This is a genomic window from Bacteroidales bacterium, assembly GCA_023229505.1.
GTDB lineage: Bacteria > Bacteroidota > Bacteroidia > Bacteroidales > JAGOPY01 > JAGOPY01.
The window spans coordinates 1-57,671 of the sequence record JALNZD010000013.1; the positions used below are offsets into that span (position 1 = coordinate 1).

Sequence of the window (57,671 nt, forward strand, 5' to 3'; positions counted from 1 at the left end):
GCATCTTGTTTTGGAGTTTTGGTTTACAACAAAGCAGATGCTTTTCTCTTTTGTCTTCAGCCTATTAAGCAGGTTTTTACAAACATGTTATTGTTAATTTCATCGTAAAATTTTACCGGAGTATTGATATTATAAGTATTTGAATAAATAATCAAACTAAAAAGATCATATCATAAAGGACTATATGCCTTTACAAAGCATACAATTTATCCAATAGATAATGATCTTGGGTTGGGTTCAGTTATTTTAAACAATCCAAAGAATCCTTGTAAGATACTTTGGGGATTAATTGCTGAACAAAGATAATGTTTGAAAGATGACTTGCAACATCTACAGGTTAATATAGAATTGGTCTAAATATGATTGGTGTGTACTCCAATACTATTTTTGCTCATCGTTTTTTAAATATTACCTATCCGCTTTTCTTGTGGTTATTAAAGCCATGTAATCACTTGAAAGGCATTCAATATATTCAATTTCCTTCTGAGCATAGAGATACGAAATCTCATAAAAGATAATTGCTCTCTCTTAAATACTATAAAACCTTACGTATAATATTTCGCTTTCTTTATAGAAGCATAAGAAGCTCTGGTGGTTATCCCTCAGGGTTTATACCTGAAAGATATTAAAAAAAGACATAAAGTAGTTTATACCACGAAGTTTCTTATTAAGGTGAGTTTTAGAAACAAATCTAAATGGACAGTTAAATTAATAAATATAAAGACCTCTTTAATAAATTAAAATATGCCACGCGGATTTTGTTATTCAAATAAAATAAGTACCTTTGCAGCCCGAAATTTATAAGGATTAAAGTCATGAAAAAAAATATTCATCCTAAAGATTACCGTTTCGTCGTTTTTAAAGATATGTCTAATGGTTATACATTTATGACCAAATCCACAGCTAAATCTAAAGAAACGATTCCATGGGAAGATGGTAAAGAATACCCACTGATTAAATTGGAAATATCCAATACATCCCATCCTTATTTCACAGGTAAGATGAAACTGGTTGACACAGCCGGAAGGGTTGATAAATTTAAGAGCAGGTATAAACAGCATTTCGACAAGAAAGAAAACCCAACCGAATAAAAAGGTTATTAGTCATAAATCAGTCCTTTGCCATCGCAAAGGGCTTTTTTTTTTAATTTTACTTTAAAATATCCCATATGAATTTCATACTGTTTGATAATTTTCGAAGAAGTAATTTATTCCCGCTAACCTACATTCGCCCGGTTGCTGATATCAGGATCGGTATAATGACGATCAGGGAAAAATGGGAAAAATACCTTGGGCAGGCGACATCTACCTTAACAGAAAACTATCTCCGGAAAAAATATCCTATTTTAAGAGAGGAAGACAACATCATGATTAACGGATCAGTTTGTCCGAACGAGGATCTGGTCGGTGAAATTTTATTACTGAAAACCGGAGAAGTCCTCTTTCAGGGTGATGCGATCATTGCCATGCGTCTACATGCCATTGAACTTGATAGCCTTGATGAGGAAAATGTTGATAAAGTCAACATGGTTGAATCAAAGTGTCACTTTTTAAAAATCCATCATACATGGGATATTTTCACTCTGAACGGTCAGGCTTTAGGCAATGATTTCAGTTTGCTCACCAGTCAAAGAAAATCAGAACCTGTAAGTAAAACGAACCAGGTCATTGGAGACAGAATTTTCCTGGAAAAGGGCGCAAAAGTGGAATGTTGTGTCCTGAACTCTGGCACTGGACCGATTTATATCGGGAAAAATGCTGAAATCATGGAGGGAAGCCTGATCAGGGGTCCCTTTTCTCTCGGAGATCACTCAACTGTGAAGATGGGGGCAAAAATATATGGACCCACTACCATCGGGCCTTTTTGCAAAGTCGGGGGGGAAATCAACAATTCAGTCTTCTTTGGATATTCCAATAAGGCCCATGACGGATTTATGGGGCAGTCAGTTATCGGAGAATGGTGCAATATCGGGGCTGATACCAATACTTCAAACCTGAAGAATACCTACGATAATATCAAGCTGTGGAATTATGCCGACGAAACATTTGTGGAAACAGGCCTTCAATTCTGCGGGCTGATTATGGGCGACCACTCCAAGTGTGGCATAAATACGATGTTTAATACCGGGACTGTGGTCGGTATAAACACTAACATTTTCGGTGCAGGTTATCAAAGGAATTTTGTCCCAAGTTTTATCTGGGGCGGAGCTGGTGGATATAAAGCTTACCATATCGACAGGGCAGTGTCTGTTGCAAAAAAAGTATATGAACGCCGTAACCTTGAGTTTAATCAAATAGAAGAAGATATTCTGCGTGATATTTATAATTTGACAAAAGACCCATTATCCTGACCAATACCCGGAAAACCATGAGGACCGAATTGATTCAGGTTATTTGGCACACTAGTTGACATCTATAGTCTCTTATTTAAAAATATTCAATGTCATTATATGGCTGCAGTCTTAGCTTGATAAAAAATGAAGGACAATATGGTTTGGATTAGAATCATAACTGACAATTTGACACAAATTTTTATGGATAAACTCTTCAATATAAAAAGCTTTTCGGAAGGTTTGGATAATGATACCGAATTTATTCCTCTTCTTTCTTCGGAAGAAGAGGAAATTATGCAAGCTGAAAGACTCCCCGAATCATTACCTATTCTCCCTTTAAGAAACACTGTCCTGTTTCCCGGAGTCGTCATTCCTATCACAGTCGGACGTGATAAATCCATCCGGCTTATTCGTGAATCATATCGCAATGACCGGACGATAGGTGTGGTCGGTCAGAAAGATTCAAATATTGAAGATCCCGAACAAAAGGATCTTTACCAGGTTGGCACCGTTGCGCATCTGATCAAGATCTTACAAATGCCTGATGGCAATACTACCGTCATCATCCAGGGGAAAAAACGCTTTGAAATTGAACACTTTATTCAGGATGAACCTTACTTCAGGGCTAAAATAAAAGATCTTACCGATTTTGATAAAAACCTCGAAAAGGATGAGCACTTTATTGCCCTGATCGCTTCACTTAAAGACCTGGCCATACAAATCATCAAACTTTCACCTAATATTCCGTCAGAAGCTGCTTTCGCCCTAAATAACATCGATAGCCCTTTTTTCCTCGTCAATTTTGTTTCTTCGAACCTGAACATCGAGCTGGTCGACAAGCAAAAGCTGCTGGAAACGCCTGATCTCATGAAGCGGGCCAATGATGTGCTTACCGCCCTGGCAAAAGAATTGCACATGCTTGAACTAAAAAACCAGATCCGGGATAAAGTTAAACTTGACCTGGACAAGCAACAACGTGATTATCTTCTCAGCCAACAATTAAAAACAATCCAGGAGGAATTAGGTGGAAGCCCGCATGAACAGGAAATCAGCGATATAAAGGCACAAGCCTCCAAGAAGAAATGGTCGGTTAAGGTTTCAGATACATTTGAAAAGGAACTCAAAAAACTTCAACGCATGAACCCCCAGGCAGCTGAGTATTCTATCCAGATGAACTATCTCGAAACCATGATAGAACTGCCGTGGAATGAATTCACCAAGGACCGTTTTAATCTAAAAAAGGCCCAGCAGGTGCTTGATGAAGATCATTATGGTCTGGAAAAAATAAAAGAAAGGATCATTGAACACCTGGCCGTTCTGAAACTTAAAAATGACATGAAGTCGCCCATTTTATGTTTCGTCGGGCCTCCCGGTGTTGGTAAAACTTCGCTGGGTAAATCGATTGCCAGGGCTTTAGGCAGGAATTATATCCGGGTTTCATTGGGTGGTTTGCGTGATGAAGCGGAATTAAGGGGACACAGGAAGACTTATATCGGTGCCATGCCGGGCAGGATTATCCAGAGCCTCCGCAAAGTCGGATCAGCGAACCCGGTTTTCGTCCTGGATGAAGTGGACAAAGTCAGTGGAAATAACTTCCAGGGAGATCCACAGGCAGCGCTTCTTGAAATCCTCGACCCGGAGCAGAATTTCGAGTTTTACGATAATTATCTTGAAATCACTTTTGACCTTTCCAGGGTTATGTTCCTGGCTACGGCAAATACGCTTTCCACTATTCATCCTGCCTTGCGCGACAGGATGGAAGTCATCGACCTGAGCGGGTACCTCCTGGAAGAAAAGGTTGAAATTGCAAAGAAACACCTGGTGCCCAAACAGATCAGAGAGCATGGGTTAAATGAAAACCATGTAATATTCAGTAAAAAAATACTGGAAAAAATCATTGATGATTACACGAGGGAATCAGGAGTTAGGTCCCTTGAAAAAGTTATAGCGAAAATTATCCGTAACAGGGCTAAATTCGTGGCCATGGAGGAGGATTATAATCCAAAAATTAGCCTGGAGGACCTTGAGAAGATCATGGGTGCGCCACGCTATCAGAAAGACCGTGATACCCGTATCGATGTGCCCGGTGTTGTGACCGGCCTGGCCTGGACAGCAGTGGGAGGGGAGATACTTTTCGTGGAAGTCAGCCTGAGCCGGGGGAGAGGAAACCTGACCCTTACCGGCAACCTGGGAGATGTGATGAAAGAATCGGCCACAATTGCATTGGAATATTTAAAATCACATGCTCCAAGCCTTGGCCTCGACCCGGCCATTTTCCAGTACTGGAATGTACATGTTCATATCCCCGAAGGCGCTACACCCAAAGATGGCCCTTCGGCCGGCATTACTATGTTAACAGCGCTGGCATCTGCCTTCACCCAAAGGAAAGTGCGCTCAGACCTTGCTATGACAGGGGAAATTACCCTGAGAGGGAAAGTCCTGCCAGTTGGAGGTATTAAAGAAAAAATTCTTGCCGCTAAAAGGGCAAAGATCAAAAATATTATTCTTTCAGTTGAAAATAAAAAAGATATCGAAGAGGTAAAGCCAGATTATATTGAAGGATTGAATTTTATTTATGTTGAAAAGATGATGGATGTGGTTAACCACTCATTGCTTAAGGAAAAGGTGACACACCCCCTCGACCTTGACGTGATAAATGAACCTGTTAACCCTGCCATGAATAACTGATCACTGTTTTAAGTTTTTTCATATACTTGTGCTAAATTCCAACAGGATGCATAAGTATTATATTTTACTTTTTATTTTCACCGGCTTATGCTCTTGTAAATCTCCTTTCAAGAATGATCCGTCACTGACCGTATTCCGGTATAATGAATTTTCCAATATTACATCCCTGGATCCGGCTTTTGCAAAAGACCAGGCAAATATCTGGGCATGTAACCAGCTTTATAATGGATTGCTGCAACTTGATGACCATCTTCAAATCCGCCCCTGTATTGCCAAAGAATGGCAGGTTGACAGCAATGGGACAACATATCTCTTTCATCTCCGGACCGATGTGTTTTTTCATGACCACCCTGCTTTCCCAGGAGGAAAAGGAAGGAAGGTCTCAGCTCATGACTTCGTTTTCAGTTTTAACCGGATACTTGACCCGGCTTTGGCCTCTCCTGGAACCTGGGTTTTCAGCAAGGTTGTTCACCTTGATAATGAATTCGCGTTTCTTGCAGTTGACGATTCGACATTCCAGATTCATTTGTCCGAGCCATTTCCGCCCTTTTCCGGCATCCTGACCATGATCTATTGCAGTGTTGTTCCGGAAGAAGTAATCAGATTACAGGGGGCAGACTTCCGGCGAAATCCGGTTGGAACGGGACCATTCCGCTTTCGGACATGGAAGGAAAATGTAAAATTGGTCCTGGTTAAAAATGACCGCTATTTCGAATTCGAACAGGAAAGCCGGCTTCCTTTTCTTGATGCAGTGGCGGTCACATTTCTGATCGACAAACAATCTGCCTTTCTCGAGTTTGTCAAAGGCAACCTTGACTTTATCTCTGGCCTTGACCAATCATATAAAGATGAATTATTGACCAAAGAAGGGCAATTGCGGCCAAAATATCACGACAGATTTAATATGTTGTCTCAACCTTACTTAAATACTGAATATCTTGGAATTTTGGTCGACACAACTCTTGAAATCGTTAAAAATAGTCCACTTAGACATAAAGAGATCCGACAAGCTATCAATCATGGTTTTGACCGGGGAAAAATGATCCGATACCTGAGGAACAATATAGGGTATCCAGGGCTTTATGGGATCATTCCTCCCGGCTTACCCGCTTTCGACTCTTCCCTGGCAGCTTATGACTATGATCCTGCCAAAGCAAGGCAACTTATAAAGAAAGCCGGGTACTTAAAACCTGAAGACATTCCTGAGATAACCCTTCATACTACTTCGGAATACGTTGATCTCTTTAAATATCTGCAGCAACAATTGGAAGAAATCGGCCTTAGAATAAGGATAGAGGTTAACCCTGCAGCTACGTTGATGCAAATGAAAGCCTTTTCGAAGATAAATTTTTTCAGGGCTTCATGGATTGCGGATTATCCGGATGAAGAAAACTATCTTTCACTTTTTATAAGTAAAAACCTGGCGCCGGCTGGTCCAAATTACTCCCGCTTTCAAAGCAAATACTGCGATTCCCTGTATGAAAAATCCCAAAGAACCAGCCGGGACGAAGATAGAATAGGAATTTACAGGGAAATGAATCAGGCAGTGATCAATGATGCCCCGGTTGTTATCCTTTATTATGACCAGGTATTAAGGTTTACTCAAAAAAACATACAAGGCCTTGGTACTAATCCTTTAAATTTACTTTCTTTGAAGCGGGTAAAAAAAACCAAGTGGTAATGATGAAAAGAATTGATCCTTATATTATTGATGAAAGCGTATTCCGTTTGCTGGATAAGGACTGGATGCTGATAACAGCAGGGGTTAGCGGTCATTTTAACACCATGACCGCCTCATGGGGAGGTTTTGGTATACTCTGGCATCAGCCCGTAGCATTCATTTTTGTGAGGCCCCAACGTTACACTTTTCAATTTCTTGAGCAATATGAATGGTTCACTCTTTGTTTTTTCGGACACGGTTATAAAGATATTTTAAACTTTTGCGGATCCAGATCAGGCAAGGATACGGATAAAATAGCCAAAACAGGCTTAATACCAGCGGAAACAGAAAAAGGAAATATTTATTTTCAAGGTGCCCGCCTGGTTTTCGAATGTCGGAAACTCTATTACCAGGACTTGCAGCCCAGTCATTTCCTCGATCCTGAAATCGAATCCAATTATCCGGGAAAAGATTATCACAGGATGTATTTCGGAAAAGTAGAAAATAGCTGGATAAAGGAAGATAATAGTTTAAAATGAAATAATCTTGTTAATTTTACATATCCCTTCTGCAAAGCACGATGAATCTTTTTCAACAAATCAGGATAAATACAGGCAACTACTTTCTGAATAAAGGAATTGCCTCACTTAAGAGGAGCAAAAAGCTTGTCAATATTAATTCGGCTGGCTCAGTAGGCATTCTTTTTGAATTGACCGAAGAGTCAGTTTACTATTCTATTCAAAAGTATTTTCAAAAATTTCAGGAAAAGAAAATTAAAGTGAGAGCGCTTGGTTATGCTAGTAACAAACTGGTAACCAATCATTTTCTCCCGGTTCTTTCATTCGACTTTTTTAATAACAAACAGATGAATTGGCTATATATTCCAAAGGCACAATGTGTTCAGGACTTTGTGGATACAGAATTTGATATTTGCATCAATATTGCATCTGAAAAAGTATTTCCATTGAAATATATTGCAGGTATGTCTAGAGCCCGGCTAAAAGTGGGGGCATACAGCCATGAAATGCCTGGCAAACAATATAAAAAGCTGGCTTTGATCTATGACATTATGCTGCTCGCAGAGGATAATCATGACCAGATAATATTTCTTGATAATATTCATGAATATTTAACTATGTTAAACCCGAAAGAAAATGTCTGAGCTTTTTAAGGGAACAGGAGTTGCAATTATCACCCCATTTCATGATTCCGGAAATATCGATTTCGGCTCTTTCGAAAAAATCATTGAACATATAATCGGAGGAGGGGTCAATTATATCGTGGCTCTTGGAACCACAGGCGAATCGGTCACATTATCACGTGATGAAAAGGTTGCAGTCTTTGAATTTGTCGTGGAAATAGTCAATAAACGTGTTCCTGTGATTGCCGGGTTGGGGGGGAATAATACCCAGGAGGTCATTAATACTATTAAAGCAACTTCTTTCGATGGTATTGATGCAATCCTTTCCGTTTGCCCTTACTATAACAAACCACAGCAAAAAGGCCTTTACAGTCATTACAAGGCCATCGCAGGTGCCTGCCCGGTTCCGGTTATCCTCTATAATGTCCCCGGAAGAACAAGTATGAATATTTCAGCTGAAACAACATTAAAGCTTGCCGGGGATTTCAACAATATCATCGGAATTAAAGAAGCTTCGGGAAACTTGCTGCAATGCATGGAAATCATTAAAGATAAACCTCAGGATTTCCTTTTGATTTCAGGAGATGATGCACTGACACTTCCTTTGATCGCATTGGGAGCCGATGGAGTAATTTCCGTTGTTGCCAATGCTTTTCCACTTCAATTCTCCGATATGGTAAATCTTTGCCTGAAAGGTAAATTCGCGAAAGCAAGAACCCTTCACTTCGACCTTCTGAGATTTACGAATGCCATATTCATGGATGGGAACCCGTCGGGTATTAAAGCTGCTATGGAGATGATTGGCCTCTGCAAAAGTAATGTCAGGCTGCCTTTGGTTAAAGTCAATAAAAATGTCCATTCTATTATTGCAGAACAGGTCGAAATTTTACTTAAAAACCAAGTGGAAATAAACTGATCTTTTAATCGAAGTTACTGAAATGAACCTATGAAAAACCTGATCATTAAATTCGCTTTCATAATCTTCCCGCTTATTTTAATCAACTTGGTTTCTTTTAGTCAGACAAATGCAAAAGAAGAGGTATTAAACCAGCTATACGAAAAAGAAGGGGAGCAGTATTTTTCCTTTCAATCTGCCAATCGCGCAACTATCCAAGAATTAAGCCGAATCATTTCCATAGATAATGTTGAAGAAACAGGTATAGTTTATGCTTATGCAAATAAAAAAGGATTCTCCCGTTTTCTTGATTTCAGACTCCCTTATGAAATATTACTACATCCGGGTGATTTCAATGGATTTCTTAATATGAAATCCCACATTGATATCAGGAATGTTGAGGAATGGGATTTCTATCCAACCTATGAGGCTTATGTCGATATGATGTATCAATTTGCGGCAGATTATCCTTCACTGTGCCAGATTGTTTCAATTGGGACATCTGTGCAGGGAAGAGAATTGCTCATGGCAAAGATTTCCGACAATATCGGGATTAGAGAGAATGAGCCACAATTCCTGTATACTTCTACCATGCATGGGGATGAAACCACAGGCTATATCTTAATGTTAAGGTTAATAGATTACTTGTTGTCTAATTATGGCTCTACTCCAAAAGTGACCAATTTGGTCGATAATATTGAAATTTGGATTAACCCTTTAGCTAACCCTGATGGAACTTATGCCGGGGGGAACGACACCGTCAGCGGGGCCAGGAGGTATAATGCCCTGTGGGTTGATTTGAACCGGAATTACCCGGATCCTGAAGACGGACCACATCCCGATGGCGAAGAATGGCAGGCCGAGACCCTGCATTTCATGGAATCAGCAGAAAACAACCACTTCGTTTCCTCCGCCAATTTTCATGGGGGGGCTGAAGTCTGCAACTATCCATGGGATACCTGGAGCAGACTGGCAGCGGATGATAATTGGTGGCGGTATGTTTGCCATGAATATGCAGATACCGCCCAATTTTTCAGTACGCCAGGATACATGTCGGGTTTTAATGACGGCATAACAAATGGCTACGCCTGGTATAGCATTTCAGGTGGGCGACAGGATTACATGACTTACTTCCATCAAGGAAGGGAGTTTACCCTTGAAATTTCAAATAATAAACTGTTGGAGCATGAATTATTACCTGCTCTTTGGGATTATAATTACCGGTCGCTGCTTAATTATATGGAACAATCCACTTTTGGCCTCCGCGGCACCGTGAGAGACTCAGTTACCGGCATGCCGATAAAAGCTGAAATATATGTCTTGCTGCATGAAAAAGACAGTTCATGGGTTTATACTTCTTTCCCTAACGGGAATTACCACAGGCTTTTGTTTGCAGGTAACTATACCGTGAGATTTTCAGCACAAGGTTATCTTACTGAAGTAAGAAACAATGTTTCCGTTGCTAACCGACAGGCAACCATTTTGAACGTTGAGCTTGTTCCCGAAGGTGTCGGTGGCATTGATAATAACCAGATCAGTAAGATGATCCGGATTTATCCAAATCCTCTTCACGGTGATGTCATGTATTTTGAATCTGATGTCTTGGTGAATCAAATTGCTGTCTATGACCTCGCGGGTAAAGAAATATGTCAATTGAAAATCGACAATTCATCCCGGGCAATAAACTTGCCGGATCTTAATAACGGTTTGTATTTCTTTAGGTTTTCGACTGAAAAGGGTACCGGAATAAAAAAGATTGTTATAAACCGCTGAGCAGGATAAAGAAGCCGTGCTAAACCTTCATGGCCTTGATTTTGCCATCCGAGTAATCGCCGGCATCAAGCTTTTGCTTTACCTGGGCAAAAGCGTTTATTGTATATTCTACATCTTCAAGCGTATGGGCTGCAGTTGGAATTAGCCGGAGCATGATTACACCCTTCGGTACCACTGGATAAACCACTATGGAACAAAATATGTTATATTTTTCGCGCAATTCATAAGTGATTTGGGTTGCTTCACTTACTCCTCCGGAGAAATAAACCGGCGTAACCGGTGATTCAGTTTTACCGATATCAAATCCTTTTTCCCTGAGCCCTTTCTGCAATGCATTAACAACTGTCCATAGTTTCTGCCTTAGCTGTGGCTCATTTCTTAGAATTTCCAGCCTTTTAATCGCCCCTATAGTCATTGCAACGGGTAATGATTTTGCATAAACCTGAGATCTCAGGTTATACATAAGGAATTTTATCACCTCTTTCTCTGATGCGATAAAACCACCTATACCTGCGAAAGCCTTGGCAAAAGTGGCAAAATAGATATCAATCTCATCCTGGACACCAAGATGCTCACCTGTACCCTTGCCGGTTTTGCCCATAGTGCCAAAACCATGCGCATCATCAACCAATAACCTGAATAGATATTTTTTCTTCAATGCTACGATTTCTTTAAGATTTCCAAGGTCACCTGCCATGCCATAAACGCCTTCTGTAATAACGAGTATCCCGCCACCGGTTTCTTGTGTGATCTTGGTTGCCCTCTCCAATTCTTTCTCGAGGTTCTTCATGTTATTGTGCGGGTAGACAAACCTTTTCCCGAAGTGCAACAACATTCCATCAATAATACAGGCATGAGCATCCGAATCATAAACAATCACATCTTTCCGGTCGACAAGAGACTGGATCAGGGAAACCATTCCCTGATAACCGAAATTCAACAGGTAAGCCGACTCTTTTCCAACGAATTCGGCTATCTCTTTTTCAAATTGTTCATGATATACCGTTTGGCCTGACATCATCCGGGCCCCCATTTGGTAGGCCAGGCCATACTTTGCCGCCGCTTCTGCATCAGTTTTCCTGATCTCAGGGTGATTAGCCAATCCCAGGTAATTGTTAAGGCTCCAGACAAGCCTCTCCTTTCCCATGAATGTCATTCGGTTAGAGATTTCACCTTCCAGCTTTGGGAAAAAATAATATCCATGGCCAATTTCATAATACTTACCCAATGGCCCCATCTTTTCTGTAATCTTTTTAAAAATATCCACAGCAATTGATTTTAATAGTTACTTTTAAGTTTATTTCAATATTAAGCGGCAAAATTATCAATTATTCGCTTTCGTTCAAACGATTTGACAATGATAATAATTGCCTTCCCTTCACGTTATCAGTAATCTAAAAATTTGTAATTTTGCCCGATGTTTTTTAGCCGCTTTAAAATATACATTCTTTTAGCAATACTGGTGCTGGCAAGTTGCGGAAAGCATCAGAAATTGATTAAAAGTACCGATAACGAGGCAAAGTATGCCGCTGCTGTTGATTACTATGAAAAAAACGACTATTACCGTGCACTGCAGTTATTTCAGCAATTGATCAATTTTTACCAAGGAACGGAAAAGGCCGAAAAAATGCAGTTTTATTATGCTTATTGTTATTATCACCAAAGGGATTATGTCCTGGCCAGTTATTATTTCAAACGATTTGTGAATAATTATCCGAGAAGTGCACTCGCTGAAGAAGCGATGTTTATGAATGCATATTGCTACTTTCTCGATTCCCCGAATTCAAGCCTTGATCAGACTAATACTTTAACGGCCATTAAGGAATTACAGTTATTTATCAACCTTTACCCCAATAGTGCCAGAGTTGAGGAAGCAAACAAACTCATTGACCAGTTGAGGGCAAAATTGCAGCGAAAAGACCTGGACATAGCTAACCTTTACTTGAAAATGAGGCTTTATGAGGCAGCGATCTCTTCTTTTAAAAATATTCTGAAAGATTTCCCGGATTCAGAATATAAGGAGGAAATCCTTTTCTCTATTCTCAAATCTTATTATAATTACGCCTCATTCAGCATAAGCGTGAAGCAACCAGAGCGCTATCAGTCAGCGTTGGATTCCTACAACGAACTTGTATTCCAGTTCCCGGATACTAAGTATCTCAAAGAGGCTAAAAATATGAACCGGGATGTACTGGATCATGTCCAGGGCAGGTCTTCTACCAAGAAAAATTCTGATATTAATTAATTTCAACAAGATGGATTATAAAAAAGTCAAAACAGATCCTGAAGCTGTGACCCGCGACACGCGTAAATTCAGCGAACAAACAGCCAATCTTTATGAAACAGTTGTTATTATTTCCAAAAGGTCGAACCAGATTGCCCTTGAGCTGAAAGACGAACTAAATAAAAAAATTGAGGAGTTTGCTACAACAAATGACAATCTGGAAGAAGTCTTTGAAAATAAAGAACAGATCGAAATTGCCAGGTTTTATGAACGTCTCCCAAAACCTACATTGATCGCTGTTAATGAATACCTGAACGATCAGGTATATTTCCGGAATCCACACAGGGATATAAAAAAGAAGAAATCGCATTAATCTGGTAAATGCTGAAAGATAAAAAAATAGTCATCGGGATTACAGGAAGCATAGCTGCCTTTAAGATTCCAATCCTTGTCCGTCTCTTTAAAAAGGAAGGGGCAGAGGTTAAAATTATGATGACCCCGGCAGCCAGGGATTTTGTCACCCCTTTGACCCTTTCAACCTTGTCCGGTAATCCGGTCATTATTGAGCCATTTAATCCTGAAGATGGCACATGGAATAGCCATGTCGAGCTTGGACAATGGGCTGATATATATTTACTCTCGCCGGTTTCAGCCAATACTCTGGCTAAAATGGCCCATGGTATAGCGGATAATTTTTTTCTTACGGCTTTTCTATCAGCTAAATGCCCTGTATTCTTTGCCCCGGCTATGGACCTTGATATGTTCAGGCATCCTGCCACTCAAAAGAACATTGAAATCCTTCAGTCGTATGGACATTATCTGATCGATCCGGCAGTTGGTGAGCTCGCAAGTGGATTGAGCGGTGCCGGTAGAATGGAAGAACCCGAAAATATCTTTCAATTAATTAATGACTTCTTTTCCGAAAAGAAAAGCAAATTAAGTGGCAAAAAAGTTTTGGTAACTGCAGGTCCGACAAATGAAGCCATTGATCCGGTTCGCTTTATTGGTAACCATTCTTCCGGCCTAATGGGTTTTTCTATTGCAGAAGAATTTGCAGCAAAAGGGGCAGATGTAACCCTCGTTACAGGGCCTGTTGCTTTAAATCTTGAGCACCCTGGCATCAGAAGGATCGATGTAACTTCTGCCGATGAAATGTTTGAAGCGTGCATGGCTGTTAAAGATGTTTCGGAAATCATTGTAATGGCAGCTGCTGTGGCTGATTATAAACCCGCAGTGCAGGCCACTGTTAAAATTAAAAAGTCTGAATTTAACCTTGATCTAAAACTTCGACCTACCCGCGACATCCTGGCAGGGCTTGGAAAAGAGAAAAAATCAGGTCAAATCCTTGTTGGATTTGCTCTTGAAACCGATCATGAAGAAGAAAATGCCAGGAAAAAACTGGAAAGCAAAAATCTGGATATCATCGTTCTGAATTCACTGTGCGATGAAGGCGCAGGCTTTAAGACCCCAACCAATAAAGTGACTGTCCTGTTCAATTCAGGCCGGATCCAGCACCTCCCGCTTAAATCCAAAAAAGAGATCGCACAAGATATTATTAATAGTATCGAATCAATAATTTGATAATCAAATTATTGACATTTATAAGTTAATCTTCAATCTTATGTATAAAATATTTATATTGTTGATATTGAGCTTATTTATGTTAACAGTACAGTCACAGGAGTTTATTTGCAATGTGGAAGTCAGCAGTCAAGAAATTCAAGGGTCTGACCGCAGGGTATATGAAACCATGAAAAATGCTATTTATGAATTCATGAATAACCGCAATTGGACAAATTACAATTTCAAGTACAATGAAAGAATTGAATGTTCCATTCTGATTAATATAACAGAACGCCCTTCGCCGGATTATTTCAGGTTTGATATGACCTTGGCCTTGCGCAGGCCAGTTTTTAATTCATCTTATAATTCTGTCCTGTTCAATTATATTGATAAGGATATCGATATAGAATATATTGAAAACCAGCCACTTGATTTTAGTGTTGGAATGTTTTCAAGCAACCTTACTTCTGTACTGGCTTATTATGCTTATATCATGCTGGGACTTGATTTTGATTCTTTTATGCTTAACGGGGGAAATCCCTATTATGAAGCAGCCTTGAATATTGTTAATACTGCACAGAATACCAATTATACGGGATGGAAATCCTCCGAAAATACCAGGAACAGATTCTGGTTGCTCGAAAACCTGACTAACCCTTCCTATGCTGGTTTCCGTAGTTTTTATTATGAATACCATTTAAAAGGACTGGATGTGATGTACGAATTTCCTGAAAAAGGCCGGCAAACCATTTTAGCGACTTTGGAATATCTCCAAAAGATCAAGCAATCCAGGCCAGGTTTACTATTCCTTCAAATTATCGCTGATTCCAAAAGAGATGAGTTAGTTAATATCTTTTCTGATGGGTTAGCTACTGAGAAAACAGCAGCAGTGAAAATCCTGAATGAAATAGATCCGGCAAATGCAATGACGTACCAAAAAATCCTTCAGAAATAAGTTGCCAGGAATATATGCTTATACATCTTTCCATAGAAAATTATGCACTGATTGATCACCTTGATATCAGTTTTTACCAAGGCTTTACAGCTATTACCGGTGAAACAGGAGCAGGGAAATCGATCCTGATGGACGCACTCGACCTGGTACTAGGGAAAAGAGCTGATACTCAATTTCTACTGGATCCTACACGGAAATGCATTGTGGAAGCAACTTTTTCGGTCGCTAATTACAACCTCCAATCATTTTTTGATGAGGCTGGAGTGGATTTTGAAGAAATTTCTATCCTCCGGCGTGAAGTAAACCCCAATGGGAAATCAAGGGCATTTATCAATGATACACCTGTCGCGCTGGGACATTTAAAGATATTAGGGGATTTGCTGGTTGATATTCATGCACAACATGCCACTACTTCATTGCAAAATCCCGGCTTCCAGTTATCAGTTATCGACAGTTTTGCAGATTTGGAAATAGAACTCTCTGATTACCAAAGGTATTTTCAGGAACTTAAAAGCAGCAGGCAATTATTAAAAGATCTCATCGAACAGGAAATTAATGCGCGTGCAACCCTTGATTATAAACAATTTATATTCGATGAACTGGCGCTTGCAGAAATATTGCCGGAAGAACAGGAACAGTTGGAAGAACAGCTTACCTTGATAACCCATGCGGAAGAGATAAAAAGTAACCTTTTCCAGGTTCAGGAATTATTGAACAACGATGAAAATAGCTCTCTGAATCTGCTTTCACAGGCAGAAACAAATCTTCACAGAATTTCAGTTTATCATCCCGATCTGGAACAATTAACTGAGAGGCTTCAATCAGATCTGATTGACTTAAAGGACATCAGCCTTGAATTAGCCCGCCTAAATGATAGCATTGAGTTTAATCAGGAGCAATTGAACTTGATCCAGCAAAGGCTCGATTTGCTCTATCGGCTGCAACATAAACATCACGTCAATTCAAATAAGGAATTACTTGAAATAACTGAAAATCTGAGCGCAGAACTGAATGAATATTCATCAATCGAAAATCAGATTAAAAATATTGAGAACCAGGTCAAGGCGCAGGAATCAGAGCTTAAAGCAAGTGCGGATATATTGACGCTCAGAAGAAAGTCTGGTTTTCCTCTATTGGAAAAAGAGATAATTTCTTCTTTGAACCATCTGGGTATGCCGGAAGCCCGCTTTGAAATAAAACATTCTAATACCCATGATTTTAGTATGAGTGGGCAGGACAATATCGAATTTTATTTCAATGCCAATGAGGGTCATTCACTGAAACCACTCTCTGAAATTGCATCAGGTGGGGAATTGTCGAGGGTCATGCTCAGCATAAAATCTATCATTTCTGCAAAAAAGCTCCTTCCAACCATTATTTTTGACGAGATCGATAATGGCCTTTCAGGTGATGTTGCCGGTAGGGTAGGGGATGTTTTATCATCCGCCGCTGTATACATGCAGGTTATAACAATCACTCATCTGCCTCAGATTGCGGGAAAAGCACAACATCATTATTCGGTTTTCAAACAAAGTAAAAATAATGTCACTTATTCAAATATAAAATTCCTTGACCATCAGGAGAGGGTTGCTGAACTGGCCAAGATGATCGGAGGCAGGGAAATTACTGTTGCATCCATTGCGGCAGCTAAAGAATTATTAACATCACCCTCAGAAATTCTCTAAGATAAAAACAATAAATTTTGTCAAAATGTCTTATAACCTCTTAAAAGGAAAAAAAGGAATTATTTTCGGAGCCCTGGATGAAAAATCAATTGCCTGGCAGGTCGCATTGAAGGCTTACGAAGAAGGGGCAGAATTCACCCTTTCAAATACCCCGATAGCAATGAGATTCGGGACGGTAGATGAATTAGCCAGGATTTGCAATACTATTGTGATTCCGGCAGATGCTACCAGTGTCAGTGACCTGGAACAGGTTTTCAGCAAGACGATGGACTATTATGGCGGCAAGATCGATTTCGTGCTTCATTCGATAGGTATGTCGATGAATGTCAGGAAAAAAAGGGTTTATAATGACGTTGATTATGAGTATTTCAAAACTACCCTTGATATTTCTGCGCTATCATTTCATAAACTTCTGCAGGTAGCTTTCAGAATGAACGCCATCAAAGAATGGGGCTCAGTGGTAGCATTATCCTATATTGCGGCCCAGCGAACACTATATGCATACAACGATATGGCTGATGCCAAAGCGCTGCTCGAATCCATCGCCCGAAGCTTTGGTTATATATATGGCAGAGAAAGAAAAATCAGGATAAACACTATTTCACAATCACCGACCATGACCACTGCAGGTAGTGGAGTCAGGGTGATGAGTGGCCTGATGGATTTCACCGAGCGGAATTCGCCTCTTGGAAATGCAACGGCAGAAGAATGCGCAAACTATTGCATAACGTTGTTTTCCGATCTGACAAAAAAAGTAACTATGCAAAACCTCTATCATGACGGTGGATTTTCCAGTATGGGTATGAGTTTAAGAGCTATGGAAATGTATAACAAGAGCTTTAACTGCGAGCATTGTTAAGATTAATTGACAATTGCGATTGGAGAAATCAATAATCTTTTATATTTGTTAGAGAATTCACTTTTTACGCTAAAAATATAATTCATATTCCCTTATGATTAATTTTCAGTTAGATACAAGACACCAGGAAATCATCGAAAAGTATCGTGATTTTTCCAATCGCTGGATTATTCCCAACCGGATGAAGTACGATGCACTGGCAGAATTTCCCTGGGATATCGTTCGTGCCGCTTATGATGAGAAGATCATCCACGCATCCGTGCCTGTTGAATATGGGGGGCAAGGACATAACATCCTCGACGGGGCACTTGCTTCTGAAGAATTGGGATATGGATGCACCGGGATTGGCATTTGCGTCGATGCCAGCACATTAGCACTAACCCCGCTTTTAATAATGGGTTCCGACGAACAAAAAAAACGCATTTTCGGTGAGATCTTTGAAAAAAAGAGTGTTGCAGCATATGCACTCACTGAGCCCAACGCCGGATCAGATGTGCAGGGTATCAAGTCAACTGCAATAAAAAACGGTGACAAATACATATTAAATGGTCACAAAAGATTCATAACCAATGGTGAAGTAGCTGAGTACATTACTGTATTTGCCCTTGCTGATCCTGAACGCGGTTCACGAAGCCTGAGCGCTTTTGCGGTTCATAAGGACCTCCCTGGTATTACTATGGTCTCCCGGCTTGATAAAATGGGTCAGCGTGCCTCCGTCCAGAATGAAATCAAGTTTGAAAATGTTGAAGTAGCATCGAAGAACCTTATTGGAGGAGAAGGTTATGGCTTTTTAATCGCCATGAAAACTTTCGACAGGACCCGGACGGGTGTTGCAGCAGCAGCAGTGGGAAACGCCCAGTCGGCTTATGATTATTCCAGGGAATGGGCTAAAAAAAGGATTCAGTTTGGTCATCCGGTAACCAACTTACAAGGTGTAGCTTTCATGATAGCGGATATGGCTACTGAAATTGAAGCGGCCAGGATGCTTGTTTGGCGGGCTGCATGGGCCTATGATACGCAGCAGAAAGATTTCTCGAAGCTATCTGCTATGTCGAAATATTTTGCAACTGATGTTGCAATGAAAGTCACTACCAATGCCGTACAGGTTATGGGTGGAGAAGGATATTCAAAGGAACATCCTGTTGAAAAGATGATGCGGGACGCTAAGCTTTCACAGATTTATGAAGGGACCAACCAGGTCAACAGGCAGGTTGTTTCCAAACATGTCCTGAAATAAATTCCTATCAGAAAGTATAACGGGTGTCGTAAATAAGCCTGTCGGCAATCCTCCGGCGGGCATCTTTTACATTAACCGGGGCGACCCGGGTGAAGATATCGAGGGCACGGTTCAATTTCTTCTGCAAATCTCCTTCTTCAAAAGAATTCACAGCATCTTTTCCCGCTTTGGTCATTTTTGCAGCAGCGTCATATACAAAAACATCCAGGATATCCTGATAAATACTGATATGTTTTTTATCAAAATATTTCCTCATTTTGTCAACCCGCAGTAGCGTTGATTCAGATATATAAAGCTGTATCATCATATCGGCGACATTCATCATGATTTCCTGTTCAATGATCAGGTCTTTCCTGTATCTTTCGGAAAAAGCATGGATGACCAATAATACTGCTTTTTTGAGATTATTAATATAATGGAATTTCTCTTCAAAATACCCTGGGAATTCCGGTTCAATATCTTCGAGAAAATCGATAGATTCGAAAATGGCCCTGGCTTTTCCAAAGAGATCAAAATCACCTTTCTGGCCTTTTTTAATGGCAGAATCAGCAGCAAGGAGCCTGTTGATCTCATTAGTGCCTTCGAAAATACGGTTTATCCTGGAGTCACGATAAGCCCTGTCGATAGGGGCTTCTGCCGAATACCCCATACCCCCGTAAATCTGAACGGCTTCATCGACCACGAAGTCCAGGACTTCGGAACCATACACTTTTAGCATGGCACATTCGACAGAAAACCTTGCAATAGCTTCAATCTCAGCCTTTCCTTTTTCCAGGCCGGCTGCCATGTTCATTTTTGCCGCTTCTTCAATATTCATGCTGGTGCGGTAAACAGCAGATTCATTGGTAAAAGTCCGGATTACCTGTTCTGCCAATTTATGTTTGATAGCGCCAAAACTGGAAATCAGGGAACCGAATTGCTTTCTTTCATTGGCATAGTTAACTGACTGATTGATAGTGCGTTTGGCAGCCCCTAGCACAATCCCGCCAAGTTTTATCCTGCCCATATGGAGGATGCTTAATGCTATCCTGAAACCTCCCCCGCGACAACCTAACAGGTTTTCGACCGGGACTTTAACATCATTGAAGAAAATCTGTCGCGTGGAGGATCCTTTGATTCCCATCTTATTCTCTTCCGGGTTCATGCTGATTCCTGGCAGATGGCTTTCGACAATAAATGCACTGAGCACCCTGTCGTTGTCAATCTTTGCAAAAACCGTTAAAACATCAGCAAACCCGCCGTTAGTGATCCACATTTTTTGTCCGTTAAGAAGATAATGCTTCCCATCATCCGTCAAAATAGCTTTGGTTCTGCCTGAATTTGCATCTGAACCCGCATTTGGCTCAGTAAGGCAATAGGCCGCAATCCATTCTCCGGTTGCCAGTTTAGGTAAATATTTACGTTTCTGTAATTCGTTCCCATAATATACAATAGGCATCGTGCCAATACCGACATGGGCCGAATAAGCCACCGTAAATGAATAACCTGCTCCCAGTGACTCATTTGCACGCATGGATGTCAGGAATGACTGCCCGAAACCTTCATATTCCTCCGGAATAGAAATGGCAAGAAGCCCGAGCTCACCTGCCTTGCTAAGTAGTTTCGGCATCAGCCCTAATTCCTGCTTGTCAATCCTGTCAAGCATAGGAAAAACTTCTGACTCAAGAAAATCATCACAGGTTTGTGTGATCATCTTCTGTTCTTCATTAAACTCTTCAGGAATAAAAATATCTTCAGACGTTACTTCTTTGACTAGAAAGTCACCACCAATAGTGTTTTTACTATCTTCCATCATGCCATGTTTTGATTTTGCGGCAAAGATAAATAAATAATTTCAGGCTGCTCTTTGACTGCAAATATGTGTACTTCCAGCCAATCATTGCTAACTGGTAATAATATTTATACTGCATATGAATATTACTTTCATTAGTTTTTGTGATAAAGAAATAAACAATAATGTAGTTAATAAAATGGATTTTAGAGGAATAATTATCGGTGTTGGCATCTTAATTATCCTGCTTATCCTCGCAGTTCGTTTCAGGAGAGTGATAATCCTGGCATTAATCAGGATGATTTATGGTAAATTTAGTTACGAGTTCTTTCACAATTATAAAAAATATTTTGTGAGGAGCCCATATCAATATTGCTTCCGCGATGAATTTACAACCCATTTGCTTTTTATAGTGTCCAAAAATGAAGAAATGCCTTCATTTAAAACTAAAAAAGAAATTTACTTTGAAAACACACCTTATTTTATCAATTATAAAGATTTTTTAAAGAAAAAAGGGAATCCATATTGCTTCAATGCATTCGCCTTTAATCAACCAGATTTCGTGATTAAAGCCCTTGGATATCAGGCAACGATAGCAGGGAGCAAGGCGATTCTCGTTTTCTATTTTATGAATGATTCCTTCTTTATGGGTGAATATATTTTCAAGAATCCAAAAAATGACATAAAAGCCAGTTTGACTGCTCATTTCCTTGAAGTGAAAGATCTTTCAGGAAATAATTTTTATATAGAGAATACCAAAGATCAGATAATTCATTATCAAAATACTGGTTTCACCGTAGATATCAAGTATCTCAACAAGGAAAACAAAGCTATTATTGAGAACCTGAAGCAATACTATATTAAGGTCACGGGGAAAAAATTAGTTATGGAAGCCTGAAAAAGGATTGCAGATGTTTATCTGATCAGTAAATTGCGGTTAGAAACAATACATCAGGGTTTTTGCGTACTAACCTTGATTTCATCCGACTCCTGGTCATAATCAACCATTATAACAGATCCTGGTTCAATCTTTGTTTTGATGATTTCTTCCGCCAATGGGTCTTCAAGATATTTTTGGATCGCTCTCTTCAATGGTCTGGCTCCAAACTGAACATCCCAGCCTTTTTCAACGATATAATCCTTTGCTTTGTCTGATAATTGAATGGTGAAACCAATATCTTCAATACGCTTAAAAACGTACTTCAGTTCAATTTCAATAATTTTGTGAATATCTTCAATGTCAAGTGATTCGAAGATAATGACATCATCGATACGGTTAAGGAATTCAGGGGCAAAAGTTTTTTTCAGAGCACTCTCGATAACTCCCCGGGCAAAATTAGACCGTGTGGTCCTTTTTGCCGAAGTGCTGAACCCGATCCCTTCTCCGAAATCCTTTAGCTGACGGGAACCAATATTCGAGGTCATAATGATGATCGTATTTTTAAAATCGACCCTGCGGCCCATACTATCGGTAAGCACGCCATCATCCAAAACCTGTAGAAGCAGGTGAAAAACATCCGGGTGAGCTTTCTCTATTTCATCAAGCAGTACAATGGAGTATGGTTTTCTTCTTACTTTCTCAGTCAACTGGCCGCCTTCTTCATATCCGACATATCCCGGAGGAGCGCCAATAAGGCGGGAAACAGCAAATTTTTCCATATATTCGCTCATATCAACCCTAATGAGGGTATCCTCAGAATCAAAGAGATATTTTGCCAGAACTTTTGCCAGATGGGTCTTGCCCACACCGGTTGGTCCGAGGAAAATAAGCGATCCGATAGGCTTTTTGGGATCTTTCAGGCCGGCCCTGTTTCTCCTGATGGCTTTAACAACTTTCTTTATTGCTTCATCCTGCCCAATAACTGATCCCGCAAGTTCCTGTTCCATATTAACCAGCCTGGTGCCTTCATTTTTCGCGATCCGTTGAACCGGAATTCCAGTCATCATGGCAATGACTTCCGCCACATTGTCTTCAGTAACCAGTTCCCGGTTGATCTTAGAATCTTCATCCCATTTTTTCTTAGCCAGGGTAAGACTATCCTGAAGCTTTCTTTCCATATCCCTGTATTCGGCGGCTTCCTCAAATTTCTGGCTGTTGATGGCCCTGGTTTTCTTCTGGCGGACTTCCTCTATCCGGCTTTCGATACTTATTATATCTGAAGGGACGTGAATATTGGTGATATGGACACGGGCCCCCGCTTCATCAAGAGCATCGATTGCCTTATCCGGCAGGTATCTGTCGGTAATGTATCTGTTCGTGAGTTGCACACAGGCGAGGATTGCCTCATCTGAATATTTAACAAGGTGATGGTCTTCGTATTTTTCCTTGATATTATTAAGAATCTGGAAGGTCTCCTCTGTAGTGGTCGGGTCGACTAATACTTTCTGAAATCGTCTCTCAAGTGCTCCGTCTTTTTCAATATATTGCCTGTATTCATCAAGGGTAGTAGCCCCGATGCACTGAATTTCCCCACGGGAAAGGGCAGGCTTGAACATGTTTGATGCATCGAGTGAACCGGAAGCATTACCTGCACCGACAATTGTATGGATCTCATCGATAAAAAGGATGATATCGGGATTTTTCTCCAGTTCATTTAAAACGGCTTTCATCCGTTCTTCAAACTGTCCGCGGTATTTGGTTCCCGCTACCAATGAGGCCAGGTCAAGTGAAATGATCCGTTTATCAAAAAGTGCACGCGAGACTTTGCGCTTCACGATCCTGTCTGCCAATCCTTCAGCAATAGCTGATTTTCCCACTCCAGGCTCACCGATCAGGATAGGATTGTTCTTTTTTCTCCGGCTCAGTATCTGAGCTATCCGTTCAAGTTCCTTTTCACGGCCAACAATTGGGTCAAGGCGGCCTTCCTCGGCAGCTTTGGTTATATCACGGCCGAAATTATCAAGCACCGGGGTTTTTGATTTAGAGTCAGTGGGCTTTCTGGTGGCATTCCCGTAGCCTCGTCCGGCTTCTTCTGCATCTTCATCAGCAGGGTCGCCTGGTAAATCATCAGTGGGATCTGTTCGTTCATCTGCTTCTTTACCCTTAAGAATCTTTTTCAGTTCGTCCCTTACCGTATCATAATCGATGCCACTTTTTTCAAAAAATTTCGTAATAATATTATCCTCGTCACGCAGTATGGAAAGTAAAAGATGTTCAGTGCCAATAAGTTCACTGTTAAACATTTTCGCTTCCAGGTAGGTTATTTTCAAAGCTCTTTCCGCTTGCCGGACCAACGGGAGATTATCAGCATGACGAAGAGTTTCTCCCGGGTTAGCGACAGCTTTTTCAATCATTTTCCTTACTTCGTTCAGGTCCATTCCGAAATACTTCATCAGCTGCACTGCCAGTCCTTCACCTTCACGGAGAATCCCCAGTAAGAGGTGCTCCAGTCCGATATAATCATTTCCAAGCCTGAGGGCTTCTTCCCGGCTATATGAAAGGACATCTTTAACTCTTTGAGAAAATTTAGCTTCCATCCGTTAGTTTCTGCAATCAGTATAATTGTACAAAATTAGATAAAAACATCTATAATACCGGAATTTAAATCTTTCGATGATTCTGTTAAACAGTCCTGAGCATAAAAAGTTCAAACATTAGCATCTGAATATAAGGTATAACAAATCTAATATAGCAATCAGCCTTTTTTGGCATTGATGCTTTTTAAATATAAACAAACAGCTGTTAGTAATAAAAAGAGTCAAAAAAGACGACCCATCTTACAAAAAATGAGTAACTTCGCACCGAAGGCACGAATAGAACAAAGTGTTGATAAATAATGTTTTAACGAATAGTATGCAGCCAGAAGAAGAAAAAATAATTAAGGTTAATATTGAAAGCCAGATGAAGACCGCTTATATTGATTATTCAATGTCGGTCATCGTTTCACGTGCGCTCCCTGATGTCAGGGACGGGCTTAAACCGGTTCATAGAAGAGTTTTGTATGGAATGCTGGATTTGGGAGTGCTTGCAAACAAGTCCTATAAAAAATCAGCCAGGATCGTCGGGGAAGTACTTGGAAAATATCACCCGCATGGCGACACCTCAGTATACGATGCAATGGTTAGAATGGCCCAGGAATGGTCATTGAGATATCCTTTGGTAGATGGCCAGGGTAATTTTGGCTCCATCGATGGCGATTCCCCTGCTGCTATGAGGTACACCGAAGCAAGGTTGCGCAAGATCGCTGAAGAATTGCTCGAAGATATCGATAAAAATACGGTCGATTTTCAGCTGAATTTTGACGATTCGCTGGAAGAGCCAAAAGTTCTTCCGGCTAAGATTCCTAACTTGCTTATTAATGGCGCATCCGGGATTGCTGTCGGGATGGCTACCAATATGCCTCCGCATAACTTATCCCAGGTAATTGATGGTACTATTGCCTATATTGATGACAAGGAAATTACCATCGAGCAGTTGATGCAATATATTAAAGCACCTGACTTCCCGACAGGAGGGATAATTTATGGTTATGAAGGAGTAAAGGAAGCTTTTGAAACCGGCCGGGGACGCATTGTGGTCCGCGGCGAAGCCAAAATAGAGCCGACACCCGGCGGCAAAGACAGGATTATCGTTACAAGCATTCCTTACATGGTCAATAAAGCTGAGATGATTCGCCGGACAGCAGAATTGATAAATGAAAAGAAAATTGAAGGGATCTCTGATATCAGGGATGAATCGGACCGTACTGGTCTCAGGGTTGTATATGAGCTGAAAAAAGACGCTGTTGCCAATGTCGTCCTGAATAAATTATATCAAATGACGGCCCTTCAAACAGCATTTAATGTCAATAATGTCGCTTTGGTTCATGGCAAGCCCAAAACCCTGAATCTTAAGGACCTGATTCATTATTTTGTAGATCACAGGCATGAGGTAATCGTCCGCAGAACCCAATATGAATTAGAACAGGCTGAAAAACGGGCCCATGTCCTGGAAGGGTTACTGATTGCTCTTGATCACCTGGATGAGGTGATTGCCCTGATCCGTGCCAGCAGGACACCAGACGAGGCAAAAGAAGGTCTGATCAAAGAGTTCCAGTTATCTGAGATACAGGCAAAGGCCATTCTTGAAATGCGCTTGCAAAGGCTTACAGGATTGGAACGCGATAAAATAAGGCAGGAATACCTTGAGCTGCTTAAGCAAATTGAATATTTCAAGTTGGTTCTGTCAGATGAACCATTGAGGATGAAGATCATCAAAGATGAACTGGCAGAAATCAAGCAGAAATATGGTGATGAACCCAGAACAACTATAGAATATACAGCTGAAGACTTCCGGATGGAAGATGTGATACCCGATGAAGAGGTAGTCATAACCATTTCACACCTGGGATATATCAAACGTACGCCCCTGGTGGAATACCGGAGGCAAAACCGGGGTGGGAGGGGAGCCCGTGGAAGCGACCTGAGAGGGGAGGACTTCCTGGAACATTTGTTTATTGCCAGCACTCACAACTATATGCTTTTGTTTACTGAAAAAGGTAAGTGTTTCTGGCTCAGGGCATATGAAATACCGGAAGGAACAAAGAACTCTAAAGGCAGGGCAATCCAAAACCTGATCAATATTGAGCCAGACGATAAGGTCAGGGCATTTATCAAAATTATAAACCTGGCCGATGAAGATTATCTGAACAATAATTTTATTATTCTATGCACCAGGCATGGCATAATAAAGAAAACCACGCTGGAAGCATTTTCACGCCCCCGCCAGGCGGGTATTATTGCCATTAATATAAATGAGAATGATCAACTGCTGGCCGCGAAGCTTACTAATGGGACCAATGAAGTATTGCTGGCTCTTAGATCCGGTCGTGCTATCCGGTTTAATGAAAGCAAGGTCCGGCCGATGGGGAGAAATGCTGCAGGGGTTAAGGGAATTACACTCGGAAAAGGGGAAGATGAAGTAATCGGAATGATATGTGTCGAAAATGTGAACTTTGACGTGCTTGTAGTTTCAGAGAACGGATATGGTAAAAGATCAAGCCTGGAAGATTACAGAGTAACCAACAGGGGAGGAAAGGGCATAAAGACGATCAATATTACGTCAAAAACGGGTAACCTGATCGCTATTAAAGAAGTCACTGATTCAGATGATCTGATCATCATCAACCGATCTGGTATTTTAATCAGACTTGGTGTGAGAGACCTCAGGGTGATGGGAAGAGCAACCCAGGGAGTAAGGCTGATCAATCTGCGTGATGAGGATGCGATCGCTTCGGTCGCGAAAGTCGAAGTTGATGAATCAGAAGCTGAAAATGGCAGTTTTGAGGATGATCTGGATGAAGATGTTGTTAATGGGGAAGACGTCTAGGAGAAAAATGGCAAAGTAATTGTTAGATTTATTTTAATTGATAATTTTGTTAAACAATTAACAATTCAAATAACGGATACTTATGAAAAGAGTGATTTTAGCCATGCTGATCATGACCTCTGCAGCGGTCATGTTTGGCCAGACCAACAAAAGAACCAGTGCATACAATTATCAACGTTATGGAAAACTTGACCTTGCCAAACAAGCAATAGATGAAGCTGCCCAGGACGAAAAAACGATTATGGATGCAAAAACCTGGTTTTACAGGGGAAATATATACTATGATATTGCCGTTGATACCAATGAAAATTATCATAAACTTGATCCTGACCCATTTGGAGTTGCCTTTAAATCATATCAGAAAGCTAAAGAGCTTGATACAAAAGGAGAATTTACTGTTGATATTCTAAAATATACTATTGCTGTTGGAGAAGGGTATTATAATATGGGAGTTATCAATTACAATGATCAAAAATTCAAAGAAGCGGCACTAAGCTTTGAGCAGGCTTTTATGGTAAGTCAAAGCGTTGGAAGTATCGATACGACTGCTTTGTTTAATGCTGCTGTCGCTGCCTCACAAGGCAAAGAAACAGAAATGGCAAAACAATATTACCAGCAGTTAATACAGCTGGGTTTCCAGAAACCCGAAGTTTATACCAGCATGGGCGATATTTATAAGGCGGAAGGGGATACGGTGATGGCTTTACAATCTATAGGAAAAGGAAGAGAACTTTTTCCGGAGGATTTTGGCTTGCTGATTGCTGAAACAAATATCTACCTGGCCACCAATGAAAAGGAAAAAGCAATGAAAGATCTGGAAACTGCTCTTGAGTTTGATAAAACAAATCCTTCTATTTTCTTTGCAGTCGGTACAATTTACGATCAGATGGGAGATATTGCAAAAGCAACCAGTGCTTATGAGAACGCTATTTTATTAAATCCTGATTATTTTGAAGCGAATTATAACCTTGGAGCTTTATATGTGAACCAGGCGGCTGACATATTAGATAAAGCCAATGATTTACCACTTGACGCGGTGAAAGAATATGACAGTGAAAAAGCGAGGGCTGATGAAATGTTGAATAAATCGATACCTTACCTTGAAAAAGCTTTAGAGTTGATGCCTGATGATGTGAATACGATGGTTTCTTTAAAAGAGATATATACAAGATTGGGGATGACTGAAAAGCTTCAAAGCATTAATTTAAGGTTACAGAAATAAAAAAATAAAGAGAGGAGGTTCAGAAATGGTCCTCCTTTACTTATGCTAATGCTATTTAACATAATATTAATTATAGGGCATATTGGCAAATTAAGCTAAAGCAGGTATACTGGGAATCAGGCATCTAATAACTAAGGAAAGAAACAAAAACATTTGCAAATGTTTCTGATTTTTTATAATGTAAATTTGCCGTCCCATGAAAAAAATTATCATTACCCATTATGAGTCTCCGGACAAAACAAATTTAAGAACTGCTAACAGAAAGTATCGCGTTACAACTGGTTTTGACAACCATACTTTTTTATTTGAAACCAAAAGAGAAGTCGAGGATTTTCTAAGAAAATTAAGTCAGGATATGACTGACCTACTCTTCTTATATAATGAAAGTTTTGCCAGGGCGTTCGTTGCTTATCGAAGTCTTTGGTTTTATATGGATGATGTAGAGCAAAGCGAAATCAACGTAAACCATGATTGTGATAACCTGACAGTAAGCCTGACCAGGTTATTTGATCGCACAGTGCATTGGGATCATGGCGGAGATGCGTGGCGATTGACACAGGATCTCCGGATGATCGGTAACGAACTCAAAGCCTTTTGGGGGCTTTTGGTAAGGGTTGCCGCAAAGCGGAATCAATGGGCAGACAATTACCGCTTCCGGTTGGAAATTGATATGGTGGATAATTTCAGGGAAAGAATGGAAAGCATTGTAAAACCAAAGTCAGATAAAGAGCCAGTTGTTACCTTTACTGAAATGGTTGCTGCAAAAGAAATATTAGGCCATCCTGTCAATTTAAACAGCCAATATGAAAAGGAAAAGTTTGCTAAATCCCTCACAAGGCTAAGAAAGCATACCACAAAGGAAATTATAAATGATTAAAAAAACAATTACTTATACTTTCCAGCACTCGATTTCGACATCAGCCGTTGCTTCTTCGGAAACGGAAACCTTGGCTTCCCTAATAAGAAATCGGGAATTAAAAATGCGGTAGATTCTTTGAAGATCGAGCGTTTTTAAAAGCGTAAAAGACATCCTGGTACTGAAGGATGCTTGCTTCATCAGGTTTGTGAGCCAATAATAGTAATCAGAGAGAAAGGCGCTGAAAATGCCTCTGTTGCCGCTAAAAACCAGATCGAAGTCCCCTATCGAATTTCCACGAGGATCATAATTTAAAGATGAAGCAAAAGGATAATAATTATCAAAATCAGTTTGCTTATAAAGGCCGTGGTAAAAAAAGAACCTGAGTTCGCAGTCTTCAATATCACCATTGAAGGCAAGTGATGTACCCTTTTGAAGTACTACAGGCAGAATGGATCTGGTACCTGGGTGCCGGTACATTAAAAGTGGTGACATATCAGGATTTACTTCGTTTTTCCCCTCCCCTACAGTTATTACAGGATGATAATGGCAAAGCAGGTTCCAGTTCGGGCCAAGGCCTTCCGGCTGAATGAAAATGTAATAACAATTGGTATTTAAAACATAGGCCACGTCAGTGAGCTGTGATGGATAGGGCAAATCGGAAAAAGTTGCGAATTCACCGATATAATTTGAGAGATCGACTATTTCAGCGATATTTTTCGTTTCATCATCAGAAGAATCGAATTCAAATTTTAGCGTATATCCTTCAGGAGGAACGATGGTAACTTTTTTTGAAGATAACCTGGTCATTTCGGTAAGATCATGGCCATCTTTTAAGAGCAAAGCATCGCGGACAAAGCTGACATCCGCCAGCTTATTTTCATGATCGAAACCGATAATTACCCCGAAAATCAATTGAAGATTGACCAGGAAAGCAGAGATTTCCTTGTCAGGGACATGATTCTTCAAATCAATTTGCCTGGTAAATTCATTTAGATCAGTAAGATCGACATTTTCAAAGACTACAGAGGCTTGCTTGATATAACCATTGCAAATATTTCTGCCGTATTGATCTTCTAAAACTATTCTGATGGATAGCTTTTTGCCAAGCGAATCAGAATCAAAGAATTTTGTGAAAAATGCTTCTCTTGAAAACCATTGCCACCACTGGGTTTCATTAAATGTAACGGTTTCAATGCAATCTTCATCCAGATAAAGCTTTACTTTAAGCTTCATAGGATCATTCAGCAGATTATACCATTTGAAGGAAACCGGAATCATGTACTCACCGACAGCGCTGATCGTGTATTCTGAGGTGGTCGTATCAAAGATGTCATATTCATCTTCATTGGGCAAAGGTGAATCAACGGTGAACATGATTTTAGCCGGCATTGGCGGAAATTCTTGTGAAGATCCCTGATACGCCTGAACTAAGAACTTCTTGTATTTCTGATCAATAGCATAATTATTATAAAGCATAGCTTTAGCCAGGTCCGGATCATCGAAAAAAGTTCCCGAAGGCTTATAGCCAAAGGACTCAAAACAAAGTTTGGTAACATACTGTAAATAAAGCATGGGAACCAGCGTATTTAAGTTTTGAGTGCCATTTATATTGATAACATTTTCCTGAAAGCTGTCTTGACCATATAAATTGATGAAATCAAGAAAAGTATCGTTGCCATCTCCGTAAAAATCAGGAGCGTAAATCATAGGGAAATTAAAATTGACCGTTGGGTAAGAAAGTGCAACCTGGGCATTGGCATAGGCAATAACTTCTGACTGGTCCTCCCCTATTTCAATTGGATCAGGAAAAATTAAATCTTTCAATGATTTACCCTCGATTAGCGAAGCAAAGCTTCCATAACCGATAAGGAGATCGAAATTTAAGGAGATTTCCGTGGCAGATGTTATGGAGATAAGGGCATCATACCAGACTCGGGCATTTATGGTCAGTTTGCAGGGAATGTTCGTAGGCAGATCGAAAACACCCTCAATCCTGTGAGGAAAGCCGAATATGCGTTTGTTTAACGGGGAATTTGGAAGTGTTCCATTAAAAGCAAATGAGCCTTCGATCTGTCCCTGATCCGGAGTAAAAGGAAAGGTGGATCTAAGGTAAAGATTAACTCGGATACCGGAAGTGTCTAATTTATGGTCATTTACGATGATGCTAAACATTGAATTTCCTCCGTGATTATCTGGAAAGAGTAATTACTGCAGGGTAAGAAATTTTGGTATCAGGATTTTGGAACCTGATGGTTTGTTTAATAGGTCGTTTTTTCCAGAACGCAGAAGTCCAAAATTTCGCACCTCGAGGTTCTTTGTGAAGAACCTGTTCCATTTGATCATAGGTGATGACTCGCATTGAAATTGAGTCCTTAGACAAAGGGAATACAGAAAGAGTAACATCATTCCATTTGGTAGAAATGGAAAGATGTTTGATCGGCACAGTATCAAAAATAATCGAATCACGAAGGAATGAGTTTATCAGTGTGGTTGTCTCTGTATTTACTGAAGAATAGGAATCAAGATTTCTTAATTTGATATTCATCAATTTAAGAGTTGCTTTCATTTCCTCCAATTGCGGATTATTAGAATTTCTGATTTCTGAAAGTTTCAATGTAAGCGTACCGATGGTTGCTGCGTTTGAACTATCTGCAAGCCTGAAATAATTGATTTCAGACAGTAAAGCAGATTGGTTGTTAGATATTCTGTCTCTGTCTTTCACGGTAATAAGCCAAATTTTGGTAAGACCAGCAAGGGCAAGAACCAAAATGGCGATGACAATTAAAAAGTATTTGATCATGAGCTGAAGTATAACTGAAGTTCAGACAGTCTGCGAAGTAGCAGACCGCGATATCTTTTACCGCCAGATTTAATGATCTCTACCCATTCGAAAGCAATAGCCAGATTTTCGGGATCTGCTTTGACCAGGCGATAACAGAGCGTATGAGAGAAATTGCCGATGCCCAAATTAAAAATGAGTGAAACGAGGGCATCGAACTTATTTTGAGAATTAATCATCAAATTATGGTTGATGAAGTCTTCGACTGGTGCGACATCTTCCTTAAAAAGACGGAGCGCATCAGCCATAGTAATAGATTGCCCTGGACCAGCAGGAAATGCCATATGGCCATAACCTATAGTCCAATTGCCTGCAACATCTTGATAGGATTGAAGACGAAGTTCTTCAACCGTCATCAAGGATGCCAGGCATTTATCAGATGCTTTTAAATTGCTCATTTTAATCTGTTATTTACCGTGTGAACAACAATAGGATTGATTATGCAGCCGGAATCAGACAAGCAATAAGACAGAATATGAACCTGATCTCCGACCTGAAAATGAAGCGCGGCTCCCCCATTCAGGGCAATAATACCGGAGCCGCGTTCTCCGGCAATAACATAAGTAGCTATACGGCTTTTTGAAGTTTTGCCATTTACTTCAACTCTTTCGTACTGATAGAGGTTAGCAGCATCCATCAGATCCTGATCGATGGTAATACTGCCTTCATATTCAATGTTAGCCTGGGTAACGATGACTTCCTGAAGCTTTGATTTGAGAAAATGCCTTAAAATCATGGAGTAGATTTCATTTCTGCAAATTTTTGAACTGCTTTAGGAACGAAAGCGGCAACGATAAAAAGAGTAACCAGTGCAATAACATTGACATCTAATTGCTTGGTTCCGATTGCGAAACAAGCAATACCAGCACCGATCCAGAGAGAAATGAATGACTGCAAGCGCATGGCGGATTTAACGCCGGGGGCTTCTTCAAAATAGCCAGTTTTCATGATTGTTTAGTTTTAAATTTAATGCTAGTTGAAAGTGAAGCACTGACAGTAGCCTGTTCAACACGAATTTCAGTGACCTTTTCTAAGAGATTATCCATTTTAAGGCTTATTGAATCATGCTCCAATGTATTGCGTTCCTCAAGATTTTTCACGTTAATACCGGTAATGAGTTTATGCTGACTAAGATCCTCTTTGAGATTGGTAAGTTTTACCTCAAGCTCTTTCAGCTTGATTCTTATATTAACATAAACTCCAACAAGGCCGGTTGCATAAAGCAAGAAGCCGCCGATAATCGTAAGAATATATTCTAGTTCCATCAGATGATTTCGGTTTTAGCATCGTTACTATTTTTGACGAACTCAATTCCTTTTTTACAATCCGCAAGATTGAAATAGCCATTTGTTTCACCTTGGGCGACAATTTCAACGCCAAGGTTCGAAATAGAAACAAGATGCCAGAACCACATCTTTACGAATTTTAACTTTTTGAAATTCCATTTTTTGGAACTCCAGATCTGAAACATTTTAGTTGCTGCCATAGATTTAAAAATTAAGGTTCAGTTTGATTTATCTTTTCAATATCTGCAATAAGTTTTCCGCCGAATCTCTTTATCCTGGTCCACCAGGAAACTGTATTTGCTTTATCGATATTGTGAATAACCCCTCCAAAAGGATTAGATACAAAAGGTTCTCCTAAAAAACCATAATCCATGGTCATCAAATTCATGGAATCCTTTGAAGCAATCCAGACTAACGGTTCACCCAGGAAACCATAATCCATCTTTTTTAAATCGGTTGCTGTTGGTAAGGCCATTATGCTACACTTACTGCAATATCATCAATAATAACATCCTCTAAATTTGGTCCCCAAACTTGTGCAAAAATCTCGACTGTCCCGTCTTCAGTTGGTTGAAAGGTTATACTTTGTTGATTTCGATTTGTATCTCCTGTATTATCATCATATACGATACTATCAACTCCTGCAATCTGAAAAGGTTCTATATAAAGTCTGGAATGAATAGTACTATGAGAATTTTTAAAATAAACGGTAACTGTAACTGAATCATTAGCTATACAAGCTATTTTAGCAATTGAGAGTTCAAGCGGACAATTTTCACTGCAAAGTGCTGAATCACTGATGTATATTTTCCATTCTTTTCCAGTTCCTCCTGCTGAAGCTACCTGTTGAGTGACATAACCTGATCTATGTTGAATATAACAGCCATTTCCATCCATATTGCCAACACGAATCTGAGCATTATAATAGTTTGGACTTATAACCAGTAATGAATTAGTAGTGGTTAATTTACCAATCTGATTCATCCCCATAGCTGAAACAATATTATTGTTTCTGATTACAAGAGTTCGAATAATATTATTCGAAGAATCAAACCTAACTCCTGATATACCATTATCTCCACAATCTTTGACATATATAATTATATTACAAGAGGCTCCTGGAAGTGGTGTTGCAAAGTTCAGTCCATGTTGAGTATTGTTGTTTATTTCATCGATCTGTATAATTCTGATATTACTTGAACCTAATGTGATCCCAAAACCATAGTTTCCATTCGCGTGAACGACTCTTGTGATTTTAATATGAGGGTATTGAAAATTCAATCCATTGCTAAAGTTGTTACAACAATTTACGATAGTATTGATTATGAGTTCTGTAACAAGGGAAGTCTCAGCCCGAATTCCATCATTATAACTATGATTCAGATCTGAAATAAAATCAATCAAAATACCTGCAGACCCAACAACACGAATTCCTATTGTATATCGCACAAAACTAATCCTGGTTATAGTGATCCAGCTTTTTGAATTTGTACTTAATCCGTATCCACGGCTTATAAGACCATCAAATATTGTATCCCCAATCTGTTGATTGGTTATCGGATCCCACCCACCAGAAAATACGATACGAGCAACCTCAGAAGTTCCAGAATCCTGAACAATCTGGACATTTGTTGTTAAAGCTACTGGTGTTGTTTGGAACGGTGTTCTGAAATAAGTTGGTTTTGTTTCGGTAGTTCCGGAATAACCTCTTCCATTATTTGCAGGAGTACTGGCTTGATTATCGATCATTACAGTTGTTCCATTGATCGACTGAATAGCAAGCCATGCTTCATTTCCATAACCAGTTGAAGAGATAGTGCTTTGCTGCAAAGTATTTTTAGAGATAAGACTCGTTAGGTTTAACCCATCGGTTACCGTTGCGATAATATCATCAATGGCAATAAATTTCCCTGCAGTTGGCAGTGTAGTTGGACCGGTATCGATTCGTATTCCTTTTATAGAACTACCAAGGTTTCCTCCTCCTGATTTAGTAATAACCACTGGTTGCCATAACGCTGTTATTGGAACAGCCGGAAATGGAAAAGAATCAACAACTGTAGTACACGCATCATCACTGCATAATTGAAGTACTAAGGTTCCTGCAGCAAGAATGGCTTCTGAAAAAATCCAGAATGATATCTGTTGACAAGTCTGAAGATCCACATCTGCAATGTTATAATAAGCTTGCCGTTGGTTTGCAGCTGGTGTAGCGTCTATGATAATCTTAACAGAATAAGATCCTATTTTTGCAAAAATTGGTGTGGTGCCAACTCCATTTGCAGAAGATGTCCCATTATCACCAGTCCATGCACTCTCACACATATCAACATTGATGGTTTGGGCAGTATCTAAGACAACATTTTTACTTAGATTTGTCCATAAAGCATCGCACATCAATGTTCCGATTGGAGATGTTTTTTCACGAACTTCGTCATTGGGTGCAATTCTTGCAGCTGTCGCACCACTGGTTATAGTCTTCCATGCACAATAGACAAAATCAGCCGCAATATGAAAATGCCCTCCACCTGCACAATCCACTTGTTCTGCTACAAAAGCTCCCGAATAACCATAAAAATACATTGTTCCGGCAGCATTATTTCCTGCCCATGAGCCAGATGTAGGTGCAACAACAACTGTAAGGCTGGCAGTATTTAAACTGGTTGCTCCAGTAACTAACTCATCTGCAGCTGGTGCTGGACCTGTACCACCTGTATATGCAACGCTCCACCAACCTAAAGGAGTGTTAGTAGTTGCATCATTACCATTTGCCCAATCGCAATAAAAAATATTTGGCATAATTAATTAAGTTCTATTATGAGTAAATCAGGTTTGAATTTTACAATATCTGCAGTCTGGACAATACCAACTGCCTGAATACCATCGTTAGAGCCGGATGGTGAGGAATCAGCCATTCCGCCATTAGAACAACTGGCATAAAGTACAGCGCCTTTAGTTGACCATGACCATCGGGCATTGCAACGCATATAGCCATCTTCCAAGAAAGTAGCCGTGTCATTTGCCGATGCGCCGGATTTGTCGGCCAAAAGAAAGAGGCCCGGTAGATAAATAACGGAATCAGCATCGGCAAGATAAGCTTTACCATCTGATTTAAGATAGCAAAGATCTCCGAACACAAGAGTTTGACCGGCGATTTGTCGGCAGACATTTCCTTTAGCTGTACTGTCTATTGTTATAAAAGGATCACGAGAGAATTGATCCGGTGAATCCATGATCACAGTGTCCATTACATAGACAGAATCAACTACATAGAGCGTATCAATGGAATGCAATGCAACCGGAATAGAATCATAAGAGAATTCTCCGGTTGCCGCATTATAATATAAGGAATAGGAAGTTCTGGCTGAATCAAGATTTAAGGCATGGATGCTTGAATTGAATTGCACATTACTACTGAATAAGGTGCTATCAGGAAATATTGCTCTGGTAGGAGTTAAATAAGGATCGAAGAAAACACCGATAATATACCAAGCAATGCCATCGCTTTGAAGGATGGCACCGGACATGGTTTTACTAAGCCAAAAATTAGTATAACCGGCTGACTTATAATAAATGCCAGTGGTGGCATTTATAACAACTGAATTTGCCAATAAGTCAGACCTTGCAACATAGATCATGTCATTTAGCCTGGTAGTTGCGCTGCCAAGGAAAAGAGTATCGTTTGAATGAGACAGATCTATGAATGCAACAGCTTCGCTGCCTACGGTGCTGGTATAATTAGCGGAAGTAACGGTCAATGGTATTTTAATACCTTGTATTGAATCATGACGAAAACTTGCCATGACAAGTTGCCGCCTACCAGTATTATCAAGTTTACCAAGGGTAAGAAAGCCGGCTAAAGGTGAATGAGGTTCCAGGTGTTTGATAGCATCTCGCATGAAGTAGACACTATCATCGAACATGGCTTTATAACCGTTTTTATTCCAGATCGTATCTCCATGCAATTCAAACAAGCAGGAGTCTCCGGAACCTAAAGGAACGGAGACTGAGCAAGTATCAATGAAAAGGGTATCTCCTGAATAATACCAACGGCTTTGTCCCTTTACAGAATGACAACGATAGTTGATATAAAGGGAATCTGAAAACATATGAAGACTATTGATAAGGCTGGAATAAGGAAGCTTTTTAGTTACGCCGTTTTGAACAATTACCGTAAGGTCTCCGATGCCCATGAATGTAGCTGGTGGCAGTTCTGATATTTTTTGAGGAAGTGCCATTTTCCAGAGAAAAAGGCAAATCAGAGTAAATAAGATAATTCGCAGCTTAAGCGAATAAAGATTCACCGTCTTCATTAAGCAGTATATTAAGGTTTTCAGCAAGCAAAGGCATGGTATTGGAAAGCTCTGAATATTTTGGGTTTTTGAAGGCATATTTATAGAGAATGTCAATCTCATAAATAGTTTCGAGATCGTCAATGTTATCCACTTCCTCATTTTGTATGAGGATAGGGAATTTGTAGTCTCCAAGGATCTCGAATACTTCTTCTGAAAGCATCAGTTCTCTCAACCAGTTTTTAATTGTTTTCGAGATATATCCGGAGCTGACCTGAAAAGATTCAGATTCAAGGATTTGGTATTGTTGGGCAACTGTGTATTCAGAAAGATTGCGTTCAAGAATCATTCTTTCGTACTTATTGATATGTTTTTTGCGCCCTGTAGTACGGAAAACATCGTAAGCTCCAAAGGAATTACGGAAGATGAAAGTACGGGAGAATGGTTGCTGACGGAATTCAATCTCATACGTTCTGACCTGTGAAATGATATTGTTAGCTTCGTCTTGAAGCCAATAATCATACTTCAGGCAAGCCTTACCATTAGGCAATTTAGCAGCGATACCAAGTGAAACATAGTCCGTGTAGAATTCATGGACTTGATACTGAGCTGTAGCGAATGAAGTGACTTGATGATTATTGGCGGAAGTGCCATCAGTGTAATATATTTTAATATAAGGGCGAAGCTGTGAAATATCATTGAATACAAGATAGAAAAGCTTATCCCTTTGGGTAGTGGTAATTCTTTTAACCAAAGGTTGCCAGGTAAGAAAAGCTTTGAAAGCAATGATGAAATCGGATAAACTATATGCAATACCGTTTAAGGCAGCAAGGATTTTGTAGTCAAAGCCTCCTAAAACCGCATAATGATCCCCTGAAAGCGTAAAAAGCTTTTTATATTCCCGATCATAGCTTTCAGCATATAAAACACGGAATTGCTTAATAAAATTAATCCTGGGATGATGAGTATCACCGGCTTCATGAGGCCATTCAAATTCAGGAGTAAGAAAATCGCAGAGAAGGTCATGGATATCAAAATTACAGTTTCCTGAAAGGTCGGGACCTACCATATCCTGACCAAGCGATTCTTCTGAATTAAGCGGTTTTACCTGAAGAAAAACATTGTAAAAATCTCTAAGAACCGGATCAATGCCGTCAACTGCTGCAGGATCTTCAGTAATGCCGGCAATAGTACCGGCATTTCGAATTAATTCAAGGTTATAAAGTTCTCCTTCTTTCCAAGCAACGAAGCGGAGAGAAGTCAAATCATAAACAGTAACTTCAAAATCTTTAGAAAGATAATAGTTGGAATTGAGATCTTCACAAAGTACCTGAAGCCAATCATTAAGAGTTTGATTTTCTGTTGCTGTATGCATTTGTTCACCGGAATCATCCGGTTCATCAGCAAGAGGAAAAGTTATCTGTTTATCATTCCATTTTAGAACGATATTATAGCCTTGATTTTCTTCTGTTTGTGAAAATTTCAAATATAGTTTTGCAGTGACTCCGGCAGTTGAGTACTGATTATCAGTACCGATAATGACAACTTTAGGGTTGTCAATAGGACAAAGCGTTTCGAGATTTTTTGTAACGGTCAGAGTCATGGTGCAAATGTGATATTGAAATGATAAACCTAAAAGGACAAATTAAAGCGATGAATTGGCCTTTGAGGACAATTTGGAATACCGGGAATCAACATCTTTATGAGTGCGGATGTACTCATCATTGGCAAGTAATTTGGCCTGAATACCATTTTCAAGGTTTCTGTTAAGCCGGTCCATTGTTAAAGTCTGAGCAGCTAAGATGGTTGCGATTTGCTTTTGCGAATCCCTGGCCTCTCCCCTATCTATGTTTGAATAATCGCCTGAAGCGAATTGAGGCACACGAGCGTTTTGGATAGCCTGGATGACATGAGGATAATTCACCATCAGATTTTTTGTCGTGGCAGGATCTACGATCAATTCAGGTTTTTCACCGACCAGGATTGCCGGGGAATTGATCAGGCCGGTGGATGGTGAATCGATAACAGGACCGGAATATTTTTTTCCGTCCTGTTGGCCGATGACATCATATTTTCCGGAATAAGCTTGCGGAATAGGTTCTGAAGCAATGGCAGCTATTTGAAGTGCGCCCATCCCTCCTATTAAGATTGCCAAAGCAATGCCAAGCCAGGGAGGTGGTGTTGCAAGTGCCGAAGTAACTCCCATTGCAGTATTGATAAAGGCTTGAAAAATAGCGGTTTCCTTATTTCTTACAGCTTGATCATGCGCTATTTTTCTTTTCTTAGCATCAAGTTCTTCATCAAGTGCAGAAACTCGCTTGTTGTATCTTTCCTGTGAAATACGGTTGTATTTCAAAAGATTATCTAACATTTCCTTTCTGGAATTAATATGCTCCTCGAATTCGATCAATGATCTTTCCTCGCTATTTGATCTGATTTCATTGATCATGGAAAAAGCGTTTGACATGGCACCGGCAAGGGCAAGCATCTCAGTGAGTTCAATTTTGCCGTTTTTAAGATTGGTAAGCATGTTTGCCCAATCTTCTGCAGACATTCCAAAAATGTCTGTTTTAATGCCTATTTCAATGGTTGGTTCTTCAGTTGGTTTAGCCGAAGGCATTCCAAGATTAGCAAGAGCAAGTTTTACTTCCTCGATCTTTTTCAGCAAAGCATCCTTTGCTTCATCAGAAAGAACCGAAGATTCAAGATCAAGGCTGAAATTATCTGCTGAAGGCAATTCTTCCTGAAGCATTTTAAGCAAAGTCTCAAGATGCTTTCTGGTGCGATCTTCCGTTTGTTTATCGTACCAGGCTGTAAAAGCAGCTTTTTCCTGTTCGTTGTCACCAATGATTTTGAGTTGTTCTTTATAAGCCTGTTCCCTTTGAGAATTTTCAAGCTCAAAGTCGGACTGAAGTTTAGTGACATCGGCGGAAAAAGCATCATCATTGATCTTGCTAATATTTAAAAGATGTTGCTTAAGAAGAATTTCCTGAATGGAAATATCTTCTGCTGTCATATCCTCCTTCTTTTTGTTGAAGATACCGGCCTGACGGAGACGATCTTCATAAGCAACATTTTCTTGATTGATAAGGCTCTGTGCATTTAAAAGAACTTGCTTGCGATATTCCTCCATTTTTTCCTGTTCTTTTTCAGCATCTTTTTCGGCTTTAGACTTTTTACCATCTCCTTCAGGAACATAGCCAGTTGAGCCACTGCCCTCACCACCGCCAAAGTTACCTCCGGTATTCAGAGTTGTTTGAAGCCCAAGTAAAGCCTTCATTTGAGCAATCCTTGCGGAAAGATCAGCGCCCTGTGTTAATTTATCATCATATTTAATTTGCTGCTGTTGTAATTCCTTCCAGATGGCTTCAACACCAAAAAGAGCTGATTTTTCTTTATCATAATAAATACCGGCCTCATTATCCCATGTTTGAGAAGATTCTCCTCTTGCATCCCTGGCTTCTATAGCTTTTTGTTGGAAAGCAATTATTTGGTTTACTCTTTCTTCCATAGATAATTCTGAGTTCAAAGCAATAGACTCATCAATCTTACGCATAGCATCCATAAGATTAACTTCCATATTTAGTTTTGTTTGAAGCACTTTAGCTTGTTTAGCTGCGGATTTTTGTTCATCTTCTTCAAGGTTAGCAATAACAATTCGATTAGCCATTTCTTCGTTATAGGCACGAAGGTTGGTTACAAGTTGGGCTGTTTCAAGCTTTTCTGCTTTCAGACCAGCTGTGATTTTTGGATTGATTTTGTTCAATTCAGTCAATACCGTTTGACGTTGTTCTTCTGTAGTATTGGCTTTTGTCAATTCAAAAACTAATCGATTTACTTCTCTTTGTTCTGATCTTAAAGCTGCATCAACAGGAACTTTAATCCATTCATACAATGAAGTGGTTATATTTTGCAAAGCCTTGTTAATGCCTGAATTAACAAACATGGAATTAAATCGCTTACCAAGTTTATCAATGGTAGCGGCAAGATTTGTGTTTTTGGTATTAAATTCATTGGTAAGACTGGTTCCCTTATTGAATTCATCATTTGAAAGAGCCTGTTGATCTTTGAGCATTTTAGTGTTGCTGGCTAAAGTAGCAAGCACACCAACAGAACGAGCGCCAGCAAGTCCTAAACCATCCATTTTCTTTGCCATCAAAGCAAGTCCTGCGTTATTGCCGTTTAATCCTTCCAAGAACTTAACAAGAGCTGCATTGGAATCAGTTTTAAGAAGATTCGAAAAATCCTGAACTTCCATTCCGGCAATTTTGGCATATTCGCCAGGATCTTTAAACATACTCACGAATACCTTAGAGAGAGTGGTTGTAGAAACTTCTGCAGTTTGACCAAGCTGGTCCAATGTAGCTCCAAGCCCTAAAATATTTTGAAGGGAAATGTCTGCTTGTTTTCCGGCTCCACCGAGCCTTCTTGCAAAATTCACAAGATAAAGTTCACTTGCACTGGAAGCAGCACCAAGAGCATTTATAGCAGAACCGGTTTTAAGAAGGCTTTGCTCGAGGCCAAGAGATTGCTTGAGGCCGAATAAATCAGTAAGCTTCCCAAGTGAATTGATAGCGGCTTCCGCATTACCGCCAAGATCGGCAGAAAGAGCGACATTGATTTGATCTGCAGCCTTGACGAAATTATAAATATCAGTAACTCCGGTAATACCCAATTTCCCGGCAACGACTGCAAGATCCCGAAGCTCTTGTCTGGATGATCGGGTATCAATGTTTTTAAACATTGAATTTAAGCGTTTGACTTCTTCTTCGGTCATACCGGTAGTTTTCATTACGTCCGCCAATGAATCAGCAAGTTTTGCATTTCCCTGAATCATTGAAGCAATGGCAAGTCCGGCAGCGGCAGCTCCGGCAACAACTCCCATTGCAAGAGCCTGGTATTTGTTAAATGAATCAGCCAATTTGCCGAACATACCGCTTCCACCTTTGGCCGAACCTTTTAATTCCGCCATTCTCTTATTAACGGATTGCAATTGTGTATCAACCTGTTTGAAAGCAAGTGTACCAGGGGTAAGATTAGCTTTCATCACACGAAGCTTGGCGGCTTCCTTATTGAGTTGGTTCATCGTGAGACCTGTAAGGCCAATTGATTTGCGAAGCTGATCCTGAGCGACCTTATTTTGGTCAACAGCAATTTTGTTTTGTGTGATTTTTTGATTTAATGCTGATAAGGTTTTGCCGTAATCAGCATCAGTTTTATTAAGCTTCTTTTTTTCCAGGAGAAGCTCCTTGTAAGATTTTCCAAGGCTAGTAGCTTCCTTTTCAAGTTTGCCTAACTCATTTTTTGCTGCAGATCCATTAACTGAAATGGTTAATTCGATCCTGTCATTCGTGATTTTACCCATTGGATGCTAAAAATTTATCGTGACGGAGAATTTGAGCCTTAAGCATTTCCTTAGTCTCATCGGTGAAACCATTAGCCAGGTCATAGATTAGATGATTGAGAGTTCCGAAAACAGTCTTATTGTACCAGGGCTTTTTTCTTCGAGAAGACCTGACACCTACCATTTGTTCTAAAAGACTGCTTTCTTTGATAGATTTACGACCGGCGCCGATTTCCTGAAACCGGCCATACAGGTAAAAATCTATGACCAATTCTCCGGAAGCCATACTCTCCTGCATATTGACATGAAATGAAAGGGAATTGATCAGTCTGGAACTGTCAATGAGTTCTTGAGTAAGAATTGCGTTTTGCAATTCTTCCTTCAAGTACATTCCATGACCAATAAGCTTAGCACGAATGAAACGCCATTCTAATTCCTGATCTGTCATAACAGAACAAAAATGGGATGACTCACAAAAGCAACAAAGGACAGATCAAAGAGTCTGTGCTTCTGTTCCTTTAAATTTATTGTATATTTATACCCATGTTAGCATTCATTGCCCTGCTGCATAAAAACTAGATTATGATTGAAAAAAAGATAACATATATGAAGTTGTCTCAAAGATTAGTGAATATACTCAATTCTCATGAACAACCTCAGATTCAAATTGGTTCAGTACCTGTTCTCTCAAAATTACCAAACCATGACCTTTTTGATTTCATGAGCAATCAGACTAGAGATATTCAGCAAGAATATAACAGGATTCAAAAACGTGTGACTGAAGACCCAGGAACAGCTGGTGATCAGGGAGAAGAAAACTGGGCCACATTATTAAGGCAATGGTTACCTCCTGCTTTTTCAATAATTACAAAAGGTAGAATTATTAGTACAGATGGAATAGCATCACCCCAGATAGATATTTTAGTCTTATACCCTACTTATCCGGATTATCTTAAAGATAAAAAACTATATTTAGCTGGGGGTGTTGCGGCGGCATTCGAATGTAAAACAACATTAAAAACAGAGCATATAAAAAAAGTTATTGGCAATTGTATTCAAATTAAAGAACATGCTTTACCAATTAGAGGAACCTTATATCGTGATTTAAATAGTACAATAATTTATGGACTTCTTGCTCATTCACATTCTTGGAAAAATTCAACTGAAAAGAACCTTTCAAGAGTATATGATACTCTTTTTGAACAAGACCTTGAACAAGTAGATCATCCTTGCAAAACTTTGGACATAATGTGTGTCGCTGATTTAGGACTTTGGAGTTCTACAAAAGGCTTTTTTGGATCGCATAAATTTCAAAATGATTCAAAGAAAAACAATTGGTTGGATAAATTTAAAGATGGAGCATGTTTTACCTCATATCTTAGTTTCAACAAAAATGATGAGAACCAACTCGAGAACTTTGAACCTATTGGTTCCATGCTTGTAAAATTGATTGAAATGTTATCTTGGCAATATCCTGATTTAAGAAGGATTGCTCATTATCTTATAGGAACATATTTATCAGGTTCAGGGAAAGGAATAGTGAGATTATGGTCATTGGATAAATTAACTTCTGAAGTTAGACAAGTTATAACGTCAGGTCATATTCTTAAAGATTCACCGCCAATGGAATGGAATGAATGGGGAACAAAATTTAATTAATAGATAACGAATGCTAACCCATGGTCAGCGAGCATGCGGGTGCAGGTGGGTTTGCAAGGTTTGTGGCTCGTAAACAAAACTTGCTTTAAACTTATAGGTTATCGCTTCGCGCTCCACGCACGACTCGTTACCATCAACCGTTAACGAAAGATTCAGTTCCATTTTGAAGAATCATACTCTAAGTCAGCAATCAGGTTTACCGGAAAGCGAAACATGATCCCGAAATGATTTTCAAAAACAGGACCGATCATTTCCCATCGGACCTGGTCCGGATCAAAATCAGGAATGGCTTTTAAAGAAATCAAATCACAGCCTTGCTGATCGTACTGGATCCGTGATACAATTTCCATCCCAATGGAAAAAGTATCCTGGAAGATTTGCAGCTCGGTTGCAAAATCATCAATTTTCTTGCAATGATCAAGTACAAGGAAGCCGCCTTCGATGGAAAAAAGGGGATTGTCAGCCTTTTTATCAATGACTTTGCCGGAAAGTTTCAACAGGACAATGGCCGGATATTTAATTGTTGAATTGGTCGAAGACAACAATTCATTAATGTCCATCATAAAGAAATGTTTCTTTCCAGAGGAATGAAGGATTTGTTTATGTTTCTCGGCCAGGGATTGAAAATACTGGATATAGGAGGAAAGATCAGCCATTGTCTGCGGGTTTAGTATTTTGTTTGTTGAAACGGATTTTTTCATTCAGGTCAAAAAGGATGGTATGGATCGGCAGCTCCATCACTTTATTGATGTCGACAATATTCTCATTGGTCAAGGCTCGGAATACTCCTGCCCAACCGGTAGAGTCTGGGTGTTCTGCTCCATCGGAAGAGAAAACATAAGGATATCTAAACAATAAATCATTACGACATCCCTGAAAGAACAAAAAGACAGCGTATTTGATCTGTAAACTCAATGAGAATGCGTTGTGTGAATTCTGCATGTACTGTAGATCGGTATAATTCATTCTCACAGAGTTGACTTTATCAGAAAAGAGCTTTTCTATTCTCCAGTACCATTTTTTCCGCCTGTAAAGAATGCCGACCAGGTCATTCAGGTAAAGCGGATCCGCTGTCGAGCAGAAGGCGAGAAAAGCAGCATCCGCTTTGGCATACTCTATACCGATAACATCTTTGATGAAATCGGCAGGACCATAAAGGTGAAGCGGTGGCCAAAGGCCACGGCGAACGGTAATTCTTGGCAGGAGGTTTCTCGTAAGTGTATTGGAAGATGTGGAAGATGATGAATGAATCCATGTGAGCATTTGAGATAGTACGAGAAGATCCTCCTGCAAGAATACCTTAACCTTACCCCTACTGACACCTCTGCGGGTCACCGATGGAAATGGGAAAAGCCTGTACAGACCTTTAGCCATTGCCAACTGGCCGTTGTATTGAATAAGGTATTTTTTGATGCCCAAAAAGCCAATGAGGGCGTATTTTAAAAAATCGCTTGGGATATAGAAATGAGTGAACAGGTCTGATATTATCAACAGATCATTCTTTGAAATCTCCTGCCAGTTTTCGGGCAGAAGATATTTTTTACCTTCTATTGAAACATCAATCATAATAGACAGATTCCCTTATCAGCACTGTTTATGAATTCAGACCGGTGGAGAGTGACAGTAGGATTAACATATCTTGATGAATCAAAATAGATTTTATATTTTGATGCACTGGCGTTAACATCAAGGTAGATCTGAACGTCTTTAATTTCAGCAAGTCCTTCAGCCTGTAGTTTTTCAATTGCAACAGCCTTATCGAGTTTGCCGGCTGGATTTTTAGCCGATACGGTTCCAAAGGAGGAAACGAGATTTGAATAAACTCCTTCGGGGAATACCTCAATTGAAAACCTTGTAATGGCTTCGGCCATGGCAAGGTGAGCAATTGCAGGGCGAATCTTTTTGAGGATGGCCGTGTCTTCTGCTGTATGTGCTGAAGTTTTAAGCAATACCAGCAAGGAATCATAATATTCCTGCGATAAGGTATAAGCTGCATACTTGGATTCTATACTACGAATGATTGGCTTAAGCGCAAGGAAAAGCCTTCGGCTGTTCCGGATATGGAAAGCGTCATTGAAAAGCTTGGTAGTATATAATAAGGAATCCATTGTTTCCGTGAAAGATTCAGAACTTACCCAGGTAGGATAGTCAGCTTTATGGCTTTCTAAATGGACAAGCAGAACATCAGAAAAAAGATAGGCTTTATTCAGCCAGGATGCTTTAGCTGCTTCAACCTGCCATTGAAAAGCTGTTTTGTGTGTTTCATCCGTGACGATCTGCATTCCTGCATCCGTGATGTGCAAGCTGTATTCATCAGCACCGATGTAATAAGCAAAATTGATCAGGACTCGCTGAACCAGGGGAAGTATTGCCGTTAGTGCCTCGTTGGTTTCAACTTGTGATTGGGAAGTCGAACCAGATTCTTCAGGCACAACAGAAAGAGAAGGACTTAAACTGGCAGAAGCAGAAACGGAAGTCGATCCTGAACTTTCCGAATTGTACCATTCAGAAAGCAGGTTATAAAGTCCTTCCCCAAGAAGGTCTTTAACATAAAGGATTTCTGCTGCGGCAATATGAGGCCGAATTTTAGCAAAGCTTCCATTCTGGGAAACGGAAAGATATTGTTTAATCTCCGCAAGGTCGATATTAAAAGCTTCTTTGAATAACATGATTATGAATTTGAATCGATTCGCTTTTCTGTTTTGGTTGGGTGTTGGTCTTGAGTTTGCGAAGTATCGACCACGACATAATCGAATTCGATATCATCACCCCATTTATTGAAGTCACGGATGAAGTACAATGGCTGTAAGGAAACCTCACGATATGGGCCGCACTCGGCATTCAATGCCCAAAATGCTTCACGTTTGTCGGAGCCGCTGCCGGCACCGGCCATTTTGCCTCCTGGTACGGATGATGCACCGATCAGGGAAGGATCTACACCGATGGCAAAGAGTATTTCACTGTTGGCAGCCTGGGAATCCGGAAGGTAAGCATCATCCTTGAGCTTGTTATCGATCACATTGATTTTCCAGCCTGGGTACTCCTTTTGCAAGGTCTCATTATAATAGGTAAAGGTAACAAGCGATTTGCCGGAATTTTCCACATTGGTAAGGAATTCATTCAGCTCGTCAATTTTGCGTTGAACGGCAGCTTCAATTTGCTCTTTGGTAAAATCGGGAGCTGGATACCTCTTTTTGAAATACTGTTCCGGTATTTCAACGTGATACTTAATGGTCATTTGGTTAGCCATGATAGCGCTTTTCAAGGCCGGAACCTTGTTGGCAATACCAAGCCAACCGCTTTTACGGACTCCGTTCCATATGGCCAGGGAGTAATACGATTTATTGAACGACCGGTAATAGACCGGATAAGTGAATTTGCCATCAGGATAAGCCTTACCAGGAACGTATTTGGCAGGATTAAACGTCGGGATCTCTGCAAGGTAATCCGTACCAGGGTTCGGCCAGTTTGCCGAATAATACGTTTTTTCAATGCGAAGCACTTTCGGGTCCATCATGGAATGACGGCAATAAGCTGGATCTAAGACATTCATTTTATTAATTTGTGTCTTTGCCTTATTCTGAATGAATTCAATCCAACCATTGGCGAAAAGCTCCAAAGAGCCGATCAGATCGATCATTTGAAGATTGACCTGGTTATGACGGAAGAATTCCTTAACAGGACCTTTGGTAATGACTTCCCGGGATTCGGAACCGTCGGCGGCTATAACATTTTTGTAAGCGACAACACCGCGGCCAAAATGAATGTTTCTTCTTTTTTCCAGCGCTCGAAGCGCAATTGAATTCCCCTCAAGGTCTGCCAGAACATTTTGTGGAAACAAATTATCATCTCCCCAGGCAGACCAGTCATTAGAAGCAGTTTCTTTAGGAACTGCACCGGATTGTTTTACAGCATCCGGATTTTTAGGATCACTGGTTATAGTGATCAAAGCTGTTTTGCCGGGAGTGATGGCAAACCCATCATCTAAAAGTGAGGACTTACTCATATTTGAATAATTAATACCATAATACTTTTTTATCGTTGAAATACAGGATAAGACGTGGATGGATTTTCCGTGTCGCTTTTGAAGACAATATCAAGATATTGATGGTACTGTTATCATCATGATGTGGATTGCAAGTTTTCTTAGGTTCACCCAATTTGTGAACCGGCAATATTGGAATATCATCGTTGGTTTTGCCGACAACTTTGATGACCTGACTCTCTGTATAGATAAACCGCTTGTTATTATGGCGGAGTAAATCCATAGCAGAAGTTCTTTTGCTAATTATATGGATATCTCCGCCTGTTTGCCTTTTAACGTCTGCCGTGGCAAACATCAGAGAGAAAGGCTTGGGCTCACCTTTGGCAGTAAGGGAATCTAATTCAGAGTACATTGCTGAAAAACTTATAGTTTCTTCCATGGAGGCAAAGTAAAAAACAGTACAGCGATCAGGAAAGGACAAAAAAACCTGAACGAGCAAAAAAAGGGAGTCCGGCGAAGCCGAACTCCTTTAGTTTGAAGCGGTGGTTGTTATATCAAGCCTTCATCTGCGAAGGAATAATAACCATCGGTGGTGACGATCAGGTGATCCAGGACAGGCAAATCAAGGAGAAGGCCACCTTCTTTGAGCTTACGTGTCAATCGGATATCAGCTTCGGAAGGTTGGGTATTTCCTGAGGGATGGTTGTGACACATGATCAAAGAGCTGGCATTAGCCTTGAGAGCGTGCTGAAAGATCAACTTAGGATCTGCGACAGTGCCAGAGACACCGCCTTTTGAGACTTCTACAATGCCAAGGAGCCTGTTGGCACGGTTCATTAGAAGTACGAGAAAGGATTCACGGTATTCGATGTCATCCCAAAGCGGAAGAACAACGTCAAAGCAATCTTTAGATCCGGCAATTTTTGGCCGGTTTGCGTTACTGACCTTCGTGGAATAGCTGACGGAGATCTCGCAGATCTGGAATAAGTGTGAAGTAAAAAGCATTTTATTTCGCTGATGCCCTTCAGACTTGTGTTGGCAACTGGCTCGCCGGTTTAGAAAATGAAATTTTTGCGCAATCCAAACCGGATCGAAAATTCCGGTGCAATGGTGACGGTCATTTTCTTGAAAATGAAGTCATGCAAAGCACCGTCACAGTCCGTTTTTCATGGACTGTGTAAGGCCATAGTCAGCGGAGATTTTAGATGTAGGTAACTTTGTGAAAAAATCGAGTTTTAAATACCATTATGGACGTAAACATCGTTAGGCCATACTGCATTTCTTTTTGGAAACTTTTTCTTTTGTGCTGCTCCCTCAAAGAAAAAGCGACCAGGTGGAAGAATGAATATAAAAAAAAAACCTCTGGTGGATCAACCACCGGAGGTTGCTCGAAAGGTTGAAAAATTATAAATTCTTCAGGAATTCATAATATTCAAACGTCAATCTTGACGGATTTTCAACCGACATTCTAAGGGCATAGCCTTCGAAATAGAGGGCATCAATGTAAGTGATAAATTCATCGGATCTTGAAAGTAGTGAAAGACTCATTTTGAATGCTGCTGCCCTGCAGACTTATGTTGGCATCTGGCTCGCCAGGTTTAAAAATGAAAATTTTGAACCAGGTCAAACCGGATCGGAAATTTCGATGCAATGGTGACGGTCATTTTGAATCTTAAAATGAAGTCATGCAAAGCACCAAAGGCCGTTGTCTGCGAATATTTGCGATATAGGTAGCTTTGTGAGGAAATTGAGTGATAAAGACAAGAACAGAACCAGGGGAAGGGATTTTTTTATTTACCATTTTTAAAATAGGGAGTACTCCCCTATTGATTCCCCAAAATGCCCTAATCTGGAAACGAGCACAAAAAAAGCTCCGATGGGATTTCCCATCGGAGCTGAATGTTTGAATGAACTCTCACTCAAAATGCTTCGGCTCATGCACCTGAGCATTGCTGAAAAGGTAGCAAAGGGGCCAATACTTAAATTCATCATTTTCGCCTTCTTCAGGCTCAGGATTGGCAACTTTTCGAGGACTGCCCCATACTGAAAACGCTTTTTCGCCTTTAATGACAGACTTTCCTTCTTCTTTCCATTGTTGGAAAGTCTTAAAGGCAGTATGGACACCATCGGCAGAATAGATCTGAATAAGTCCTTCATTGACTGAATCGAAGTCAGCAGCGCCGGACTTCATTTGAAGCTGAAGAACCCGTGAAATCTGTTTCAGGTTTTCACGGCGCATTTTATACAGCGCTTTAGCTTCGGGAGTAATAGAACGCACGATAGTCATAATGACTGCCTCTGCCCTGAGGACTTATTTTGGCATCTGGCGCGCCGGGTTAAAATGAAATTTTTGCGCAACCAATACCGGATCGGAAATTCTGATGCAAGGGTTCCGGTCATTTTCCTTTGCGATATCAATGGCCAGGAGCGATAATAGAACCCGTTTCTCGTAAAGTAGATAGGTTGTTGATTTCGGCGGGAAGGGGAAAATGAAGGAACACAACGTGCCGCAGGAGTCCTGTTCCATCAGGAGGGACTCTGCAGGCCCTTGACGGCAGAATTACCGATATAGGTAACTTGTGTAAAAATCGAGTGATTAAGGCAGGAAAAGAAAAAGGAAGATGAGGTACAGAAATTTAAAAGAAGAAGAGTTTCTCGTTTTTTATATTACTACTGGATGATATCCAATAATTCCATGAATTCTTTATGGTTGCTTTAAATCAAAAAGATTTACGATGTGTTCTGGAATAGGGAGTTTATTCAGGTTGCCCGGTTCAACTTTAATTGCTCCAGAACCATAACTTTTACCTACAAGTTTTAAATTCTCTAATGTATCAGGATGATTTAATACTTGCCATAGTTTATCCACAAATTCTTTGTCTCTACAAATTGGATAAACACATAAGAAGCCTGTTAATGGTAAAACTCCTGCCTCATTTTTAATGAATCTTGTCTTTCGTCTTCCAAGATATGCAAATAATAAAGGTGGCACTTCTCGTTTCTCCATTTTATACCAAGGTTTGCGTTGTTGAATTAGTGAACGATTTGGCAATCCCATTTCCTCGCCTACCTTTAGATAATCTATAATCTCTTGCGGTAAAACGTCTTTAGCGTTTATTGAAAGTAAATATGTAGGGCGATTTTCATTTTCTAATTGCTCAACATCTTTTACAGTCAATAAATTTTCTGTTGAATCTTTGGTTCTGCCAATTGCTCTTTTAAAAAATTCATTTGGAATCCCTAATTCTTTGACTTGTTGTGCAGTCAGAAAGAAAAATTCATTTGAACCAGTTGCAATACCTCTCATAACACTTGCAAAGTCATTCAAATGATATTTGAAACCATTGTGATTTTGTTCAGGTCTTGTAAAACCGGTTAAAATTCCTTCTTTGAGTTGGCGATTAACAACATCAATCGTTTCAAACTTCTGTTGTTTGAAATCTGATGAAATGAAATTGAAAAGGTCAGTTGAATATGCTTTTGATGCTTTAACCCAATGTAGCGTTTCAGTTGGTTTTGAATTTTTAATTAAGAAAACAATTGCATTAGTATCTACATTTGGAAAGGGCGTTGCATCTTCATCAAATGTAATTACACATTCTATGCAGAAATTTTCTGAAATCCATTTCCAAAGATTTTTTGCAAACTTTCCTTCGCATGTATCGGCAGGCATAATGAAAGCAAGTTTACCATCTTTTTCTAAATGGTTTAATGCTTGAATAAGGAAGTAAATATGATAACCTGCTCGACCGTCAATAGATTGTCCAGTTATACCCGATGAAAGTTGTTTGAGGAAAACTTTTGTTTGTTCGTCAATACGATGATGTCTGATATATGGTGGGTTTGCAACTATTGATTTAAATTTTCTTGGAGGAGGATTTTTAATAAAATCTCTTTTTTCAACTAAACAATTTCTCTTATTGTAAATTTCATCGCTTAAAACATTTTCGTCAATGTCAGTTCCGAAAAAAGAAACATTTGGCTTGTTTAATTTCAGTAGTGATTCGTAAAATGCACCCCTGCCTGTTGCGGGGTCAAAAACTAAATCTGTATCTTTGGAAACATAGGCAACCATTGCATCTGCAACCCAACTTGGTGTCCAAAACTGTCCTTTGTCACGAAGTATTTCTCTTTCGCTCCAATTAGTTGGTAACTTTTGATGTGATTTAACTTTTCCCATCAGAGGCGCTTTAATAGATTGACAGCATCAGGAGTAATTTCAAGCGAACCACCTTCAAATTTTACATATGGTAAAATATGTCCGTTCTTGTCTTCAATGAATGCTGGGACTAAATGAGGTCTTTCATTCGCAATTCCCAGAGGGTAGGCATAATGGTAATAATATTTGTAAATTGTTTTTTTAGTAGTAGCTCCTCCGGGTGCCTGAAAAATTTGCTCAGTCGGAAGTATTAATCCTTCGTCAATTAAACGTTGTGCCTCATCAAAAGAAAGGCCATAAGCTCTGTCAAAAAAAACATGCCACACATGAATTGGAATTTTATTTATATGTTGCCACTTGCTTAAAGGAATTCTATCCTCTTCTTTGATAATGACAGTTGGAAGAACCGCTGTTTTAGCAAGTCCTAATTTCCCCCCAAGTCGCTTTTGTGCTTTAAGAGGAATATTATATTGAGGCATTTTCTCTGCTACCCAAAGAGAATTTTCACACTCAACTGCAATAATAGCTTTTAAAATTAGGTCTTGAAGTTTGTCCTCGGTGACGAATGGTAATTCTTCCACACCTCCAATACTTGCAAGGAATTTGTCAACGAAGGACTTGTCAGCAATTTTGAAAACTAAAAGGTCGGGTCGCTTGATGTTTCCAAGTCCAGCTGCTTCTAATCTTTCAAAGTAAAGTTCAAATGCCCTAACATCATAATCCGGAGCTGTTCCACTTGGTCCATATGGTATTGCATAAAATTGGTTAGTTCTATTGACAGAATCCGTTAATCTATGTTCACTCCATACGCCCTGGGACCACCTCATTAAAAAGTCACTGCCTCTTAATTTTCTTGGATTAAGCCAGAAATCTGCCCAAGCGACTTCTTTTACTCCCCGGATCTCAAATTCAATGTCCGCTGTTGAAACGGATAAAACATTTTCAAATGGATGCATATTTTTTATCATTTTTTTTGTAAAAATAGTTATTATATTTTGAGCTGGGTTATTTAAAATGACAGTTAATTAAGTTATACATGCTATCACTGTAGTTCTATGTAAAAACCATAATAATATATAATTGAAGCTAAGTAACTATAATTGCAGGGTGTCATTAAATCAAATTATTACTTAAAAAAGACATAATAATATCTGCTTAGCGCCTTGCCTGAAATTATTAAAAGACCATCAATCTTGAATATTTGATTATGGATGCTTCCGAGGATCGCGAAAAAGAGTAAAAAACTCCATCTGAACTGTAAACCACTCTCTTAGTTCTTTATCAACAAGCAACCGTTTCACTAGATCAGTCAGTTCCTGTTTATCCATTTCTCCGGCGTAGTAACGGTTGAACAGGATTTCTTTTTCAGGTATTGAATTCATTATGAACGCTCATTTTTTTTGATAATTATATTCATTGTCCCCTTTTCAATGTCAACTACATTTGCAGCAGTAATTTTATATGATATTTCAAAACTATTTGCTTCTTCAAATCGGTCAAATGTTAAATACAATGGCGTTAATTCACAAATGTGGTTATGTTTAATTGAATTAAAATGGTCTTTTACTTCATAGCTATTTGTCTTTTTTATTGAGAAACCACTAATATTGATATCAGGAAATGTGAATCTGGGCATTGATCGCATGATTTTAGAAAAATCCACGGGAGCAAGTGAATACTCTGAAAGTTCTGGGGGAGCAGGCTCTAATTCATTTTCAGAATAATCTTCTTTTTCACATAATCTGAATCCATCTGGAAAATACACATATAAATCTATATTCTGTGCAGGAACATTCCCATTGTTAATTATTTCGATATTTAGTATGATTGTCAAATCTCTTTTATAGTCAAATATTTTATTTTTACGCAAATAGACCTCATAACTAGAAAAATATTTAAGCAAAGCCTTATTGTATTTTTCTACATTTTCCGGAGTTCTAGGATAAAAGTTTATGGGAAACATATTATGAGCCTCATTATTTAAATCAGGTTCAAGCAACGGATGGTTCTGCTTAATATTATCCATCGTTTCCATGATCTCAGCTTCATATTCTTTCAGAGGCTCATTTATAACATATTCTTTATGTGTTTCTCCATTTTTAAATTGCAACCTAAGCTTGGGTTGTAAATTCTTCAAGCGATTCAACTCAATTGTAAGTCTTTTATTTTCCTTCTCTAAAGGGTCATCTTCCTGTAATAAGTATCCTTCAAGAGGTACTTTAAAAATAATGTCATGTGCTTTGCATTTTAATTGTACTCCTAAATCATTAGAAATAATTTGGACGTTTTCAAGAGGATGGTCTTCTTTATAATTTATAACTGATGCAAGAAATAAATCGTCCTTATCATTTTTATCTAATAAATATTTGTCTATAATCTCGTGTACAGCACGTGGCATATAGATAATAAAGGGTATGTCATTAAAAAAGAGAGGCGATGATGAACTAAATTTTTTAACAAGACTCTGAACCCTTCGTTTAATACTACTAACATTTGAAGAATACTTTATTTTATCTAATTCATTTATAGTACATAAGCATAAACCAATTTGAAATGGACCATCTCCATTTTCCAAAATCCAATTTTCAATTGGTTGAAAATGAATAAAAACATTACTGTCAGGGAAATAAATCATACAATTAGAAATTGAGTTTATCCAATCGATGCCATAAATTTATATAAATATAAACCTAAATGCTAATAAACAGAAGGAAATGTTTTAGACGGCAAGGAAGAATCAGGTAAAAAAAGACCGACTGACATCGTCAGCCGGTCTTTTGGGGTTGTCCTTCTTCTGGTTAGAAGGGCAAATCTTCGCCTGTCACCGGGCCTAAAGCTGAAGCAACATCAGCTTGGGGAAGTGTTTCAGATTTTACAGCCGCGCTGTTAAAATTTCTCACTGTCCTGTCGACCTGTGCATTGGAGAAGACAAAAAGGATCGGGAAGTAGGAGAAAGCTTCTCCGGCTTCGTTGGTTTTGTCAACCTTCTTGCCCCAAATCATTTGAGCGGTTTCGCCTTTGCGAACGGAGTAGCCGGCAGTTTGCCACTGTTCCAAAGTCATCCATACCTGGTTCTTTTTCTTGCCATTGTAGAAAGCCAAAAGGCCATCATTCAAGTTTGTGGCTTTGATCTTACCAGCATCCATCAGTTCTTGCACTGTGTTTGAGGTCAGGCGGAGAGCTGCTTTCCTTTCGGAGATCTTTGATGTTTGTGTTGTTTCCATTTTGTTCTGCCCCTGCCCTGGGGACTTGCTTTGGCATCTGGCTCGCCGGTTAAAGAATTATGGGCAAAAAAGAAGGTAGTGGGGTGAGTTTTGCTGGCTTTAGGTCATCTTTCAAGGAAAGTGAATAAATCGAAGACCTGGCCATAGCAAAAGGAAAACCGCGAAAATACCTTCGCCCATGAAATTCGAAGACCGGGACGAGGCAGAAATGGTAAATAGTCCATAGCGGGGATAAGAACGGAAACAATTCAATACAGAAAACCGGCAAGGAAAGCTGCAGCCTGATCCTCACAGTGCCAAAATAATCGCGGTAAGATTGCTGCAAACGGATGGTCCTGCAGGATTTCAGGCAAAAAAGACCTGGATGACATTAAAACAGATAAACAATGGTCGAAGTGCAAGGGCATTTAACTGCAGATTTGGTAAAGAGGGTTGAAAAAGAAGAAGGGGAAGCTACTACTTCAACCGTGACTCTGTTTGATCACACAGGTCAAGGTAGGCAGAAATTAGCAAGGCAAAAAATCAACAACTCCAAGCGGATACCATTTTAACAGGGAAAGGAGATGATTTGCCATTGAGAAGGGCAGCCAGGATAAACCGGCAAATGTCAAAGGGCTTGATTTGAAAGTATCAGTGTAAGAAAAGTACAAGAGTTACTAATAAGCCGAACCAATAGATCCACGATCTTGTGGTGACAGGTTGTTAGTAACTCCTAGTCTAATCACCGATGTAAAATATACAAATTTATAGCTTAATGCCGGGGGCTACTATTATCTAAAAGTAATTCTGTAATATCACCAGAGATATTCATTAACAATACTTTAAATATGCTTTTATATAAATTCAATCTCAAATCATCAAAGAGATACCACGTACTTCCAGATTTTATCAATGATAAACCATCTCTTTGAAATTCCGGACTGGCAGTTTCTAACCTCACTTCATTATAAACTTTCATGTACAATAAACATTTTTCATTTGCTAAAGTTGTCAACTGTTCAATGATTCTTTCATCCGAAGCAGGAGGAATGAAATGAAAAACAAAAGAAGAAAGAATAATATTGAATCTTCCTTTAAATTGAAAAGTCAAAAAATCACAATTACTTATACGTTGAATAGAATGGTAATATTCTTCTAATTCCACATTGTAATGAAGAAGAGTATCTTCCCTTATATTTCTTTTGTTTATTTTGAAATTTTCTCTATCTAGGAGAATAAAGTGTTCGTTTTTCTCTATTACCTGTTTTTTTGCGATTTTGTAATTGTAAAAACATGAATAAAGATCGATGTTTGCTTTATCAATAGCAATTAGATCGGTATATCCATGAATTAAAAATTGATTTATTAGCGCACAATTCCGCGTTCCAATATCAAGAACTTTACTCTTTAAGCCAATGCGTGATGAGTTAATCAATTGATATATTCTTAGACTTTCAACCATACCGTTCTGCACCAAACTGAAAAAGTTAGGATAAAACCTCCAAAGTACACATGTGGTTCCGCATTTTATTTTTGTTTTTCAATGATTACTTAAGCGCAAAGATTAACAGAAGCCCGGGTTTGATTTGGCCGGCCAGGCAGGCGCATTAAATGTACAAATGTTCCATGTTTCTTTGACCCTTGTTCCTTAATACGCGCCTGCCTGGACGGACAATTGATGTCCGGGCTGGCCTTTGCGCGTCCGTTATGTTTTAGTTTGCCCCAATTTTGTGTCC

53 protein-coding genes (1 of these 53 running past the window's edge) are annotated in these 57,671 nt (G+C 39.6%); 21 read left to right on the forward strand and 32 right to left on the reverse strand.

From position 1 onward, the window contains the following. Positions 1–815: 815 nt before the first annotated feature. The 8 genes from M0Q51_06235 (at position 816) to M0Q51_06270 (ending at position 10,489) form a co-directional block, all read left to right on the forward strand. A complete protein-coding gene (locus M0Q51_06235) occupies positions 816–1,091 on the forward strand; it encodes a type B 50S ribosomal protein L31 (GenBank protein MCK9399577.1) in 276 nt (91 codons plus the stop codon). 77 nt (positions 1,092–1,168) lie between these two features. Continuing rightward, positions 1,169–2,350, forward strand: a complete 1,182-nt coding sequence (locus tag M0Q51_06240) for a GlmU family protein (GenBank protein MCK9399578.1) — start codon at positions 1,169–1,171, stop codon at positions 2,348–2,350. Between the two features lie 183 nt (positions 2,351–2,533). Continuing rightward, on the forward strand, positions 2,534–5,020 hold the full coding sequence (gene lon, locus M0Q51_06245; protein MCK9399579.1) for an endopeptidase La: 2,487 nt from the start codon (positions 2,534–2,536) through the stop codon (positions 5,018–5,020). A 46-nt stretch (positions 5,021–5,066) separates the two neighbouring features. After that, positions 5,067–6,701 (forward strand): ABC transporter substrate-binding protein, encoded by a 1,635-nt coding sequence (locus M0Q51_06250; protein MCK9399580.1) that lies wholly within the window; start codon positions 5,067–5,069, stop codon positions 6,699–6,701. Further along, a complete protein-coding gene (locus tag M0Q51_06255) occupies positions 6,701–7,219 on the forward strand; it encodes a flavin reductase (protein ID MCK9399581.1) in 519 nt (172 codons plus the stop codon). Before M0Q51_06250 ends, M0Q51_06255 begins: the two co-directional genes overlap by 1 nt. Positions 7,220–7,260: 41 nt before the next feature. Next, positions 7,261–7,842, forward strand: a complete 582-nt coding sequence (locus M0Q51_06260; GenBank protein MCK9399582.1) for a hypothetical protein — start codon at positions 7,261–7,263, stop codon at positions 7,840–7,842. Beyond that, positions 7,835–8,737 carry a 4-hydroxy-tetrahydrodipicolinate synthase gene (gene dapA, locus M0Q51_06265; protein ID MCK9399583.1) on the forward strand — a complete coding sequence of 301 codons (903 nt, stop codon included), beginning with the start codon at positions 7,835–7,837 and terminating at the stop codon, positions 8,735–8,737. The genes M0Q51_06260 and dapA overlap by 8 nt, the downstream gene beginning before the upstream one ends. Positions 8,738–8,767: 30 nt before the next feature. Continuing rightward, positions 8,768–10,489 (forward strand): T9SS type A sorting domain-containing protein, encoded by a 1,722-nt coding sequence (locus M0Q51_06270; GenBank protein ID MCK9399584.1) that lies wholly within the window; start codon positions 8,768–8,770, stop codon positions 10,487–10,489. Positions 10,490–10,508: 19 nt separating this feature from the next. Here M0Q51_06270 and M0Q51_06275 read toward each other — a convergent pair whose 3' ends face one another. Continuing rightward, positions 10,509–11,756 carry an aminotransferase class I/II-fold pyridoxal phosphate-dependent enzyme gene (locus M0Q51_06275; GenBank protein MCK9399585.1) on the reverse strand — a complete coding sequence of 416 codons (1,248 nt, stop codon included), beginning with the start codon at positions 11,754–11,756 and terminating at the stop codon, positions 10,509–10,511. A 150-nt stretch (positions 11,757–11,906) separates the two neighbouring features. On the opposite strand from M0Q51_06275, the gene bamD reads away from it, so the two are divergent. The 7 genes from bamD (at position 11,907) to M0Q51_06310 (ending at position 19,012) form a co-directional block, all read left to right on the forward strand. Next, positions 11,907–12,734, forward strand: a complete 828-nt coding sequence (bamD, locus tag M0Q51_06280; GenBank protein ID MCK9399586.1) for an outer membrane protein assembly factor BamD — start codon at positions 11,907–11,909, stop codon at positions 12,732–12,734. Positions 12,735–12,744: 10 nt separating this feature from the next. After that, positions 12,745–13,086, forward strand: coding sequence for a DNA-directed RNA polymerase subunit omega (locus M0Q51_06285; GenBank protein ID MCK9399587.1), 342 nt, complete (start codon positions 12,745–12,747; stop codon positions 13,084–13,086). An 8-nt stretch (positions 13,087–13,094) separates the two neighbouring features. Further along, positions 13,095–14,294 carry a bifunctional phosphopantothenoylcysteine decarboxylase/phosphopantothenate--cysteine ligase CoaBC gene (gene coaBC, locus M0Q51_06290; protein ID MCK9399588.1) on the forward strand — a complete coding sequence of 400 codons (1,200 nt, stop codon included), beginning with the start codon at positions 13,095–13,097 and terminating at the stop codon, positions 14,292–14,294. A gap of 79 nt (positions 14,295–14,373) precedes the next feature. After that, the gene (locus tag M0Q51_06295) at positions 14,374–15,231 is read left to right on the forward strand and encodes a DUF4835 family protein (GenBank protein MCK9399589.1); all 858 of its coding nucleotides are present in this window, start codon (positions 14,374–14,376) and stop codon (positions 15,229–15,231) included. A gap of 14 nt (positions 15,232–15,245) precedes the next feature. Continuing rightward, the gene (recN, locus tag M0Q51_06300; protein MCK9399590.1) at positions 15,246–16,916 is read left to right on the forward strand and encodes a DNA repair protein RecN; all 1,671 of its coding nucleotides are present in this window, start codon (positions 15,246–15,248) and stop codon (positions 16,914–16,916) included. 25 nt (positions 16,917–16,941) lie between these two features. Continuing rightward, positions 16,942–17,775, forward strand: a complete 834-nt coding sequence (locus tag M0Q51_06305; GenBank protein MCK9399591.1) for an SDR family oxidoreductase — start codon at positions 16,942–16,944, stop codon at positions 17,773–17,775. Between the two features lie 94 nt (positions 17,776–17,869). Beyond that, positions 17,870–19,012: an acyl-CoA dehydrogenase family protein gene (locus tag M0Q51_06310; protein MCK9399592.1), complete on the forward strand. Its 1,143-nt coding sequence runs from the start codon at positions 17,870–17,872 to the stop codon at positions 19,010–19,012. A 7-nt stretch (positions 19,013–19,019) separates the two neighbouring features. Here the strand turns inward: M0Q51_06310 and M0Q51_06315 are convergent, their stop codons facing one another. Next, positions 19,020–20,804 (reverse strand): acyl-CoA dehydrogenase family protein, encoded by a 1,785-nt coding sequence (locus tag M0Q51_06315; GenBank protein ID MCK9399593.1) that lies wholly within the window; start codon positions 20,802–20,804, stop codon positions 19,020–19,022. 178 nt (positions 20,805–20,982) lie between these two features. On the opposite strand from M0Q51_06315, the gene M0Q51_06320 reads away from it, so the two are divergent. After that, a complete protein-coding gene (locus M0Q51_06320; protein ID MCK9399594.1) occupies positions 20,983–21,681 on the forward strand; it encodes a hypothetical protein in 699 nt (232 codons plus the stop codon). A gap of 53 nt (positions 21,682–21,734) precedes the next feature. On the opposite strand, the gene M0Q51_06325 is transcribed toward M0Q51_06320, so the two are convergent. Further along, positions 21,735–24,260, reverse strand: coding sequence for an ATP-dependent Clp protease ATP-binding subunit (locus tag M0Q51_06325; protein MCK9399595.1), 2,526 nt, complete (start codon positions 24,258–24,260; stop codon positions 21,735–21,737). A 316-nt stretch (positions 24,261–24,576) separates the two neighbouring features. Here M0Q51_06325 and gyrA point away from each other — a divergent pair, with 316 nt between their 5' ends. From gyrA to M0Q51_06340, 3 genes are all read left to right on the forward strand, one after another. Next, complete coding sequence (gene gyrA / locus M0Q51_06330; protein ID MCK9399596.1) at positions 24,577–27,090, forward strand: DNA gyrase subunit A; 2,514 nt, start codon at positions 24,577–24,579, stop codon at positions 27,088–27,090. 82 nt (positions 27,091–27,172) lie between these two features. Continuing rightward, positions 27,173–28,312 (forward strand): tetratricopeptide repeat protein, encoded by a 1,140-nt coding sequence (locus M0Q51_06335; protein ID MCK9399597.1) that lies wholly within the window; start codon positions 27,173–27,175, stop codon positions 28,310–28,312. Between the two features lie 196 nt (positions 28,313–28,508). After that, positions 28,509–29,189: a hypothetical protein gene (locus M0Q51_06340; protein ID MCK9399598.1), complete on the forward strand. Its 681-nt coding sequence runs from the start codon at positions 28,509–28,511 to the stop codon at positions 29,187–29,189. Positions 29,190–29,201: 12 nt separating this feature from the next. On the opposite strand, the gene M0Q51_06345 is transcribed toward M0Q51_06340, so the two are convergent. Genes M0Q51_06345 through M0Q51_06405 form a run of 13 tightly spaced genes read right to left on the reverse strand, consistent with a single transcriptional unit; the run spans position 29,202 to position 43,377 of the window. Next, complete coding sequence (locus M0Q51_06345) at positions 29,202–31,343, reverse strand: hypothetical protein (protein ID MCK9399599.1); 2,142 nt, start codon at positions 31,341–31,343, stop codon at positions 29,202–29,204. Positions 31,344–31,359: 16 nt separating this feature from the next. Then, complete coding sequence (locus M0Q51_06350) at positions 31,360–31,971, reverse strand: hypothetical protein (protein MCK9399600.1); 612 nt, start codon at positions 31,969–31,971, stop codon at positions 31,360–31,362. Continuing rightward, positions 31,968–32,408, reverse strand: coding sequence for a lysozyme (locus M0Q51_06355; protein ID MCK9399601.1), 441 nt, complete (start codon positions 32,406–32,408; stop codon positions 31,968–31,970). The genes M0Q51_06350 and M0Q51_06355 overlap by 4 nt, the downstream gene beginning before the upstream one ends. Further along, positions 32,405–32,746 (reverse strand): aspartate 1-decarboxylase, encoded by a 342-nt coding sequence (locus M0Q51_06360; GenBank protein MCK9399602.1) that lies wholly within the window; start codon positions 32,744–32,746, stop codon positions 32,405–32,407. Before M0Q51_06360 ends, M0Q51_06355 begins: the two co-directional genes overlap by 4 nt. Then, the gene (locus tag M0Q51_06365) at positions 32,743–32,958 is read right to left on the reverse strand and encodes a hypothetical protein (GenBank protein ID MCK9399603.1); all 216 of its coding nucleotides are present in this window, start codon (positions 32,956–32,958) and stop codon (positions 32,743–32,745) included. Before M0Q51_06365 ends, M0Q51_06360 begins: the two co-directional genes overlap by 4 nt. Continuing rightward, positions 32,955–33,275 (reverse strand): hypothetical protein, encoded by a 321-nt coding sequence (locus M0Q51_06370; GenBank protein ID MCK9399604.1) that lies wholly within the window; start codon positions 33,273–33,275, stop codon positions 32,955–32,957. Before M0Q51_06370 ends, M0Q51_06365 begins: the two co-directional genes overlap by 4 nt. Further along, entirely contained in the window at positions 33,275–33,496 is a 222-nt protein-coding gene (locus tag M0Q51_06375; GenBank protein ID MCK9399605.1) for a YegP family protein, read from the reverse strand. Before M0Q51_06375 ends, M0Q51_06370 begins: the two co-directional genes overlap by 1 nt. A gap of 11 nt (positions 33,497–33,507) precedes the next feature. Next, the gene (locus tag M0Q51_06380) at positions 33,508–33,771 is read right to left on the reverse strand and encodes a hypothetical protein (protein ID MCK9399606.1); all 264 of its coding nucleotides are present in this window, start codon (positions 33,769–33,771) and stop codon (positions 33,508–33,510) included. Then, positions 33,771–36,092 (reverse strand): hypothetical protein, encoded by a 2,322-nt coding sequence (locus M0Q51_06385; GenBank protein ID MCK9399607.1) that lies wholly within the window; start codon positions 36,090–36,092, stop codon positions 33,771–33,773. The genes M0Q51_06380 and M0Q51_06385 overlap by 1 nt, the downstream gene beginning before the upstream one ends. A 2-nt stretch (positions 36,093–36,094) precedes the next feature. Next, on the reverse strand, positions 36,095–37,531 hold the full coding sequence (locus M0Q51_06390; GenBank protein ID MCK9399608.1) for a hypothetical protein: 1,437 nt from the start codon (positions 37,529–37,531) through the stop codon (positions 36,095–36,097). Between the two features lie 46 nt (positions 37,532–37,577). Beyond that, entirely contained in the window at positions 37,578–39,188 is a 1,611-nt protein-coding gene (locus M0Q51_06395; protein MCK9399609.1) for a hypothetical protein, read from the reverse strand. Positions 39,189–39,230: 42 nt separating this feature from the next. Continuing rightward, positions 39,231–42,950 (reverse strand): phage tail tape measure protein, encoded by a 3,720-nt coding sequence (locus tag M0Q51_06400; protein MCK9399610.1) that lies wholly within the window; start codon positions 42,948–42,950, stop codon positions 39,231–39,233. Then, complete coding sequence (locus M0Q51_06405; protein ID MCK9399611.1) at positions 42,943–43,377, reverse strand: hypothetical protein; 435 nt, start codon at positions 43,375–43,377, stop codon at positions 42,943–42,945. The genes M0Q51_06400 and M0Q51_06405 overlap by 8 nt, the downstream gene beginning before the upstream one ends. Before the next feature lie 134 nt (positions 43,378–43,511). Between M0Q51_06405 and M0Q51_06410 the strand changes: the two genes are divergently transcribed. After that, positions 43,512–44,588 carry a hypothetical protein gene (locus M0Q51_06410; GenBank protein ID MCK9399612.1) on the forward strand — a complete coding sequence of 359 codons (1,077 nt, stop codon included), beginning with the start codon at positions 43,512–43,514 and terminating at the stop codon, positions 44,586–44,588. A 152-nt stretch (positions 44,589–44,740) separates the two neighbouring features. Here M0Q51_06410 and M0Q51_06415 read toward each other — a convergent pair whose 3' ends face one another. The 14 genes from M0Q51_06415 to M0Q51_06480 form a co-directional block, all read right to left on the reverse strand. Beyond that, entirely contained in the window at positions 44,741–45,244 is a 504-nt protein-coding gene (locus M0Q51_06415; protein MCK9399613.1) for a hypothetical protein, read from the reverse strand. Continuing rightward, positions 45,237–46,154 carry a hypothetical protein gene (locus M0Q51_06420; GenBank protein MCK9399614.1) on the reverse strand — a complete coding sequence of 306 codons (918 nt, stop codon included), beginning with the start codon at positions 46,152–46,154 and terminating at the stop codon, positions 45,237–45,239. Before M0Q51_06420 ends, M0Q51_06415 begins: the two co-directional genes overlap by 8 nt. Then, a complete protein-coding gene (locus tag M0Q51_06425; GenBank protein ID MCK9399615.1) occupies positions 46,151–47,257 on the reverse strand; it encodes a hypothetical protein in 1,107 nt (368 codons plus the stop codon). Before M0Q51_06425 ends, M0Q51_06420 begins: the two co-directional genes overlap by 4 nt. Positions 47,258–47,259: 2 nt before the next feature. Then, positions 47,260–48,594, reverse strand: coding sequence for a hypothetical protein (locus M0Q51_06430; GenBank protein MCK9399616.1), 1,335 nt, complete (start codon positions 48,592–48,594; stop codon positions 47,260–47,262). 10 nt (positions 48,595–48,604) lie between these two features. Next, positions 48,605–49,012: a hypothetical protein gene (locus M0Q51_06435; protein MCK9399617.1), complete on the reverse strand. Its 408-nt coding sequence runs from the start codon at positions 49,010–49,012 to the stop codon at positions 48,605–48,607. A 110-nt stretch (positions 49,013–49,122) separates the two neighbouring features. Further along, positions 49,123–49,578 carry a JAB domain-containing protein gene (locus tag M0Q51_06440; protein ID MCK9399618.1) on the reverse strand — a complete coding sequence of 152 codons (456 nt, stop codon included), beginning with the start codon at positions 49,576–49,578 and terminating at the stop codon, positions 49,123–49,125. Between the two features lie 399 nt (positions 49,579–49,977). Continuing rightward, positions 49,978–50,121: a hypothetical protein gene (locus M0Q51_06445; protein ID MCK9399619.1), complete on the reverse strand. Its 144-nt coding sequence runs from the start codon at positions 50,119–50,121 to the stop codon at positions 49,978–49,980. A gap of 367 nt (positions 50,122–50,488) precedes the next feature. Next, positions 50,489–50,860 carry an ArdC family protein gene (locus M0Q51_06450; protein MCK9399620.1) on the reverse strand — a complete coding sequence of 124 codons (372 nt, stop codon included), beginning with the start codon at positions 50,858–50,860 and terminating at the stop codon, positions 50,489–50,491. Positions 50,861–50,884: 24 nt separating this feature from the next. Beyond that, a complete protein-coding gene (locus M0Q51_06455) occupies positions 50,885–51,100 on the reverse strand; it encodes a hypothetical protein (protein ID MCK9399621.1) in 216 nt (71 codons plus the stop codon). 177 nt (positions 51,101–51,277) lie between these two features. Then, complete coding sequence (locus tag M0Q51_06460) at positions 51,278–52,753, reverse strand: N-6 DNA methylase (GenBank protein ID MCK9399622.1); 1,476 nt, start codon at positions 52,751–52,753, stop codon at positions 51,278–51,280. Next, entirely contained in the window at positions 52,753–53,688 is a 936-nt protein-coding gene (locus M0Q51_06465; GenBank protein MCK9399623.1) for an AccI family restriction endonuclease, read from the reverse strand. Before M0Q51_06465 ends, M0Q51_06460 begins: the two co-directional genes overlap by 1 nt. 249 nt (positions 53,689–53,937) lie before the next feature. Next, complete coding sequence (locus tag M0Q51_06470) at positions 53,938–54,114, reverse strand: hypothetical protein (protein ID MCK9399624.1); 177 nt, start codon at positions 54,112–54,114, stop codon at positions 53,938–53,940. Then, positions 54,114–55,367: a PIN domain-containing protein gene (locus M0Q51_06475; GenBank protein MCK9399625.1), complete on the reverse strand. Its 1,254-nt coding sequence runs from the start codon at positions 55,365–55,367 to the stop codon at positions 54,114–54,116. Before M0Q51_06475 ends, M0Q51_06470 begins: the two co-directional genes overlap by 1 nt. A 163-nt stretch (positions 55,368–55,530) precedes the next feature. After that, complete coding sequence (locus tag M0Q51_06480; protein MCK9399626.1) at positions 55,531–55,956, reverse strand: ArdC-like ssDNA-binding domain-containing protein; 426 nt, start codon at positions 55,954–55,956, stop codon at positions 55,531–55,533. A 386-nt stretch (positions 55,957–56,342) separates the two neighbouring features. Here M0Q51_06480 and M0Q51_06485 point away from each other — a divergent pair, with 386 nt between their 5' ends. Then, positions 56,343–56,507 (forward strand): hypothetical protein, encoded by a 165-nt coding sequence (locus tag M0Q51_06485; protein ID MCK9399627.1) that lies wholly within the window; start codon positions 56,343–56,345, stop codon positions 56,505–56,507. A 200-nt stretch (positions 56,508–56,707) separates the two neighbouring features. On the opposite strand, the gene M0Q51_06490 is transcribed toward M0Q51_06485, so the two are convergent. Together M0Q51_06490 and M0Q51_06495 are read right to left on the reverse strand one after the other, a co-directional pair. Further along, on the reverse strand, positions 56,708–57,397 hold the full coding sequence (locus M0Q51_06490) for a hypothetical protein (GenBank protein MCK9399628.1): 690 nt from the start codon (positions 57,395–57,397) through the stop codon (positions 56,708–56,710). A 243-nt stretch (positions 57,398–57,640) separates the two neighbouring features. Beyond that, positions 57,641–57,671, reverse strand: partial view of a hypothetical protein gene (locus M0Q51_06495; GenBank protein ID MCK9399629.1) — the 3' end only. The gene runs 728 nt beyond the window's last position; 31 of the gene's 759 nt are visible here — the last part of the coding sequence; the start codon falls outside the window, past its right edge; the stop codon is at positions 57,641–57,643.

Bases quoted from the DNA above. Each gene is read 5' to 3' on its own strand.
- M0Q51_06235 (MCK9399577.1), top strand. From the start codon at position 816: ATGAAAAAAAATATTCATCCTAAAGATTACCGTTTCGTCGTTTTTAAA.
- M0Q51_06240 (MCK9399578.1), top strand. From the start codon at position 1,169: ATGAATTTCATACTGTTTGATAATTTTCGAAGAAGTAATTTATTCCCG.
- lon (MCK9399579.1), top strand. From the start codon at position 2,534: ATGGATAAACTCTTCAATATAAAAAGCTTTTCGGAAGGTTTGGATAAT.
- M0Q51_06250 (MCK9399580.1), top strand. From the start codon at position 5,067: ATGCATAAGTATTATATTTTACTTTTTATTTTCACCGGCTTATGCTCT.
- M0Q51_06255 (MCK9399581.1), top strand. From the start codon at position 6,701: ATGATGAAAAGAATTGATCCTTATATTATTGATGAAAGCGTATTCCGT.
- M0Q51_06260 (MCK9399582.1), top strand. From the start codon at position 7,261: ATGAATCTTTTTCAACAAATCAGGATAAATACAGGCAACTACTTTCTG.
- dapA (MCK9399583.1), top strand. From the start codon at position 7,835: ATGTCTGAGCTTTTTAAGGGAACAGGAGTTGCAATTATCACCCCATTT.
- M0Q51_06270 (MCK9399584.1), top strand. From the start codon at position 8,768: ATGAAAAACCTGATCATTAAATTCGCTTTCATAATCTTCCCGCTTATT.
- bamD (MCK9399586.1), top strand. From the start codon at position 11,907: ATGTTTTTTAGCCGCTTTAAAATATACATTCTTTTAGCAATACTGGTG.
- M0Q51_06285 (MCK9399587.1), top strand. From the start codon at position 12,745: ATGGATTATAAAAAAGTCAAAACAGATCCTGAAGCTGTGACCCGCGAC.
- coaBC (MCK9399588.1), top strand. From the start codon at position 13,095: ATGCTGAAAGATAAAAAAATAGTCATCGGGATTACAGGAAGCATAGCT.
- M0Q51_06295 (MCK9399589.1), top strand. From the start codon at position 14,374: ATGTTAACAGTACAGTCACAGGAGTTTATTTGCAATGTGGAAGTCAGC.
- recN (MCK9399590.1), top strand. From the start codon at position 15,246: ATGCTTATACATCTTTCCATAGAAAATTATGCACTGATTGATCACCTT.
- M0Q51_06305 (MCK9399591.1), top strand. From the start codon at position 16,942: ATGTCTTATAACCTCTTAAAAGGAAAAAAAGGAATTATTTTCGGAGCC.
- M0Q51_06310 (MCK9399592.1), top strand. From the start codon at position 17,870: ATGATTAATTTTCAGTTAGATACAAGACACCAGGAAATCATCGAAAAG.
- M0Q51_06315 (MCK9399593.1), bottom strand. From the start codon at position 20,804: ATGGAAGATAGTAAAAACACTATTGGTGGTGACTTTCTAGTCAAAGAA.
- M0Q51_06320 (MCK9399594.1), top strand. From the start codon at position 20,983: ATGGATTTTAGAGGAATAATTATCGGTGTTGGCATCTTAATTATCCTG.
- M0Q51_06325 (MCK9399595.1), bottom strand. From the start codon at position 24,260: ATGGAAGCTAAATTTTCTCAAAGAGTTAAAGATGTCCTTTCATATAGC.
- gyrA (MCK9399596.1), top strand. From the start codon at position 24,577: ATGCAGCCAGAAGAAGAAAAAATAATTAAGGTTAATATTGAAAGCCAG.
- M0Q51_06335 (MCK9399597.1), top strand. From the start codon at position 27,173: ATGAAAAGAGTGATTTTAGCCATGCTGATCATGACCTCTGCAGCGGTC.
- M0Q51_06340 (MCK9399598.1), top strand. From the start codon at position 28,509: ATGAAAAAAATTATCATTACCCATTATGAGTCTCCGGACAAAACAAAT.
- M0Q51_06345 (MCK9399599.1), bottom strand. From the start codon at position 31,343: ATGTTTAGCATCATCGTAAATGACCATAAATTAGACACTTCCGGTATC.
- M0Q51_06350 (MCK9399600.1), bottom strand. From the start codon at position 31,971: ATGATCAAATACTTTTTAATTGTCATCGCCATTTTGGTTCTTGCCCTT.
- M0Q51_06355 (MCK9399601.1), bottom strand. From the start codon at position 32,408: ATGAGCAATTTAAAAGCATCTGATAAATGCCTGGCATCCTTGATGACG.
- M0Q51_06360 (MCK9399602.1), bottom strand. From the start codon at position 32,746: ATGATTTTAAGGCATTTTCTCAAATCAAAGCTTCAGGAAGTCATCGTT.
- M0Q51_06365 (MCK9399603.1), bottom strand. From the start codon at position 32,958: ATGAAAACTGGCTATTTTGAAGAAGCCCCCGGCGTTAAATCCGCCATG.
- M0Q51_06370 (MCK9399604.1), bottom strand. From the start codon at position 33,275: ATGGAACTAGAATATATTCTTACGATTATCGGCGGCTTCTTGCTTTAT.
- M0Q51_06375 (MCK9399605.1), bottom strand. From the start codon at position 33,496: ATGGCAGCAACTAAAATGTTTCAGATCTGGAGTTCCAAAAAATGGAAT.
- M0Q51_06380 (MCK9399606.1), bottom strand. From the start codon at position 33,771: ATGGCCTTACCAACAGCAACCGATTTAAAAAAGATGGATTATGGTTTC.
- M0Q51_06385 (MCK9399607.1), bottom strand. From the start codon at position 36,092: ATGCCAAATATTTTTTATTGCGATTGGGCAAATGGTAATGATGCAACT.
- M0Q51_06390 (MCK9399608.1), bottom strand. From the start codon at position 37,531: ATGGCACTTCCTCAAAAAATATCAGAACTGCCACCAGCTACATTCATG.
- M0Q51_06395 (MCK9399609.1), bottom strand. From the start codon at position 39,188: ATGACTCTGACCGTTACAAAAAATCTCGAAACGCTTTGTCCTATTGAC.
- M0Q51_06400 (MCK9399610.1), bottom strand. From the start codon at position 42,950: ATGGGTAAAATCACGAATGACAGGATCGAATTAACCATTTCAGTTAAT.
- M0Q51_06405 (MCK9399611.1), bottom strand. From the start codon at position 43,377: ATGACAGATCAGGAATTAGAATGGCGTTTCATTCGTGCTAAGCTTATT.
- M0Q51_06410 (MCK9399612.1), top strand. From the start codon at position 43,512: ATGATTGAAAAAAAGATAACATATATGAAGTTGTCTCAAAGATTAGTG.
- M0Q51_06415 (MCK9399613.1), bottom strand. From the start codon at position 45,244: ATGGCTGATCTTTCCTCCTATATCCAGTATTTTCAATCCCTGGCCGAG.
- M0Q51_06420 (MCK9399614.1), bottom strand. From the start codon at position 46,154: ATGATTGATGTTTCAATAGAAGGTAAAAAATATCTTCTGCCCGAAAAC.
- M0Q51_06425 (MCK9399615.1), bottom strand. From the start codon at position 47,257: ATGTTATTCAAAGAAGCTTTTAATATCGACCTTGCGGAGATTAAACAA.
- M0Q51_06430 (MCK9399616.1), bottom strand. From the start codon at position 48,594: ATGAGTAAGTCCTCACTTTTAGATGATGGGTTTGCCATCACTCCCGGC.
- M0Q51_06435 (MCK9399617.1), bottom strand. From the start codon at position 49,012: ATGGAAGAAACTATAAGTTTTTCAGCAATGTACTCTGAATTAGATTCC.
- M0Q51_06440 (MCK9399618.1), bottom strand. From the start codon at position 49,578: ATGCTTTTTACTTCACACTTATTCCAGATCTGCGAGATCTCCGTCAGC.
- M0Q51_06445 (MCK9399619.1), bottom strand. From the start codon at position 50,121: ATGAGTCTTTCACTACTTTCAAGATCCGATGAATTTATCACTTACATT.
- M0Q51_06450 (MCK9399620.1), bottom strand. From the start codon at position 50,860: ATGACTATCGTGCGTTCTATTACTCCCGAAGCTAAAGCGCTGTATAAA.
- M0Q51_06455 (MCK9399621.1), bottom strand. From the start codon at position 51,100: ATGGAACAGGACTCCTGCGGCACGTTGTGTTCCTTCATTTTCCCCTTC.
- M0Q51_06460 (MCK9399622.1), bottom strand. From the start codon at position 52,753: ATGGGAAAAGTTAAATCACATCAAAAGTTACCAACTAATTGGAGCGAA.
- M0Q51_06465 (MCK9399623.1), bottom strand. From the start codon at position 53,688: ATGCATCCATTTGAAAATGTTTTATCCGTTTCAACAGCGGACATTGAA.
- M0Q51_06470 (MCK9399624.1), bottom strand. From the start codon at position 54,114: ATGAATTCAATACCTGAAAAAGAAATCCTGTTCAACCGTTACTACGCC.
- M0Q51_06475 (MCK9399625.1), bottom strand. From the start codon at position 55,367: ATGATTTATTTCCCTGACAGTAATGTTTTTATTCATTTTCAACCAATT.
- M0Q51_06480 (MCK9399626.1), bottom strand. From the start codon at position 55,956: ATGGAAACAACACAAACATCAAAGATCTCCGAAAGGAAAGCAGCTCTC.
- M0Q51_06485 (MCK9399627.1), top strand. From the start codon at position 56,343: ATGGTCGAAGTGCAAGGGCATTTAACTGCAGATTTGGTAAAGAGGGTT.
- M0Q51_06490 (MCK9399628.1), bottom strand. From the start codon at position 57,397: ATGGTTGAAAGTCTAAGAATATATCAATTGATTAACTCATCACGCATT.